This is a genomic window from [Empedobacter] haloabium, assembly GCA_008011715.2.
Taxonomy (GTDB): domain Bacteria; phylum Pseudomonadota; class Gammaproteobacteria; order Burkholderiales; family Burkholderiaceae_D; genus Rugamonas; species Rugamonas haloabia.
In genome coordinates, this window is sequence record CP136508.1 from 2,011,875 (window position 1) to 2,069,545 (window position 57,671).

Sequence of the window (57,671 nt, forward strand, 5' to 3'; positions counted from 1 at the left end):
GAGCAGGACCCGCCCGTGCAGCCGCCGCCCAGCGAAGTGCCGCCGTCGGAAGTGCCACCGGTCAGCGAGCCGACGGCCCCGCCGCCGCCCATCAAGGCGGTCTGACCGGCTGGCGGCGGGCGATCAGGGCTTGCCGGGTTCGCGCGACTGGTCGGATTGGCGGTTGGGGGAGATCTGGCGGATCTGTTCGTCCGTCTCCCGTTCGCCTGGCGTTTTTTCGCCGCTGCCGATATCGGGCTCGTTCATCATGTGACGGCCTTTTTCGGACGGGTCCGGCTGCTGCGGGGTGTTGGGTTGGCTCATGGTGCTCTCCTGCGTTGGTGGGTGATGCAACCATGCTAGCAGGGCAACGAAAAGCTTGGCGCCTAATTGGTCTAGGGTAATAAGTGTTGCTTTAAGGATTCACTTTGTTGTATTTGTGGCGGCTGTCACAACCGCGTAACTGAACTGTTTTTATAATCGAATCACAGGATTTTTATTTGGAGAGCGCCATGGGCAATTCCTTACACAACAAGATTTATCTGGGCCGCCGCATGCACCACGTGCGCATGGCGTGGGCGGGCATCGTCGCCGGCGTCGGTCTGTTGTGGCTGACCGTGCGCGCGTTCAAGTGAAGCGTCTGGACCGGTCCGGCGCCCACGCCGGATCGGCCCCTTGCTTGCCGCCGTTGCGCCGGACGCGTACCATGATGGCCGCAATCGCCCTCATGGAAGCAAGCAATAATGAAAAACGAGAAATTCAGTACCGATGAATACAATGCGCTGGCGGAAGTCGCGCGCGGCATCAAAGGCCGCCCCAGCGCCTGCGTCGGCCGCAACACCAAGCGCCTGTCCGGGCTGAAGCTGCTGTCCATTGCACGCGACGGTCGCTACAGCCTGACTGACAAGGGCAAGGAACTGCTGTTCCTGCGCCGCTGCGTCGTCAGCCTGCGCGCGCTGGCCGACGATCCCGCCGCGCAGCTGGATGCCGACGTAGCAATGTTCCTGGGCAAGAAATCGCACATCGCGCCGGTCGAAGGCGGCTTTACCGTCACCGACAAGGGCCGCGAGACCCTGGCCGATATCGAGGCGCAGCAGGGCTGACCTGGCCCACGTCCACCATCACTTTCCCTTTTGCCCGTCCCTGTTCGACGTAGGCCAGTGCCTGCGCTGCCGCGTCGAGCGGGAAGACCCGGTCCACGACGGGCCGGATGACGCTTGCCTCCACCAGTTCCGCGATCTGCGCCAGCTGCGCGCCATCGGCGCGCATGAAGACAAACGAGTAGTGCACGCCGTGGCGGCGCGCCTTGCGCCGGATGCCCAGGCTCAAGAGGCGCATGACCTGCCGTAATGGCCAGGCCAGTCCTCGCGCGCGCGCGAATTGCGGCGTGGGCGGCCCCGAGATCGAGATCAGGTGCCCGCCTGGCTTGAGCACCTGCACCGACCTGGCCAGATCGGCGCCGCCCTGGCTGCTCAGCACCACGTCATAGTCGCGCAGCACCGCGGCGAAGTCCTGCCGCTGGTAGTCGATGACGATGTCCGCGCCCAGCGCCTTGACCCACTCGACGTTGGCCGTGCCGGTGGTGGTGGCGACATGGGCGCCCAGGTGCTTGGCCAACTGGATGGCCACCGTGCCCACGCCGCCCGATCCCGCCTGGATGAACACCTTCTGGCCCGGGCCCAGCCGCGCCGTTTCGACCAGCACCTGCCAGGCCGTCAGCGCCACCAGCGGCAGGGCGGCCGCTTCGAGCATGCCGAGGTTGCGGGGCTTGCGCGCCAGCGCGCTTTCCTTGACGGCGACAAGCTCGGCGAACGTGCCGATACGATCGTCGTCCGGGCGCGCATAGACCTCGTCGCCCGGCTGGAAACGCGTCACGCGCGCGCCCACCCGCAGCACGGTGCCGGCCATGTCGTTGCCGAGGATGAGCGGCAAGCGATAGGGCAGGATCAGCTTGAATGCGCCGCTGGCGATCTTGTTGTCGAGGACATTCACGCTGGCCGCGTGAATGCGGACCAGCACGTCGTCGTCGCCGACCGCGGGTTCGGGCACGTCGGCAACGCGGCCGGTGCCCGGCTTGCCGTAACGCTCGATGATGAAGGCCTTCATGGAGCTCAGCGGGCGCGATAGCGTTCGGCTGCCTGCTCCTGCCGGATGTCCGCCAGCAGCCCCTGGCGCGCGCCTTCGAGCGCGTCCCAGCGTGCGGCCACGTGCAGCGGCGGGATGGTGACGGCCTCGCGGCGGTCGAAGCCGCCGAGCGCCGCGTCGACCAGCTCCTCCACGTCCATCATCGGCGGCAGCGTGGCGGCGTCGATGCCGGCGCGTTGCCAGATCTCGGTGCGGGTGCCCGCCGGCAGCACGGCCTGCACATAGACGCCCTTGGGCGACAGCTCCAGGTGCAGGCCCTGCGACAGGAACAGCACGAAGGCCTTGCTGGCGCCGTACACCGACATGCCGAACTCCGGCGCGAACCCCACGACCGAACCGATATTGACGATCGCGCCGCTGCCGGCCTGCGCGAAGCGTGGCGCCACGGCCGCCGCGAGCCGTGTCGGCGCGGTGGTGTTGAGTGCGATTACGCGTTCGATCGCCGCGCCGTCCTGCTGGACGAAACCGCCCGACTGCGCCATCCCGGCGTTGTTGACCAGGATGCCGATGCGCTCGTCCTCACGCAGACGCTGCTCGACCCTGGCCACGTCGGCCGCCTGCGTCAGGTCGGCCGGCAGCACATCGACCCGGACATTGCCTTCTTCGCGCAGCCGCGCAGCCAGGTTCTCCATGCGGGCCTGGTCGCGCGCGACCAGCACGAGGTCGTGGCCGCGGCTGGCGAAGCGCCGGGCATAGGTGGCGCCGATGCCGCTGGAGGCGCCGGTGATGAGGACAGTCGGAAGCGTGGTCATGGGGTATTCCTTCGTAACAGTGGCTGGAGTTTTAATGATGATGGTCGTAATCTAAAAAGTCAAGGCTTTGATTACGGTCGTCATCAATGTATAGTGAGGCCTGCGCGCGGGCGCAACGACACAGGGGCAGCACATGAAAGTGACCAAGGCACAGGCGCAGGCCAACCGGGCCCGCATCGTCGAGACGGCATCCACGCTGTTTCGCGAGCGTGGATACGATGGGGTAGGGGTGGCGGACCTGATGGCCGCCGCGGGCTTTACCCACGGCGGTTTCTACAAGCACTTCGGCTCGAAGGGAGACCTGATGGCGGAGGCGGCGGCCTGCGGCATCGCCCAGACCGTGGCGCTGAGCGAAGGGGCCGACCTGGCGCGGTTCGTGCGCGTGTATCTGTCGCGGGAACATCGCGACGCCCGGGCGACCGGCTGCACATTGGCTGCGCTCAGCGGCGATGCGGCGCGCCAGCCGGAAGCGGTCAGGGCCACCTTCGCCGCCGGTATCGAGAACCTGCTGGCCGCATTGGGTGCGGCAACCGCGCCGGACGATGCCGGCGCAACCGAACGGCGTGCTCGTTATCTCGACGTGCTGGCGCACGCGGTGGGGGCGCTCGTCATGTCGCGCGCCTGCCCGGACGATGCGCCGCTGGCGGACGAGATCCTGCAGGTCTGCAGCGACAGCATCCTCGCGTCGTTGCAGGATCTTGCCACGCCATGAAAAAAGGCGCTCCTCGGAGCGCCTCGGTATTTACTTCGCCGCCGGCTGGAAGCCGTCGGCCGTGATGTCCAGCTCCGTCACCTCGCCATACTTGGCGGCGAGCTTGCGGATCTCGTCGGCCTTGCCGACCAGGACCATCTGCAGGTTCTTGCGCGGGAAGTGCTTGTCCACCAGCGCCTTGGCCTTTTCCGGCGTCAGCGAGTCGACGTCGCGCGTGAAGTTGTCGATCTGCGTGCGGCCGATGTCCAGCGCGTACATGTCGCCCAGCAGGCTGGCCAGCTGCTCGCTGGTCTCGTAGCGCGGCGGGAACTGGCCCTTGACGTAGGCCTTGGCCGAGTCCAGCGTCGCCTTGTCGATTCCACGGCTCCACAGCCGGTCGTAGGTCTTCAGCGCCAGGTCCAGCGCCGCTTCCGTCTTCGGCAGCGCCGTGAAGCTGGAGATCGAGAAGGTGCCGGCCTGCGACAGCGGCGCGAACCCGCTGTTGGCGCCATAGGTCAGGCCGGAATTGACGCGCAGCTCGTCGTTCAGCCACGACGTGAAGCGGCCGCCCAGCACCGTGTTGAGCACCTGCAGCGGCACGTAGTCGGCGTCGTTGCGGGCGATGCCGGCGCCGCCGATCAGGAACGTGGTCTCGATCGCGTCGGCCTTGTTGACGAGCCAGACGCGTGGCTTGTCCGTCAGCGGCTTGCCGTAGTCGGCGCGCTGCGGCGCCGGGCCCTCCGCTTTCCACTGGCCGAACAGCGTCTCGATCTGACGCTTCATCGCGGCCGGATCGAAGTCGCCGACCACGACGATGGCGGCGTTATCGGGGCGGAAGTAGCGTTGGTGGAAGCGCTTGACGTCGTCCTGCTTCAGCGCCTGCAGGCTGCCCACGGTGCCGCCTGGAGGGTTGGCATAGGCGCTTTGGCCGAACAGCATGCTGCGATAGTAGTTGCCGGCTACCTGGCGCGGGCTTTCCTTGGCCTGTTTCAGGCCGCTGACCTTGCGCGCACGCAGCTTGTCCAGCTCCGCATTGTCGAAGCCGGGCTGCTGCACGATCTCCGCGAACAGCGGCAGCAGCGCCGGCGCATCGGCCTTGGCGAAGTTGGCCTGCACGGTGGTCTGCTCGACGCCGCCGCCGCCCGCCAGCACGGCGCCGCGGAAGTCGAAGGCCTCGTCGATGGCGGCCTTGTTGTGCTTCGTGCTGCCCAGCAGGATGGCGTCGCCGGTCAGGTTGGCCAGGCCGGCCTGGGGTCCGTCGTTGACGGCGCCGGCCTTGACGACGGCGCGCACGGCGATCAGCGGTACTTCATGGCGCTCCATCAGCAGCACCGTCAGGCCGTTCGGCAGCTTGGTCGTCTCGAATTGCGGCAGGCGGAATTCGGCGGCGCCGGCCGCCGTCACGGCCGCCAGCAGGGCCGTGCTCACTACGATCTTCTTCATCATTGCTCCTTCGCCGCCAGCACGCCGATGGTGCGCTGCGATTTTTTCAGGTACTTGGCCGCCACGGCCTGGATGTCGGCCGCCGTCAGCTTCTGGTAGGCGGCCGGGGCGTCGAACAGCTTCCTGTAACCGCCGTAGAACACCTCGTAGTTGCCCAGCATCTGGGCCTTGCCGTTGATGGTCTCCTGCAGCCGGTACAGGTTGACCAGCTTGGTGTTGCGCACCTTCTGCAGCTCCTGGTCGGTGATGCCGTTCTTGACCACGTTGTCGATCTCGGCCAGCAGCGCCTGTTCGACCTTGGCGCTGTCCACGCCATTGGCCGCGACGGCGAACACGTACAGCAGGCCGGGGTCGAAGCCGTCGGTGGTGTCGGCGCCGACCGAGGTGGCCAGCTGCTGCTCGACCAGCGCCTTGTACAGGCGCGAGGTCTTGCCTTCGGTGAGCACACTTTGCAGCACGTCCAGCGCGTAGTGGTCGGCGCTGTCGGCCTGCGGCGCCTTGTAGGCCACCATCAGGTTGGCCGACGTGGCGGACGGCTTGGCGACGAACAGGCGCCGCTCGCCTTTCTGCTCCGGCTCGACCGTCTTCACGGCCGGCGGCAGCGCGCGTTTCGGGATGGCGCCGAAGTAGCGCGTGGCCATCGCCTTGACCTGGTCGGCCTTGACGTCGCCCACGATCACGGCCACCGCGTTGTTTGGCGCGTAGTAGGTGCGGAAGTAGTTGACCAGGTCCTGCTGGGTCCAGGCCTTGATGTCGGACTCGAAGCCGATCACGGGCCAGGAATACGGGTGGGCGCTGAAGGCGACGCTGTTCAGGTCTTCCATTAACATCCGGATATTGGAGTTCTCCAGCCCCGTGCTGCGCTCGGACAGCACGACGCCACGCTCGCTCTCGACCATCTTCGGATCGATCGTCAGGTGGGCGATGCGGTCGCTTTCCAGCTTGAAGATGGTCTCCAGCGACGAGGCGGGGAACCAGTCCTGGTAGACGGTGACGTCGCTGCTGGTATAGGCGTTGTTGCTGCCGCCGTTCGCTTCCATCGTGCGGTCGAACATCTTCGGACCGTAGTTTTTCGAGCCGTTGAACATCATGTGCTCGAAAAAGTGCGACAGGCCCGTGGTGCCCGGCGCCTCGTTGCGCGAGCCGACCTTCCAGAACGTGTACATATTGGCGTTCGGGATCGTGCTGCTTTCCAGGACGATGAACTTCATGCCGTTGGCCAGCGTGAACGTCTTGACCTGGTCGGCCGTGAACGCGGCCTGTGCCGACGTCGCCATGCCCAGTGCCACGACCGCCGCCGCCAGCTTGCTCCTCAGTTTCCACCTCATGCTGAAACCTCTCCTTGTTATTAACCCGGCAAGGATACGTGATGGCGGCAATGTTGTTAAGGTTAGAATGCTCTAAGGCACTTATTTTTTTATTCTGACGGAAGGCACTATGGATAGCGCAATGCACTGGTCGGCCCACGAGCTGACGATGACGGTCCTGATGACACCGGACATGGCCAACTTCTCCGGCAATGTCCACGGCGGCACGATCCTGAAATTCCTCGACAGCGTGGCCTATGCCTGCGCCAGCCGCTACTCCGGCAGCTACGTCGTCACCTTGTCGGTGGACCAGGTCATGTTCCTGCAGCCGATCCACGTGGGCGAGCTGGTGACCTTCCTGGCTTCGGTCAATTACACGGGGCGCACGTCGATGGAAGTGGGCATCCGCGTCGTGACGGAGAATATCCAGCAGCGCCTGGTGCGCCATGCGAACAGCTGCTATTTCACGATGGTGGCCGTGGACCAGGACCGCAAGCCGGTGGCGGTGCCGCCGCTGGTGCCCGCGACGCCAGAGCAGAAGGCCCGCTTCGAACAGGCCGAGGCGCGCAAGGCGGCGCGGCTGGCGTTGCATGGGGCGAAGAACAAGGCGAAGGGGCAGTAGGGGAAACCCCGTCACCGGTGCTATGTACGGAGCAGCTGCTCGAACTCCGCGGCCGGCACCGGCCGGCTGAAGTAATACCCCTGCACCTGGTCGCACTCGTGCGCGCGCAGGAAGTCCAGCTGCTCGGCCGTCTCGACGCCTTCCGCGATCACCTTCAGCTGCAGGTTGTGCGCCAGCGCGATGATGGAGACGACGATCGCGGCCTGGTCGGAGTCGCCGTCGATCTGGCCGACGAAGGTGCGGTCGATCTTCAGCACGTCGATGGGGAAGGTGCGCAGGTAGGACAGGCTGGAGTAGCCGGTGCCGAAGTCGTCGATCGACAGCGCCACGCCAAGGTTCTTCAGCTCGTGCAGCAGCGCCACCGCGCGCGCCACGTCGTCCACGAACAGGCTTTCCGTCAGCTCCAGTTCCAGGCCGGCCGGTGGCAAGCCCGTTTCCGCCAGCACGGCGGCGATCGATTGCACCAGGTCCGGCTGGGCAAACTGGCGTGCCGACAGGTTGACGGCCATGCGCAGCGGCGGCAGGCCCGCCGCGCGCCAGGCCTGCGCCTGGGCGCAGGCGGTGCGCATGACCCAGGCGCCGATCGGCACGATCAGTCCCGTCTCTTCCGCCAGCCCGATGAAGCGCTGCGGCGACACCATGCCGAGTTCGGGATGCTGCCAGCGCAGCAGCGCCTCGACGCCGACGATGGCGCCGCTGGCCAGGTCGAGCTGCGGCTGGTAGTGCAGCACGAACTCCTGCCGCACCAGCGCGTTGCGCAGCGCGCTCTCGATGCGCAGGCGCTCCTGCGCCTCCTCGTTCATCGAATGTTCGAAGAACTGGTAGCAGTTGCGGCCCAGCTTCTTGGCCGAGTACATGGCGATGTCGGCCTGCTCGATCAGGTGCCTGGACGGTGCGCCGTCGCCCTCGTACACGGCCACGCCGATGCTGCAGGTGACGATGAACTCCTTGCCCTCCAGGTCCACCGGTTGCGCCAGCGCGCGCATGATGCGGCCGACGACGTCCGGCGACAGCGACTGCTCCGGATATTCGCTGAGGATGGCGACGAATTCGTCGCCGGACAGGCGCGCCACCGTGTCGCTCTCGCGCACCGAGGACTGCAGCCGCGCGGCGATGGTCTTGAGCAGCTGGTCGCCGGCCTTGTGGCCCAGCGTGTCGTTGACGAACTTGAAGCGGTCCAGGTCGATCAGCAGCACCCACAGCGACTGGCCGCCCCGGTTGGCGTAGGCGACCGCCTGGGTCAGCCGGTCTTGCAGCAGCACGCGGTTCGGCAGGCCGGTCAGCGCGTCGTGGTGGGCGATGTGCTGGATGCGCTGCTCCGCCAGCTTGCGCTCGGTGATCTCGGCGCCGGTGCCACGATAGCCGCGGAACTCGCCCTGCGCGTCGTACACCGGTTCGCCGTTGGTGGTGAACCAGCGCGTGATGCCGTCCTTGCCCGTGATCGGGTACTCCAGGTCGGAGAAGGGCAACCGTGCTTCCAGCCGCGCCATGTGGGCGCGGCCCCAGGCCGTCTCCAGCATCTCGGGATGGTTGTGCCAGCGCGGGTGGCCGATGAAGTCGGCGCGGTCGAGCCGACCCTTCTCGAAGAAGCCGTTGGTGATGCTGGTGAAGCAGAAGTTGACGTCCTGTTCCCAGTACCAGTCCGACGACAGGGCCAGCAGGCGCTTGAAGCGGTGTTCGCTTTCCTGCAGCGCGCGCTCGGTGCGCTTGCGCGCGGCCACGTCGGCGTTCAGTTTTTCGTTGGTTACCTGCAGGTCGGCGGTGCGTGCGTCGACCAGCCATTGCACGCGGCGCGAGCGCTGCGACAGGGTCTGCATCAGCGTCGCCGCCAGGATGCTGAACAAGGTGCCGCCCAGCAGCGTGGAAACGGAGCCCAGGTGGTCGCTCAGGAACGGGCGCGGCAGCGCGTCCACGCGTACGCGCCACTCCAGGCCCAGCACCTCGAAGCTGCGCGTTTCCTGGTCGCGCGACCAGACGTCCAGCCAGCGCGGCAGCCACTGGGCCAGGCCGGGCGCCGGCGCCGGCTCCGGGCCGCTGGCATACACCAGCATCCCGGCGCGATCCTGCGCGCTGCCGGCATAGACGCGCAGGGCCAGCTGCGGATCGTCCAGCAGGCCGCCGGATCGCAGGATCTTGTGTACCAGCTGGGGCGCGTGGATCATCGCGGCCGTGTCGCCGACCCAGGCGGCGTGGCGCTGCGCCGGGGTGGCGGTGGGCGCGCCGGGGCGGTAGACCGGCATCAGGATGATGAAGGTATGGCGCTGGGCCGGGTTCTCGGCCAGGCTGATCAGCGCCGTCGCGGCCGGTTTGCCGGTGCGCAGCACGCGCTCGATCGTGATCCCCGTCTGCGGCAGCGGTCCCACGTCGAAACCCAGCGTGGCGCGGTTCGGCGCGAACGGCTCGAAGTAGTCCAGCACATTGTAGTGGGAGCGTACGGCGGCGGGCACGAAGCCGGCCGGGCCCAGGTCGCGCACCGTGACACCCGGCCAGGTGCGTTGTACATCGCGCTCCCAGCCGGCCCGCTCGTCGTGGCGCAGCACCCGGTGGTAGGCGAAGGACTGGATGAAGGGGTAGCGCTGCAGCAGCGGCCGGGTGAAGCTGCCGAACTGTTCGCGCGTGACGGATTCCGGCGGCAAGGTGCGGAACAGCTGGTTGGTGACCGTCAGCACCTCGACGGCATCGTCCAGGCCGCGGCGCAGGGCCGCCACGCGCTGGTTGGCGCGCTGCTGGAACCCGAGGGCGTGCTTGCCATACTCCAGGGCGCTGACGGCGTAGAACAGCACGCCGGTGACGGTCACGCCCGCCACGAGCGTCAACACCGCCGCCACGGACACGCGAGATGACAAACGGCGGCGCATGCGACTCCCAGGAAAAGTACGTTAGCCCGTTAGTGTGTCACAAAACGCCGGGCTTGCCGACACAAAATATATCCAAAAGGAATTATTTGTTGTCGTTACGCACCATCTCAGGGATCTCGGCCGCCTGGCGCAGTCCGTCCACGATGTGGTGCGCCAGCAGCCGGTTGAACGGACCGAAGCCCAGCCCCGGCCACGGGCTGCCCCAGGCGGCGACACGCCGCATCAGGGCGGCGGCGCGCGTGCGCTCGCCCGGCGCGCGCCGATGGGCAAACACGATGCGGTTGTTGCCGGCAATCCCGCGCAGCTGGCCCACGTGCCCGTCGAAGGCCTGGCGCAGGCGCCGCAGCATCGTCCCGAACTGCGGATCGTAGCTGAAGATATTGGTCACCAGGAGCCCGTCCGGCCGCAGCGCGCGACGGCAGTCGGCATAGAAGTGCGCGCTGGCCAGCGCCGGCGGCAGGCCGCCGACGTCGAAGCCGTCCAGCAGCAGCACGTCGGCGCTGCCGGCCAGCGCCGGCATGTGCGCGGCCGCGTCCACGTGGACGATGCGGAACCGGTCACTGTCCGGCGGGATGGCAAAGCTGTCGCGCAGCGCGATGACGTCCGCGCGCAGCTCCAGCACCGTGATACGGCTGTGCGGCAGGTAGCGGTGGCAGAACTTGGCGAGCGAACCGCCGCCGAGCCCGACCATGACGATATGGGCCGGTCGCGGCTTGAACAGCACGAAGCACATCATGGCGCGCGCATAGGCCAGCACAAGCCGGTGCGGGTCGCGCAGGTCCATTTCGCTTTGCACCTCGCCCGGGGCGAATTCCAGGGTCAGCCGGGTTTTGCGGCGGTGCAGGAGGGGGCGGTGGTCGGTGGCCGTGGGCATGGGCTAGGGTGGGGAATGGCGCTTGCGCCATCATAACGTACCCGTCCATCGCCGCGGCGCCGGCCGTCCCGGTTCGTCAACCGCGCCCGCTGCCCGGCACGGTAGTGATCAGTGTGGCACCGCAACTGGTCTTGTGGCCGTCGAACGCCACCGGCACGCCGTCGACCAGCACCTTCGGATCGCCCTCGGCAATGATGCACACGGTGTGGCCCGGCAGCGGGCAGACGCACTGGTCACCCTTGCGGGCCACGGCGACGCCCATCACCGTGCTGTTCGGCGCGGCGCTGATGACTTTGCCGCCGTGGCTGGTCGGATCGTTCAGGCGGATGACGCCACGCATGTCCTTCTCCTTTGCTTAGCGTGAATAACCCTGCGGACCCGGCTCGGCATCGTGACGCAGGCCCCACCACGGCAGGAAAGCGGCGTTGCCGCCACGGGCGCGGAACCAGGGGCCGTCCGGGTTGAACGGCCGGACCTTTTCGGGCGGCACGACCACGACGGCAGTCGGCTGGGCAGCGTCGGTGGTGCCGGCCACCAGCACGTTCTTGCCGATGTGGTTGGCGTAGGCGATGCCCAGTGCGACGTTGGTCAGCGCCGTGCCGGCACCCATTTCGCCCAGCAGGGCTGGAGTGTTGAAAGTCTGCTTGGCGAAGTCGAATTCGACCAGTTCCGTCGTCAGCGTCTGGGCCAGGCTGGCGATACGGTCCGGTGAGTCCGGGTGCTTGTTATTGGCGTCGTGGATGACGTAGCCGATGTCGGTGTCTTTTTTGCTGGCGTTGGTCGCTGCGGCTTCGATCGTTGCTTTCCACGCTTGCACTTGGCGGGACGGCTTGCCTTTGGCCGCCTCGAAGTCGGTCGTCTTGCGCGTGGCTGGATAGCCGATCCAGGCTAGCGGTGCGCGTTCGGTTTTGTAGTTGGGGCCGGCCAGGACGAGCAGCACCATATTCTCGTTGAGTTGTTTGTCCTTGGGCGGAAAGCTTGGCGCGTCCCAGTTCATGACCCAAACTGTTTCCTCGGGGTGAGTCTGCAGGTACTCAAGGCCGGCAGCCAGCGACCGGAAGCCAGCATTGGGGCCGCCAGGCGCGACGTGTACGTCCGGGGGAGTGCTGCGTGTCCAGGAATTGGGGAAATTCACATTACCAATGTCGAAGTATTTGCGTATCGAATTGCTCACGAACTTAGCAGCCCCAGCTGGATTTAGTCGGCTCTCAGGAATGGCGTACTCAACCCTTATCCCAGCGAGTTCCCGCCACGTAGTTCGATCCTTGGTCGAATGCGCATTGTAGAAATAAGTTGAACTTTTAAAGTAGATATCCCGGAATCTGTACAGCAGCTCTTCCACATATTTTTCGTGAAAGCCCTCGAAACTCTCCTCCCCGTCATTTCCGGTCGCGATGACGCCAATTGGTTGCAACCTACCAAAACGCTCTGGTTTCGATTTGACCATATCGTCGTCTAGGTTTGGTCTGGCTAATCCCAGGGTCCAGAGGAGTTGCCACTCCGTTGGGTAGTCGCGGCGCTGCAGCGGGTTCAGCCACTGAAGACCGACGACCTGCGCCCTGTAGGGTTTTGCCGCCTCATGTGCAGCAAGTCCAGTCGCGGGGGCGGATGAATGAGCGTGAGCGGACCCAGTCAGCCCAACTAAAAGGTACGCGCACGTAGCGAGTACAGCAGGCATTGCAAAGAAGCGGGACATAATCTCTCCATCGGTTAATGGGCTGGTCTCTGCTGAGCCGCCAAGTACGGTAAACAATAGAACGGTGGCGATCGTTAGTGCCAACGTCAGCGCAGAGAATGCCAGCCGGCGGAGTAACGTACGGCTGAAAAAATGCAGTATATTAGCCATTATAGAAATTTCCGTTTATTTATTATCGTATCGGGCATTGATCCCTCATGTTTGCCTTCGGTTGCCCAATGGCTTACGGATTTTTCGAGGTAGAGGCCGGTTGCGAAGTATTCAGAGAATCCCTTTGCAGGATCGGATTTCGGTAACCCCTTAGCGTATCGCCAATCTGCTGCCCAGCGAAGCTTGTTGATTTTCGCTTTGCTGATCTGACAAACCCCAACTGCCACGTCGTACGAAAGTGCCAGCCGAGCATGCTCCGCATTGGTCATGATAGTCGAGTGGTCCGTGGCATGGGTATCGATACATTTCGCAAGCGTTTCCTTGATCTTCTCGGAGCGCCAAGCCAGGTACTCCGGGCTGGCGGCCGACAAATTGTCTTCCTCCTTGACCGGATCCCGCGGCTTGTAGAGACCCTCGCGTCTTGCCTGCATGCGCAGCAGCGCATGATGCTCGTAGCGCAGCGACGCTTCGCTGCTGCTGTCTCCACGAGGGGCGTCGGTCGCTGCGGAGCCGGGGAGCTTCTTCTTACGCGCGGTGATCTCGCCATAGGGATCGTTGGCGTCACGCTCCCTATCCTTGTCACGTGATTCGCCCGGAGCATCGAAGCCTTCGTCGAACTGGTCGCTGGCTTTACCAAACTGGATCGATTGGGGCTTGAATGACTTGGGCAGCGACGGCGCAGCAATGGGTGTTTCCCACTCGTCCGGCGGTGACGCGTTGATAGGCGGTCCGAAGAGTTTCAGGCCGACGATCGCCAGCGGAGCGGTAACGACCGTCATGACCTTCCCGACGATATTCTTGTTCGCGACGAGACCCTTGGACAGCGAAAACGACGCGGGAGGCGAGCGCGGTACCCAGAAGTCCTTTTTGCTGGTGCCGGCATTGTGGCGCTTGTTCCAGAAATCATAGGTTTCGTTCTTGCCCACCTCCCACCCTTGCGCGAAGACGCGCTGGCTGAAGACACCTTTGCCGTTGGTGCGCCCGATTTCATCCTTGCTCAAGCCGCGCCAGCCAATGCCTTGTATCGTACTGGAAGAGATCACCTGATCATGCGGATTGAAGTACAGCGTGACACGGCCCGTCGTGGACTTTGGTTCACCGTACCCGTACGATTCACGATCGGACTGCGCGTCGAACTTGTGCAGCTCGTTCTTGATGTATCTGTCGATCAGTTCCGCGCTCTGCCGGGTTGCCTGCCGCTTGCGAATGATGTCGAAGAAGTTGGACAGTGTCTTGAACCGCGCTTCAGCCGTTATCCGGCCGCCATTACCATCGGCATCCTTCATCCCCAGTTCAGTCCAACCCTGCGCGACGTTTTTCGTCACGAGGCTGTACGGCGGATTACACAGGACGTAGGTATCGGCGACACAACCGTCCGGTGCATCCGCAGACTTGATCTTGTCGCCGAGGAAGGCTGCCGCCATCGCTACCATATTCCCCTGGCTGTGGCATACGATCGTAATCGGCGCATCGGCCTGCTCGTTGCGGATCGACTCGATCAGCTTGGCCAGCCGTAGCGCCGCCAGAACGTAATACGCGCGCGGCGGGCAGGAGAATACGAGCCGGTCATTCGTGGGATTGATATGCTGCACGTGGAGCCAGAGGAACAGCGTATCGTCGATGCCCTCCGACCACAGATCCGGCAGCGAGGTGCAGCCGTTTGCGAAGGGACCGCCACCCCAGTAGTCTTCTTCGTTGAGGTAGATGCTGTCACCGTAGTCCTGCAGCTCTTTGGCACTTGCCTTGTAGCCCCATCGAAAATGGATCACGGGCGAGAAGCTGCCTTCATCCGAAAGAAAGGTCTCCGGAGTCAGTTCTGGATTGATGTATCCGTCTGGCGTCAATTCCGGCATATACGTCGCCGGCCTCAGCTGCCCGCCCTCGGGCGTCGGATGCGCCATATGCTCGTTACAGCGCTTGAGCCGCTCGTTCAGCCCTTTGCACAGGCCTTCCTCGGCCTGCTTGTACCACTCGCCATCGGAGTTGACGCCGTGGACGAAGATGACGATACCCGGCAGGGGCAGCTGCATCACCACGTCCAGGTGCTTGGGGCTGAGGAATGAAATGCCGGACTTGGCGCCCACCATGAAGTTGTCAGGGCTGAACGCGGGATTGTCGAATGTTGCGGTAGTCATGGTCTATATTGATAGTTTGCGTCACGAGCGCGGCGTATAGAAGAACGCCTTCAAGCGCTGCAGCGTGTCGCCCGTAATCTTCTCGCCCTCGCCAGCGCCATTGCTCTGGCCAGAGAGCGGGCTGTCGCCATCGCGCTCCACGTGCAGCTTCATGCCCTCGACCGGCTTGCCGTCCGTCGGCCGCAGCAGGCGGGGAATCCGGCTGAAATCGCCCGCCTCGAACTTCGGCATTTCGGTGCTGGCGCTGGCGGGGCCGTTCCAGTGGTGGCCATCCGTTTTCACCGTCAGCGTGCCCGGACCGCCCAGCTCGACGTTGCCGCCCTTGAGCTTCAGGTAGGCGCCGCCGCCCACGATCAAGGTCACTTCCTCTTCCGCCATGACGATGAAGCGCTTGCCGGCCGTCGCCTTGACGTCCTTGGCCGAGTCGATCTGCATGTCGTCGTGCTGGCTTTGCATCAGGAACTTGCCGTGGTGGGCGATCTGGGCGATGCCGTCCATGTGCGAGAACAGCGAAATGCCCTTGCCCGCGTTCAGGTTGAAGCGCTGGCCGCTGGTTAACTGCATGTGCTGTTGGGCGACGGTGTCGACGTTGACGCCGGCGTAGCTGACCAGCGTCTTCGGCGTCGTCATGGCGATGCCTTGCGGCGCCGTCAGGCTGACGGTCGGCTTGCCGCTCGACGCGGCGGCGGCCACGTCTTCCTTCAGTTCGGACTGGCCGGCCGGGTCCAGTGCCAGGCCCTGGTGCTCGGCCGCGTACTGTCCCAGCGACTTGAACAGGTCCAGGCAGTCCTGCATCAGCGCGACGTGTTCTTCGTTGCTCAGTTGATTGCCGCTGGCGTCCAGCCGTTTCCAGGCCGAGATCAGCAGCGATTTCGCGGTGCGCAGGGCGCCGCTGTCGTTGGTCGTCAGCTCGAAGCCTTCGCCGCGCGGCGTGGCGGCGCCGTTGCTGCGCGGGTGTGTCAGGTAGCCCAGGTTGAGCTGGGCGTGGCCGTGCGCGCTTTCCAGCTGGGCGCTGATCTGGCCGGGGGTGTCGTCCAGGCGCAGCTGGTTGTAGCGCTGGCCACGGCCTTCGTGGCTCTTGATGCCGGACAGGTAGCGGTCGCCCGGCAGCCGGCTGACGTCGCTGAACGAAGGCGGCGTCTTGGTGGCGTCGTGGACGCGGCCGACGATCAGCGGCTTGTCCGGATCGCCGCCCAGGAAGACGCAGATCACCTCGTCGCCGATGCGGGGCAGGGTGATTGCGCCGTACTGCGCGCTGGCCCAGCCGCTGGCGACGCGCACCCAGGCCGAGTCGCGCTCGCTGTCCGAGGCGCCGGCGCCCTGGGCATGCGCGTGGTCCTTGTCGCGGCAGCCGGGGAAGCGTACCTTCACGCGGCCCAGCTCGTCGCAGTGGATCTCCTCGCCGGCCGGACCGACGACGAACACGCTTTGCGGTTCCGCCCGCGGCACGTCCGTGCGCGGATCGAAGCTTGGTACGATGGGCACGCCGCGCCGCACGCAGGTGAAATGGTTGGTGTAGCGCACGCCGCGCTCGGCGCTGGCCTCGCCCAGCTTGCCGTCGGCGGCGTGCCAACGGTTCAGCGCGAACAGCCGCCGGGCCCGCTCGTCGAGCGTCTTGGGCAGGTTGTTTTCCGCCTGCACGCGCAGTTCCGTGATGACGAACTCGCGCTGCTCCGGCGGGTGCGCGTCGATTTCCGGATGGCCGGTCAAGCCGATCCATTCGCCCACGCACAGCTCGCGCACACTGCCTTCGCCCTGGAAGTACTTCGATTCGTATTCGTGGCGCCGCATGCGTGCCGTGCCGAGCTCGCGGTAGTCCGCGCTGCTGTCGTCCGCGTGCGGCACGTCGACCAGGTAGTCGTCCAGGCTGGCCGCGAACTGGTTGCCCAGCGGTCCCTGGTCGTGGTTGCCGAGATCCTGGCTGTCCATCGCGGCCACCCGGGCATAGTCCCAGCTGCGCCGCGTGACGACGCCGGCCGTCAGCTGGCGCACGGCGTGCCAGCCGGTGATCGTGTCGCGTGTTTCGGTCGCGTCGTCGCGGTGGTAGCGCACCGTACCGGCGCGGTTTTGCGGCAGCGCCATCGCGTCGTCGAACAAGACGAGCGTGTGTACCGGCACCTCGCTCGAACCCCGCTCAGTCGGACTGCCCGGGCGGATGGTCCAGGCGATGCCGCGGCGCTTCCAGAGCCGGCGCAGGAAGGCGCCGGTGGGCTCGTTGCACTGCATCGTGAATTCGCGCGTGGGGAACGACTTCAGCTGCCCCAGGTCGAACTCGAACGCGCGCGCGGCGACCGGATTGTTTTCGCGCCATTCCCGCAGCAGGATATTCGTGATGTGAATTTCGTCGGCGTTGCGGAATACCCGCGTGTTGACCACCTTGTCCAGCAGGGAGAGCGCGTCGCGCACCAGCAACTGGTAGGTCGCCAGGCCGCCGTCGCTGCCGCCCTCGGTGATCGCCGCGACCACACCGCACACGGCGCGCAGCTCGCCACGGTCGGTCACGAACTGCAGTTCTACCGGGCTGGCGACAAAACGTTTCAGCGGCATGCCCGCTTCCAGGGCGACGCAGGAGACGCGGTAGTCGATCCCGCCGCACAGCGATTCCACGCCGTCGACATATTTGACCAGCAGGACGTCGTCCAGCACCGCCTTGCCGTCGAACAGCCGCAGCCGTATCGGACGGTTCGCTTCGGTCAGCGCGGCGCCCGGCAGCCTGGGAGGATTATTCGTCATCTGGCTCTGCTATTAATTTTTTGAAAGCCGGAATTATATAGAAGATAACTGTCGAGTATTTATTTTTCATCAACAAATATTTGAGTCGCCATTCGAAATGAATATTCCTGCGCCGTTCGTTGTGTTATCAAAGAGTATTGCTGCTTTCATGAATGTTAAGGCGCGACAATGTGCCGCCAGCGCCCGCGCGCCCATCCGTTCGCTTGTTCTCCCACTGGATGTTCTGCTAAGCTCTCGGGCTCGCCGGTGCATGCCGCCCCGGCCCGCTTCAATTGTCACGCGCGATTTGTCACTGGCGCGATTTGCCGGTACATTGGCTCAACCAAGTGCCTCAACGGCAGCGCCGTGTCGCCCGATGGAGATCATTCATGTTTCTGGACCACCCGACCATTACCGCCACCAACAGCCTGACGGAGCCGGACCGCATCGAGCGGCTGAACCGGGTGTATGGCTACGTGGCGGCGCTGGCCGACGCGGCGGGCCTGCAGCCGTTCATCGAGAAGGTGGCCCAGCTGCACGACCACAAGGGCACGCTGATCGTGTTCTGGCATGACGCCCCCAGCGAGCAGGAGAAAGGCTTCTTCCTGCAGGCCTGGCGCAGCAAGATCGGCGACGGCAGCGACAACGTCGAACACGAAATCTGATTGTCATGGACGGCCAGACGCTGATCGCCACGCTGGCACTCGCTAACCTCGCGCTGTACGCGGCGCTGCTGTGCCACGGAACGGGGCGGCGCCGGCCCTCGAACCTATCCGCCTTCACGATCGCGCGCCTGTGCCAGGGCATGGGCTGGCTGATCCTGGCGCTGCACGCGTTGGTGCCGGCCACGGTCGGCGGGCCCGTCGCGTTCATGCTGCTGATCGGCGGCGCTGCGATGGACGCCGCCGGCTGGTGGGAGAGCGCCGGCCACACCGGCGCGCGCGCGCGCCTGCTGCGCGGCGTCGCACTGGCCATCGGTGCCTATATCGCCGTGCATCTGGCGTTCGGCCGCAATCCCGATGCGGCCAGCGCGGCCGCGCCGTGGGTGGCCGTGCTGCTGGCCGCGATGGCGGCCGCCTTCAATTTCTCGTCCAGCGCGGCGCTGGCGCGCGGCTGGCTGGGCGCAACCTTGCTGCGCCGCCTGCTGGCCGTCGTCAACGCGGTGCTGGCTGCGCTGCCGTTGGCGATGGCGCTGCTGGCCGCGGCCAATCCCGGCTGGCTGCCCGTCGCCCCGGCGCAGTTGCTGCCTGCCGTGCTGTTCATCCTGCTGGGCGCGCTGGTCCTCAACGGCGCCGGCTGCCTGCTGCTGGGCCGCGATGCGCTGCAGGCCGAGCTGGAGCGCCTGGAAACGGTGGACGCGCTGACGGACGTGCCGAACCGCCGCGGTTTCTACCAGGGCCTGGCGCCGTGGCTGGCGCTGGCGCGCCGGCCCGGCCAGCCGACGGCGCTCGTCATCGTCAACCTGGACGGCTTCAAGCGCGTCAACGACCATTATGGCCACGCCGTCGGCGACGTGGTGCTGAAGACGCTGGTCGACGCCGTGCGCCGCCAGTTGCGCGAGGCCGACATGATCGGCCGGCTGGGCGGCGCCGAGTTCGCGCTGCTGCTGCCGCGCACCGGCCTGCCGGAGGCGACGCTGGTGGCCGAGCGCATCCGCGCCGCCGTGGCCGCGCTGCCCGTCAAGGCCGAGCGCGCCGTCATCAACCTGACGATGAGCATGGGCGTGACGACGATCCGCGCCGAGGACAGCACTGTCAGCCTGTTCAAGCGCGCCGACGAGGCGCTGCAGGCGGCCAAGCTGCGCGGCCGTAACCAGGTGGTGGCGGCCGAGCCGCCCGCCGCCGCGCCCGACGACGAGGCGGTGGCTGCGTCTGCCGCTCAGTCTGCCCATACCGCGCGCGGCTGACGGCACGATGTCATCATCCCGTCATCAACGGGTTCTAATGTGGTAGGATTTTCAATATAAACGATATAAATGGAATCCTCCATGTACGCAGCGGTCGACCTGGGCTCGAACAGTTTTCGATTTTCCATAGGCAAGCACGACGGTGATCAGATCCGCGTGCAGAAGAGCGTGCGCGAGCCGATCCGGCTGGCCGCCGGCCTGGATGCGGACGGCAACCTGACGCCGGACGCCATGCAACGCGCCCTCAACTGCCTGAAGAGCTTCAGCGCCACGCTGGCGACCTGGGAGCTGGAGGCGGTGCGCGTCGTCGCCACCTCGACGATGCGCCAGGCGAAGAACATCGCCACCTTCCTGCCGCAGGCCGAGCAGGCCATCGGCTATCCGATCGAGATCATCTCCGGCGAGGAGGAGGGGCGCCTGATCTACATGGGCGTGGCCAACGCGCTGGCGCAGCCGAGCGAGCGGCGCCTGGTCGTGGACATCGGCGGCGGCTCGACTGAGCTGATCCTGGGCCGCGGCCTGGAGATCGAACGGGTCGAATCGTTCAGCGTGGGCAGCGTGCGGCAAAGCCTGTCGTTCTTCATCGGCGGGCGCGTCGACGCGCCCTCGTTCGAGGCCGCCATCCTGTCGGCGCGCAGCATCTTCGAGGACGGCGCACCGCCATACCACCCGCAATTCTGGAAGCGCGCGTACGGCTCGTCCGGCACCATTCGTGCCATTGCCGACATCATCGACAAGAACGGCCTGGATCGCACCTGCCCGGAACGGGGCGTGACGCCGGCCAGCCTGGACCTGCTGAAGGAGCGCTTCATCGCCTGCGGCCACGTCAGCCGTATCGACCTGCCGGGGCTGCGGCCGGACCGCGCCGGCACCATCATCGGCGGCCTGGCGATCCTGATCGGCGTGATGCGCGAACTGGGCATCGGCCAGATCGAGCCGATCGAGGCCGGCCTGCGCATGGGCGTCATGTGGGACCTGTACCAGCGCTCGATGCGGCACGACCGGCGCGAGGAATCGGTCGGCGCCTTCCAGCGCAAGTTCAACGTGGACATGGCGCGCGCCAGCCGTGTGGCGGACGACGCGGTGGCGCTGCTGGACCAGCTCAAGCCCGCCTCCGATGCCACCTCGCGCCTGTTGTACTGGAGCGCGCTGCTGCACGAGCTGGGCATGGCCGTGTCGCAGACCGGCTACCACAAGCATACGGCGTACATCATCGAGAACGCCGACCTGCCGGGCTTCACCACGCGCGAACAGCGCATGATGAGCCGCCTGGCGCTGGCCCAGAAGGGCAACCTGCGCAAGGTGGGCGAGTTCCTGGCGGACGCCGACTTCGCCCGCGCCGTCGTGGCGCTGCGGCTGGCGATCGTGTTCATGCACGCCCGCATCGACGTGGCGCTGGCCGCGCCGAAGCTGCGCATGAAGAACCGCATCGAATTGGAGCTGCGGCGCGAGTGGGTCACCGACCACCCCACCTTGTCGTACTGGATCGAGAAGGAACAGGAGCACTGGGACGAGGTCGGCGTGGACCTGGGGCTGCGCTATGCGTGAGCGTGGCGATGGCGTCGGCAAAAAATATTGTCGATAAGAATGTACCCCTGCCTTGTAATTTTGCTTACACTATAGCTTTCACCTTCTGTCGTGCGGCGCCACCGGGCCGGCACGGCAGCGGGGCGTTCGTGGAGGCGTGATGGCGGTACGGGGCAACAAGGGGTTGATGATGGCATTGGCGGCAAGGCGCGGGCGTGGCTGGGCCGCGCGGCTGGCCGGCCTGGGCCTCGCGCTGGCCGCGCCATGGTGTGCCGCCGCTCCGCTCTCGGCCGAGCCCACACTCACGCTGTGCTACGAACGCGCCAACGTGCGGCCCTGGCGCACGGAGGCGGGCGAGGGCCTGAACTTCGACCTGCTGCGCATGGTGGGCGAACGCGAACGCATCGTCTTCGTGTTCCAGAGCATGCCGTTCAAGCGTTGCCTGGCGCAGTTGAAGGCCAACGCCGTGGATGGCGTGTTTGCCGTCAGCTTCAAGCCCGACCGGCTCGAGCTGGGCGCTTATCCGGGCGGCGCCACGCCGGACGCCTCCAAGCGCATGCACATCGACCGCTACATCCTGCTGCGCCGCAAGGGCGGCACCCTGGACTGGGACGGCAAGACCTTGCACAACGTGGACGGCGCCATCGGCGCCCAGCTGGGCTATTCGATCACCGACCAGCTGCGCAGCCTGAACGTCACGGTGGACGAGGGCAGCCAGAAGTCCGAGGAACTGGTGCGCAAGCTGCTGGCGGGACGGCTGGCCGGTGCCGCCGTGGGCGGCAGCGACGCGCGCACCCTGCTCGACGGGCCCTACGGCCGGCAGATCGAGGCACTGCCCGTGCCCCTGGTGGAAAAACCGTATTTCCTGATGCTGTCGCACCAGCTGGTGGCGCGACAGCCGGAACTGGCCTCGCGTATCTGGTCCGCCGTGGAGCAGGTGCGCAACAGTCCCGCGTACAAGAAACTGGAGCGTACCGGCAGCAAGGGTGCGCGCCGCTGATGCAGACGTTCCTGACCTGGCTGGCCGCGACACCCGTGGGCCGCCTGCGCGATACCTGGCGGCGCGACATCCTGCTGCGCCTGGCCGTCTCGATCTTCCTGGCCGTGCTGTTGTCCACGGCGGCCTATACCACCTATGCGCTGTACACGCTGCGCGCGCAGGCCGACCTGCGCCTGCAGGAGCGCTCGGAGCGGCTCGCCACCGTGCTGTCGCAGGCGCTGGCGCGGCCCCTGTTCGACATCAACGGCGCCGCCGTCACCAGCGTGGTCGATGCGATGCGCGGCACGCCGGAAGTGCTGATGCTGCGCGTGTCCGCACCCGGCGGCCCGGAGCTGGCGGGTTTTTCGGCGCCGAAGATCGACCCGCGCAAGGCGCTGGCGGTGCACCGCGACATCCGCTTCCAGGACGGCACCCGCAACTACCTGGTGGGCGCGCTGGACATCGCCTATTCGCGCATGGAGGTGGAGCGCGACCTGCGCCGCCAGCTGACCCAGGCCCTGGTCGTCAACCTGTTGCTGGCGCTGACGATCGTCACGTCGATCTTCCTGGTGGCGCGCAAGGTTGCGCGGCCGTTCGCCGACATCCAGAAGTCGCTGGAAAAGCTCACCCAGGGCAAGACCGACATCCAGCTGTCCGGCATCGGCCGCGCCGACCAGGTGGGCCGGCTGTCGGGCGCCGTGCGCAGCTTCCGCGACACCCTGACCCGCCTGCGCGACGCGGAAAGCGAGCTGCGCGAGCTGAACGGCGACCTGGAACAGAAGATCGACGTGCGCACGCACGACCTGAAGCAGACCATGCAGATGGCGCGCGACAGCGAGCGCAAGGTGCAGGCCATCATCGACACGGCGCTCGACGCCGTCATCACGATGGACCGCAACGGCCGCATCGCCGGCTGGAACCGGCAGGCCGAGCTGATCTTCGGCTGGAGCCGCGACGACGCGCTGGGCCAGCAGCTGGACGCCCTGATCATCCCGCCGCGCTACCGCGAGGATCACCGCCGCGGCATGCGCAAGTACCTCGCCGGCGAGGGCCGCGGCGAAGTGTTGGACCGCCGCATCGAGGTCGAGGCGCTGCGCAGCGACGGCAGCGAGTTCCCGATCGAGCTGTCGATCACCCGCATCGCGCTGGACGGCACCGACAACTTCGAGTTCTGCGGCTTCGTGCGCGACATCAGCGACCGCCGCGAGCGCGAGCAGAAGCTGGTGGCGGCCAACGTCAAGGCGGAAGCGGCCAACCTGGCCAAGTCGGAATTCCTGGCCAATATGAGCCACGAGATCCGCACGCCGATGAGCGCCATCATCGGCATGGCCCACCTGGCGCTGCGCACCGACCTGTCGCCCAAGCAGCACGACTACGTCAGCAAGATCCACCGCGCCGCCCTGGGTCTGCTGGGCATCATCAACGACATCCTCGACTTCTCCAAGATCGAGGCGGGCCGGCTGGAAGTGGAGGAGGTGCCGTTCTTCCTGGACGACGTGCTGTCGCACGTGGCCAGCGTGACCAGCCAGCAGGCCGCCGACAAGGGCCTGGAATTCCTGTTCGACGTGCCGCCCGCGATTCCACGCCACCTGTGCGGCGACCCGTTGCGGCTGGGGCAGGTGCTGATCAACCTGATCAACAACGGCGTCAAGTTCACCCAGGCGGGCGAGCTGGAACTGTCGTGCCGCCAGCTCGATTGCGCCACGCCGGATCACGTGCTGCTGCGCTTCGCCGTGCGCGATACCGGCATCGGCATGTCGGCCGAGCAGAAGGTCAAGCTGTTCCAGGCGTTCAGCCAGGCGCTCGGCTCGACCACGCGCCAGTTCGGCGGCACCGGCCTGGGACTGTCGATCTCGCAGCAACTGGTGCGCCTGATGGGCAGCACCATCGTTGTCGACAGCACCGAAGGCAAGGGGTCCGTGTTCAGCTTCGACCTGCGCCTGAAAGTCGCCGCCGTGGCGATTGCGCCGGTGCTGCCTGCCGCGCTGACCGATGCGCGGGTATTGCTGGTGGACGATCATCCGCTGGCGCTGGACGCCATGTGCCAGGCCATGCGCGGCCTGCCGCTGCGGGCCGACCGTACCGGCAGCGGGGCCGAGGCCCTCGACGCCGTGCTGGCGGCCGACGCGGCCGGCGATCCCTACGCGCTGGTGCTGACGGACTGGCTGATGCCGGACGTCGACGGCATCGCACTGGCACGGCGCCTCGGCACGGCGGCGCTGTCGCGCCGGCCGGCGCTGGTACTGGTGACGGCCTTCGGCCGTGACGAGACGCTGCGCGAGGCCGAGGCCAGCGGCTTTGCCGGCTTCCTGTTCAAGCCCATCACGCATGCCGCGTTGCTGCAGACGTTGGTGAGCCTGTTCACGCCGGCGCAGGCGGCCGGCCAGGCCGCGCCGGCCGCGCTGCCGGCTGTGCCGGCGCGCGTGCTGCTGGTGGAGGACAACCCCGTCAACCAGCAGGTCGCGGCGGAACTGATGCAGGTGCGCGGCATCGGCGTGGACACCGCCGGCAACGGCCGCGAGGCGCTGGACCGGCTGGCGCAGGCGGGCCCCGAGCACTACGACCTGGTGCTGATCGACCTGGAAATGCCACTGCTCGATGGCCATGAGACCACGCTGGCGCTGCGGCGCGACAAGCGCTTCGATCGCACGCCCGTGATCGCGATGACGGCCCACGCGCTGGCCGACGTGCGCGAGCGCTGCCTGGCCGAAGGCATGCAGGACTACCTGACCAAGCCGATCGACCCGGCCAAGCTGTACGCCACGCTGGCGCGCTGGCTAGGCCGGCCGATGCTGCCGGCGCCGCCGGCGCAACCGCGTCCACGCGGCGGCGCCGGCCTGCCGGAACTGGCCGGCATCGATACGGGACGCGGCCTGCGCCACGTGGCCGGCAACCGGGTCCTGTACCTGCAGCTGCTGGAGCGTTTCCGGCATTCGCAGCGCGATGCCGCCGAGACGGTGCTGGCGGCGCTGGGCGCCGGCCGGCGCGAGGAGGCGCGCCAGCGCGTGCACACCCTGCGCGGCGTGGCCGGCAACGTGGGCGCCAACGCGGTGGAAGCGGCCGCGCGCGAGGTGGAAGCGGCGCTGGCGGACGGCGCCAGCGTGCCGCCGGTGCTGCTCAACGAACTGAAGGTGGCGCTGGACATGGCCGTGACGGCGCTCGACGCCCGCTTCGCCGCCGGACGCTGGGACGAGGCGACGGCCGGCGCGGACGAGGACGCGCGCACGGCGGCGGTGGCGCCGGCCGAGGCGGTGGCGCACCTGGCACAACTGCTGGCGGGCTTCAATGCCGACAGCGTCGAGTATTTCGACAGCGTCAAGCCGGCACTGGCCGCCGTGCTGGCGCCCGCGCTGCTGGAGCAACTGGCGCAGCAGATCGGCCGCTACGATTTCGAGCAGGCGCACCGGCTGCTTGCCACCGGCATGCTGGCCGAGGAAGCGGCCGACGGCGCCGCGGCGCCGGGAGCGCTGCCATGACGGCACGCCGCCGCACCATCCTGGTGGTGGACGACACGCCCGACAGCATCATGGTCCTGTGCGCGCTGCTGAAGGAGGCTTACGACACGAAAGTGGCCGTCAGCGGCGAGGTGGCGTTGCGGGTGCTGGGCGCGGCGCCCGTCGACCTGGTCCTGCTGGACGTGATGATGCCGGGCCTGGACGGCTACGAAGTGTGCCGGCGCATCCGCGCCATGCCCGCCACGGCCGCGCTCCCCGTCGTCTTCCTGACCGCGCGCGATACCCCGGAGGATGCCGCGCTGGCGCTGGCCGCCGGCGGTGACGGGCACCTGGCCAAGCCGGTCGATCCGGCGCGCCTGCACGCCATGCTGGGGCGCCTGCTCGCGCCCTGATGTAACGTAAAAATGTAAGGATTGGTGCCTCACGGCCAGAAATAGTATATATTGTTTATATTATTCAACTTCCCTGCGGAGTCAGCATGAACGCCCTCAAATCCGTCAAACCGGCCGCCGCGACGGCCAGCGAAACCACCCACAACGAAGTCGTCCCGGCAGGCGATGCCGCCGCCGTGACCCCACCGGCAGCCAAGGCTCCGCGCAAGGCGGCGGCGCGCAAGGCGGCGGTACCGGCGCAGGAAGCCGCCGCGCCGGCGGCCGCACCGGCCGCGCCGGCGCCGGCCGCCCCGAAGGCGCGCGCCGCCAAGGCCAAGGCGGCAGCAAGCACCGAAGCCGCCGTGCCGAAAGCGCCGAAGAAAACGCCGGCCAAGGACAAGGCCCCGGCCAAGACGACGAAGGCGAAGGCGGCGGAAGAGGCCGCACCGGCGGTGAAGAAAGCCGCCGCCAAGGCGCCGGCCAAGGCACCGAAAGTGGCCGCGAAGCCGGTCGCCAAGGCAACCGCGCCGAAGGCCGCCAAGCCGTCCCGCGCCGCCGCGGCCGCCGAAGTAGTGAAGGAAAAGCCACGCAAGGAACGCCTGGTGCGCGACAGCTTCACGATGCCGGAAGCGGAATACGCCGTGCTGGGCCAGGTCAAGAAGGCCTGCCTGAAGGCCGGCTTCGAGATCCGCAAGAGCGAGCTGCTGCGCATCGGCGTGGCGCTGATCAGCCAGATCGACATGGCCACCCTGCAAAGCGTGCTGGCCTCGCTGCCGCAGCTGAAGACGGGCCGGCCGAAAAAGGACTGATGAGGGACTGATGTCACCGAATCGACACGGCGCTGTCATCGCCTTGAAGTAAAGCGCCGGTAGTCTGGCTTCGTCTTAACTCTGGAGACGAAGCATGCAAGTTACCACCACCTTGGCGAATGCGACCGCGGCGGCCGGCACCCGGCCGCAGGCGAACGCGCCCCGCCTGGTGCTCGGCATGGCGACCACGCCGCAGGAACTGCGCGCGGTGCAGCGCCTGCGCTACCGGCTGTTTGTCGAGGACCTGGGCCTGACGGCGCTGCGGCGCGCCGACGGCCTGGACCGCGACGAGTTCGACGACTACTGCGACCACCTGGTCGTGCGCGACGCCGACACGCTGGAGGTCGTCGGCACCTACCGCCTGCTGAGTCCAACCGGCGCACGCCGGCTGGGGCGCGTCTATGCCGAGAACGAATTCGACCTGAATCGCCTGAACCGCCTGCGCGGCCGCATGGTCGAGGCAGGGCGGGCCTGCATCCACCCGGATTACCGGGGCGGCAGCGTGCTGATGCTGCTGTGGTCCGGTTTGCTCGACTACATCCGGCGCCAGGGCTGCGAATATTTCGCCGGCTGCGCCAGCATCAGCCTGGCCGACGGCGGCCACAACGCCGTCGCGGTCTACGACAAGCTGCGCGCGACGCACCTGGCGCCAAGCGAATACCGCGTCACGCCGCACCTGCCATTCCCGTACGACCAGCTGGCGCCGGCGCGCACGGCCGCCGTGCCGCCGCTGCTGAAAGGCTACCTGCGTTCGGGCGCCTGGATCTGCGGCGAACCCGCCTGGGACCCCGACTTCGACAGCGCCGACCTGTTCGTGCTGCTGCCGCTGGCCAACCTCGATGCCCGCTACGCGCGGCATTATGGCGTGGCGCAGATGCCGGTCGCTGCTTAGTCATCAGCGGCTTAAACCCACTGGTGTCAGGCACCTATCTGCGGGTCTTCGACCCGCAGATAGGTGCCTGACACCGCGGGTCTGCTCAGCGCCCGTCATCCCGCCCCAGCCGCGTCACGACCGCCGTACCACCCGGATCGCCAGCTCCGCCCAAGCCGGTATCGGCATGATGTCGCTTGTGCGGCGTGCTGTGCGACAGCCGCAGCGCCAGGGTGCGCAGCAGCACGTAGAACAGCGGCGTCAGGAACAGGCCGAAGAACGTCACGCCCAGCATGCCGGCAAACACGGCCACGCCCATCGCGTGGCGCATCTCCGCGCCCGCGCCGCTGGAGAACACCAGCGGCAGTACCCCCATGATGAACGCGATCGACGTCATCAGGATCGGCCGCAGCCGCAGCCGGCAGGCTTCCAGCGCGGCCTGCACGACGGTGCGGCCGTGGTCCTCCAGCTCGCGCGCGAACTCCACGATCAGGATCGCGTTCTTCGAGGCCAGGCCCACCAGCACGAACAGGGCGATCTGCGTGAACACGTTGTTGTCGCCGCCCGTCAGCTTCACCCCCAGCAGGGCGCACAGGATCGACATCGGCACGATCAGGATCACGGCCAGCGGCAAGGTCCAGCTTTCGTACTGCGCGGCCAGCACCAGGAACACCAGCAGCACGCACAGCGGGAACACGTACACCATCGTGTTCCCGGCCAGGATCTCCTGGTACGTGAGGTCGGTCCACTCGAACGAGATCCCCTTGGGCAGCGTCTCGCGCGCCAGCCGCGTCATCGCTTCCTGGGCTTGGCCGGACGAGACGCCCGGCGCGGCGCCGCCGCTGATGTCGGCCGCCAGGTAGGCGTTGTAGCGGTTGACCATGTCCGGGCCGTAGGTGTCGGAGATGCGCATCAAGGACGACAGCGGGATCATTTCGCCCTTGTCGTTGCGCACCTTCAGCTGGGCGATCTGCTCGCGCTGCGAGCGGAACGGCGCGTCCGCCTGCACCACCACCTGGTAGGTGCGGCCGAACTGGTTGAAGTCGTTGACGTACAGCGAACCCAGGTTGATCTGCAAGGTCTGGTAGACGGTCGCCAGGGGCACGCCCAGTTGTTTGGCGCGGGTGCGGTCGACGTCGGCGAACAGCTGCGGCACGTTGATCTGGTAGCTGGAGAACACGCCGGCCAGTTGCGGGTTCTGCCAGGCCTTCATCTGCAGTGCCTGGGTGGCCTTGTACAACTCGTCGTAGCCCAGGTTGCCGCGGTCCTCGACCATCATCTTGAAGCCGCCGATCGTGCCCAGGCCGTTCACGGGCGGCGGCGGGAACACCATGATGAACGCGTCCTGGATCGCGCCCAGCCGCTTGTTGACCTCGGCCGCGATGGCGTTGCCGGACAGCTCGGCCGAACGCCGCTCGTCGAACGGTTTCAGGCCGATGAACACGATGCCCGCATTGGGCGCGTTGGTGAAGCCGTTGATCGACAGGCCGGGGAAGGCGATCGAGTCCATCACGCCGGGCACGCCCTTGGCAATGTCGGACATGCGACGCACCACGGCGTCGGTGCGGTCCAGCGAGGCGGCGTCCGGCAGCTGGGCGAAGCCGACCAGGTACTGCTTGTCCTGGCCCGGCACGAAGCCGGACGGCACGGCGCGGAACACGAACACCGCGGCCACCGTCAGCACCAGGTAGACGCCGATGCCGAGGCTTTTCCTGACCATCACGCGCTGTACGCCGCGCCCGTACGCGTGCGAGGCACGGCCGAAGAAGCGGTTGAACCAGCCGAAGAAGGGGCCGAACACGCGGTCCATGCCACGCGTCAGCGCATCCTTGGGCGCGTCGTGCGCGCGCAGCAGGGCGGCCGACAATGCCGGCGCCAGGGTCAGCGAGCACAGGGCGGAAATCACGGTGGAGATGGCGATGGTCAGGGCGAACTGGCGGTAGAACTGTCCCGTCAGGCCGGAGACGAAGGCGATCGGCACGAACACGGCGCACAGCACCAGGGCGATGGCGATGATGGGGCCGGACACTTCCTTCATCGCCTGGATCGTCGCGTCGTGCGGCGAGAGGCCCGCCGCGATATTGCGCTCGACGTTCTCGACGACGACGATCGCGTCGTCCACCACGATGCCGATGGCCAGCACGAGGCCGAACAGCGACAGCGTGTTGATGGAAAAGCCGAACGCCAGCATGACGGCGAAGGTGCCGACGATGGAGACCGGCACCGCCAGCAGCGGGATGATCGATGCGCGCCACGTCTGCAGGAACACGATGACGACGACGACGACCAGCGCCACCGCTTCCAGCAAGGTGTGGATCACCGCGCGGATCGATTCGCGCACGAACTGGGTGGGGTCGTAGACGATCGAGAACTCGACGTCCTCGGGGAAGTCCTCGGACAGCGCAGCCAGCGTGTCGCGCACGTCCTGCGACAATTGCAGCGCGTTGGCGCCGGGCGCCTCGAAGATACCGATGGCGGCGGCCGACTTGTTGTTCAAGAGGGAGCGCAGGGCGTACGAGTTCGAGCCCAGCTCGACCCGCGCCACGTCGCGCAGCAGGGTCACGGCGCCATCCGCATTGGTGCGCACGATGACGTTGCCGAAGTCGTCCACCGTCTTCAGGCGGCCGGTCGTGTTGACCGTCAGCTGGAATTCCGAGCCCTGGGTGGGCGAGGCGCCGACGACGCCCGCGGCGACCTGCACGTTCTGCTCGCGGATGGCCTGCACCACGTCGCCGGCCGTCATCGAGCGTGCGGCCAGCTTCTGCGGGTCGATCCACACCCGCATCGCATAGTCGCCGGCGCCGAACAGGATCACCTCGCCCATGCCGGGAATGCGCGACAGCTGGTCCTTCACGTTCAGCACCGCGTAGTTGCGCAGGTAGACGTCGTCGTAGCGGCCCTTGGGCGACGACAGGTGGGCCACCATCGTCAGGTTGGGCGAGCTTTTCGCCGTCGTCACGCCGATCTGGCGCACCTCCTCGGGCAGCCGGGGCAGCGCGCGCTGCACGCGGTTCTGCACCTGGGTCTCGGCCTGCTCGGCGTTGGTGCCGATCTTGAACGTGACGGTCAATGCCAGCGCGCCGTCCGACGTGGCTTTCGAGTCCATGTACAACATGTTCTCGACGCCGTTGATCTGTTCCTCCAGTGGCGCGGCCACGGTCTCGGCGATCACCTTCGGATTGGCACCAGGGTACTGCGCGCGCACCACGACGGACGGCGGCACCACTTCCGGGTACTCGGAGATCGGCAGGCGCACGATCGCGATCAGGCCGGCGACGAAGATCATGATCGACAGCACCGCCGCGAAGATCGGCTTGTCGACGAAGAAGCGCGGGAAGTTCATGTCAGCCTTTCTGGGCCGGAGGCGCGGCTTGCGCGGCGGGGTCGGCATCCATCGCCACCAAGGTCGGCGCCAGCGGCGCGCCGGGACGTACCCGCTGCAGGCCGCTGACGACGATCTTCTCGCCCGGTTTCAGGCCGTTGCGCACCACGCGCAGTCCGTCCACGGCCGGTCCCAGCGCGACGGGACGGTATTCGGCCTTGTTGTCCTTGCCCAGCACGAAGACGTATTTGCGATCCTGGTCGGTGCCGACAGCGCGGTCATGGATCAAGAGTGTCGGCACGGCCGCCTGGCGCAGGCCGCCGGCCGCCAGCTGCACGCGCGCGAACAAGCCCGGCACCAGCAGGTGGTCGCGGTTGGGCAGCACGGCGCGCATGCGCACGCTGCCGGTGGCGGGATCGAGCCGGTTGTCGACGAATTCGAGCTTGCCCTCGTGCGGGAAGCCGCTCTCGTTGGCCAGGCCGACGCGCACCGCCACATCCTTGCCGGTGCGGACCTGGTTGCGCACGCGCAGGAAGCTGTCCTCGTCACCGTCGAAGCTGGCGTAGATGCGGTCGGTCGACACGACGGAGGTCAGTACCGCGTTGCCGTCCACCAGATTGCCCAGCGTGATCTCGGCCTTGCTGACTCGGCCGTCGATGGGCGCGGTGATCTTCGTGTAGTTGACGTTCAGGCGGGCCGATTCGACGGCGGCGCGCGATGCCCGCGCCGCCGCGTCCAGGTCCTTCACGGCCGAGGCACGCTCGTCGAACTCGCGCCGGGCGATGGCGCGGTCGGCCAGCAGCCGTTCGGCACGTTCCAGTTCGACCTTGGCCAATGCCGCGCGGGCGCTGGCGGAATTGGCGTCGGCCTGCGCCTTTTCGAGTTCGGCCTGGTAGGGGCGCGGGTCGATCGTGAACAGCGGCTCGCCCTTGCGCACCAGCGTGCCGGGCGTGAAATGGACGGCGGTGATGTAGCCGGACACGCGCGGCCGGATTTCGACCCGCTCGACCGCCTCCAGGCGGCCGGAGAATTCCTGGGTCTCGACGATGTCGCGCTGGACGACGACGGCGGCGGAGACCGGGGCCGCGGCGGGTGGCGCGCTGGCGCCCTCCTGGCTGGCGGCCTTGTCGCACGCCGCCAGCGGCAGCAGCAGGGTGACGCCCAGCGCGAGGCGCGGCAGGATGGACACGAATGCCGCTGGCGGGCGGTACGAGGGAGCGGTCATGGTTTTCCCTGTGGCAGTGACGAAACCGGGCATGAGCCCGGTGGCCCAGTGTAAGCATGGCGGGAGACGCGTACCTCTCCCAATGGAGATAGACGTTGCCCGGAAGACCCGTGGTGTCAGGCACCTGTTTGCGGGTCGGAGACCCGCAAACAGGTGCCTGACACCGGTGTTTCAAGCGTCACGAAACGATCAGGCGCAGCAGGGCCAGAGAAGGGGGAACGAAAGTCGGAGGGGGAACGAAAGTCGGAGGGGGAACGAAAGTCGGAGGAAGGTAAAGCGGGGAGAACGACGGGCGCCGGGGCTGCGATGCCGGCGCCAGGCATTGCACCATTCAGTGCACGGACGCAGTCGACAATTCCTTCAGTTCACGGATGCTCATGTCCGATTTCTCGTGCATGCGCAGCAGGATCGTCGCCCCGACGGCCAGTTTGCGGTGCCGGATCTTGCTGATGATGGGCGGCTGTACTTCCAGCACCCGACACAGCTCGGCGTCATTCTTCAGATTCATCCGCTCGATCAGCGTATCGAGCAGCTTGTTGGGGACAAAGCTCGACGGTTCCATTGCTCGGGCACGATTCATCGCTTCGATTAATTCCAGCTTTTTTTGCCTCACGCTCATTTGCTCCTCCCTGATATGAAAAACGCGTGGTAGTCAGCGAACCCCGATAATCGCCATGATGATCCGGCATCGCGCGCGAAGCGCGATGCCTGGCGGTGTTCCGAGGTTCCCTTTCAGGCGCCTGCTGGCTGTTCGAATATGTCGTTATTAATAACCAGGCAAGTGAGTTAAATCATACTACGGCTGAAAAAAAAGGCGCGCTTTACTCGCGTAAAACACACGTGTTTATGGCCGGGAACGTGTCGACTGTGGCGCCTCGCATAATCCGGCGCGCGTAAGGATGAGTGTGCGGTCCGCCATGGCGGCGGCGGCTTCGCTGTGCGTCACCATGATGGTGCAGGCGCCGCTGGCGCGGATTTCCGTGCGCAGCAGTTGTAATACCGAATGGGCCGTGTCCGGGTCCAGATTGCCGGTGGGCTCGTCGGCCAGCACCAGGGCCGGGCGGTGCACCAGCGCGCGGGCGATCGCCACCCGCTGCATCTCGCCGCCCGAAAGCTGGTGCGGGTAGTCGTGGTCGCGGCCACCCAGCCCGACAGCCGCCAGCATCTCGGCGGCGCGCCCCTGCGGCAGGCCGTTCAGCAGCAACGGCAGGGCCACGTTTTGCAGCAAGGTCAAGTGCGGCAGCACGTGGAAGGCCTGGAAGATAAAGCCCATCCGTTCGCGGCGCAGCCTGGTGGCGGCGTCGTCGTCCAGCGCCGCCATCGCCACGCCATCCACCAGGATCGGCGCGGCGCCGCCCGGATCCGGGTGGTCGAGCCCGGCGATCAGGTTCAACAGGGTCGACTTGCCGACCCCGGAGTCGCCCATGATGGCGACGAACTCGCCGGCTTGGAAGGTATACGACAGTTCGCTCAGCACCGGATGGCCGTTGGCATAGGATTTGGTGAGGCGGCGCAATTCCAGCATGGGGACCTTATTGTGTTGTGGAGACGACATCATGAATCGCGGATCAAATAATGGCGGGTCAGGCTCGGGTCAGCGCGTGAGCAGGCGGCGCAAGCCGAAGCTGGCGGCATCCACCAGGGCCACCAGCAGCAGCATGGCCAGGATCACGGTGGCCGCCTTCGGCATCTGGAACAGCGAAAGATGATATTTCAGCATCTGCCCCAGCCCGCCGGCACCGACCACGCCCAGCACGGCGGCGGCGCGGATATTGTTCTCCCAGCGGTACAGCGCATACGACAGCATCTGCGGCAGGGTCTGCGGCAGGGTGGCATAGAAGAACGCCGCCAGCGGACTGGCGCCGTTGGTGCGCAGGCTCTGTTCCGGCAGGGCGGGCGCGTTCTCCAGCGCGTCCGCGAACAGGCGCCCCAGCACGCCGGCCGTGTGCGCCGCCAGCGCCAGCGTGCCGGGGAACGGCCCCAGGCCGGCGGCGATCAGCAGCACCGAGGCCCATACCAGTTCCGGGATCGAGCGCAGCACGTTGAGCAGGGCGCGCACGGCGCCGCGCGCCACAGGGCCGAAGCGGCCGGCGGCGGGGATCGCCAGCAGCAGGCCGGCCAGCACGGCCAGCAGCGTGCCGAGGGCCGACATCGACAAGGTCTCGGCGGTCGCCATTGCCGTCTTCGCCAGGAAGCCGGTGCCCAGTTCCGGCGGCGCGAAGCCGGCCAGGAACTCGGCCACGCTGGCGGCGGCGTCCAGCGAAAACAGGGCGGACAAATGCAAGGGCAGGCTGGCGAAGCTGGCGCCCACCAGGGTTACCAGCGCCAGCGCGAACAGGAGGCCGGACCAGCGGCGCGGCGGCGGCGACGGCATCGTCATCCCAGCCTCCGGCGCAACTGTTTCGAGACCACGTCCGCGGCCGCCACCAGCAGCACGAACACCAGCAGCATCGACGCCACTTCCCCACCGGCCAGCATCTTCATCGACTCGTCCATGCGCTGGCCCAGGCCGCCGGCGCCGACGAAGCCCATGACGACCGAGCCGCGGATCGCGCACTCCCAGCGGTAGACGGTATACGACACCAGTTCCGAGGCCGATTCGGGCAGCGCGCCATACAGCAGGGCGGCCAGGCGCGAACCGCCGTTGGCCAGCAGCGTGTCGCTGGCATGGCGTTCGGACGATTCCAGGATCTCCGCATAGACCTTGCCCAGCATGCCGCAATAGGTCAGCGCGATCGCCAGCACGCCGGCGGTCGGGCCCAGGCCGATGATGCGCACGAACAGCAGCGCCCACACCAGCTCCGGCACGCTGCGCAGCAGCACCAGCAGCCAGCGCACCAGCTGGCGCACCAGCGCCGGCAGCGGCGCCATGCGGCCCGTGCCCAGGCGCGAGATCGACAGGCGCTCGGTGACGACGAGGGTGGCCGGGAGCGCGCCCAGCAGGGCCAGGGTCAGGCCGGCGGTGGCGATGGCCACCGTCTGCCACGTCTCGCGCAGCAGCATGGCCAGGAATTCCGGCGAGTGCGCCGGCGGCACGAACGCGGCCAGGAACTGGCCGGTGGCCGCCAGGCTGGCGCCGTCGAACAGCAGGGCCGGGTGGAATTCGCTGACGACGGCCATCGGCCACAGCACGACCAGCAGCAACAGCGTCCACGTGACGCGGCCGCGCCAGGCCGGGTCGGGATGGCGCTCGGCTGGGGAAACAGCGGGGATATTGTGCATCGTTACAGGCAGGCGCCGACGGCCAGCGGCGTGGCCAGGTCGTCTTGCCGCGGCGCGTTGGCGGGCGGCTGCTCGTTCAGGTACAACTCGTCGATCATCGCCTGGGTGACCTGTTCGCGCGGCAGGTCGAACGCCACCTTGCCGTCCTTCAGGGCGACGATGCGGGGAAAGTGCGCCAGCGCCAGCTCGACCTGGTGCAGGCTGCAGACCAGGGCCGCGTTGCGGGCCGCCGCTTCCTGCTGCAGGGTGGTCAGGGTCAGTTGCGACAGGGCCGGATCGAGCGCGGACAGCGGCTCGTCCACCAGCAATGCCTGGGCATTCGACAGCAGCAGCCGCGCCAGGCCGCAGCGCTGGCGCTCGCCGCCGGACAGGCGGTCGACGCGGGCGTACAGCTTGTCGCCCAGGTTGAAGCGCACCAGTGCGCGGTAGGCCGCTTCCGGGTCGCGCGGCCTGATCAGCGAGACCAGCGCCTGCCACAGGTTCCACTGCGGCAGCCGGGCCGCCAGCACGGCCGTGACGACGCGCTGGCGCGGCGGCAGCGGCGGCGTCTGCGGCGCCAGGAACAGGCGCGCGCGCAGGCGGTGGCGCTCGGCGTCGGACAGGTCCCAGGGCCGGTGGCCGAACGCCTCGAACGTGCCTTCCACGGGGCGGTGAGCGCAGGCCAGCGTGGCCAGCAGCGTGGTCTTGCCGGCCCCGGAAGGGCCGATCAGCGCCACCTGCTCGCCGGCGTCGACGCGCAGCTCGATACCCTGCAACGCCAGCGCACGCGTGCCGCCGGCGTGGCGCGCCACCAGGCGTGCCAGGCGGTAGACAGGGGTGGAGGCGGGCTGCTTCATCACTTACTCGTCATCGTTTACTTCTTCAGCAGGCCGGCGTTCTTCGCGGCCGCTTCGATGGCCGTGTAGTTCTCCGCGCGGGTCGGAATGAACTTGCTGGCGCGCTGCAGTTCCAGGATCTGCTTGCCCTCCGGGGTGCTGGCGTCCAGCGCCAGGAAGGCATCCGTGATCTTCTTCTTCAGCTCAGCCGGCATGTCGGCGCGTACGGTCCAGTTATAGTCGTAGTAGGGTGGCGTCGTGTAGAACACGCGCACCTTGCTTGGGTCGACCTTCTTCTCGCCGACCAGTTTTTCCCACACGGAGATATTGAGCGCGCCGGCATCGACCTTGCCGCCGGCGACCGCCGCCACCGTGGCGTCATGCGCGCCCGAGAAGGCGATGCGTTTCAGGTCGCTGTCCGGATCGATCTGGGCGGCCAGCAGGAACGAGCGCGGCATCAGGTGGCCGGAGGTGGACGATTCGGAGCCGAACGACAGCGTCTTGCCCTTCAGGTCCGCCAGCTTCGTGATGGCGGGCGACGTGGTGACGAAAACCGAGCGGAATTTTTCGTCTTCCACGCGCTGCACCAGCGGCACCACCTGGCCGCGGCTGCGCTCCTTCGCCTGCACGAACGTGAAGCCGCCGAACCACACCATGTCCAGCTTGCGGTTGATCAGGCCCTCGACCGAGGCGGCGTAGTCGGTCACCGGCGTGAACTCGACCTTCATGCCGGTCTTCTTCTCCAGGTATTCGCCCAGCGGCTTGAACTTGCGCTGCAGTTCGGTGGGCGCTTCGTCGGGAATGGCGGAGACGCGCAGCACCTGTTGCGCTGACGAAGAGCCGGACACCAGCAGCAGGCCGGCGGCGAGGACGGAGATCAGTTTCATGGGATTTTTCTTGGATGATGATTGTTGGAAACGAAGGCGGCACGACTGACTGAGCTGGGCGCCGCGCATCGTCGATTCGGCTATGATAGCAAAAATGTTGCTGGCGGCTTGCCCGCCGGCTACGTGGTCAGTCCCATCGCTGCGTGATTCACTTAAGCAACAAGGCCCGCAACCGCGCTGTCGCGCGCTACCGGCGCACAAGCCAAGAAAGAGACGCCATGTCCATGACCCGCACTGCCGCGCTGCGCGCGCTCCCGCCGTCCCCCATGCCAACACTGTCCGATATCGCCCATGGCGACGCCGCCACGGTGGCCGAAATCGTGGCCGGCCTGTTGGCGCCGCAGGCGCACACATCGCCCAAGTACCTGTACGACAGCCTCGGTTCGCGCCTGTTCGAGGCGATCTGCGAGCTGCCCGAATACTATCCGACCCGCACCGAGGCGGCCATCTTCGCGCGGCACGGCGCGGACATCGCAGGCCGCATCGGTGTCGGCGCCACCTTGATCGACCTGGGCGCCGGCAACTGCGCCAAGGCGGCCAGCCTGTTCCCGCTGCTGCGGCCGAAGCAGTATGTGCCGATCGATATCTCGCGCGAGTTCCTTAATGAAGCCGTCAGCCGGCTGCGCCAGCGCTTTCCGGACATCGCCATGACGGCGCTGGCGCTGGACCTGTCCGGCCCCTTCGTGCTGCCGGCCGAGGTGGCGGCGCGGCGCCGCGTGTTCTTCTACCCCGGTTCCTCGATCGGTAACTTCGCCCCGCACGAGGCGATCGCCTTCCTGCGCCGGGTGCGCGAGAACGCGACGGCCGACGGCGGCCTGCTGATCGGCGTGGACCTGATCAAGGACGCCGCGGTGCTGGACGCGGCCTATGACGACGCGATCGGCGTCACCGCCGCCTTCAATCTGAACATGCTGCGCCATCTGAACCACCTGATCGGCAGCGACTTCGACGTGCGCCAGTGGCGCCACGTGGCCTTCTTCCATGCCGAGGAAAGCCGCATCGAGATGCACCTGGAAGCGCGCACCGCGCTGACGGTACGCTGGCCTGGTGGCGAGCGCCACTTCGCGCGTGGCGAACGCATCCACACGGAAGACAGCTATAAATACACGCGCGACAGCTTTGCCGACCTGCTGGCCCAGGCCGGCTTCATGGCGGACGACGTGTGGACCGACGCAGCGGGCTGGTTCGCCGTCATGCACGCGCGCGCCGCCAGCGCTTAAGCGGGGGGACGGCATGCTGATGACCGATCCCGGGTTGTGGGCGGCGCGCTACCAGGCCGTGCGCGGCCATACGCTGGCGCTGGCCGCGCCGTTGTCGGCCGAGGATTGCGGCGCCCAGTCGATGCCGGATGCCAGCCCGGTCAAGTGGCACCTGGCGCACACCACGTGGTTCTTCGAGACCTTCATCCTGGAAGCGCTGGAGCCCGCGTTCGCGCCGTTCCATCCGGCGTTCCGGGTGCTGTTCAACTCCTACTACAACGGTGTCGGCGACAAGCACCCGCGCCCCAAGCGCGGCCTGCTGACGCGGCCGTCGCTGGACGAGGTCAAGGCTTACCGTGCCAACGTGGACGGGCGCATCGTGGCGCTGCTGGGCAGCCTGGCGGATGGCGCGGCGCGCGAGCGGCTGGCCGCGCTGCTGACCCTGGGCCTGCAGCACGAACAGCAGCACCAGGAACTGATCCTGACGGACGTGAAGCACCTGCTGGCACAGAGCGCGCTGTATCCGGCGTACCTGGAGCGGCCGCTCGCGGCGGCGGCGGCCAGTCCGCTCGAGTGGGTGGCATGCGAGGGCGGCGTCGTTACCGTTGGCCACGACGGGGCTGGATTCTGCTTCGACAACGAGCTGCCGCGGCATCGCCAGTTCGTCGAACCGTTCGCGCTGGCCGCGCGCCTCGTCACCAATGGCGAATACCTGGCCTTCATCGAGGCCGGCGGCTACACGACGCCAGCGCTGTGGCTGGCCGAAGGCTGGGACTGGGCTTGCGCGCAGGCGCTGCGCCAGCCTTTGTACTGGCAGCGTGACGATGCCGGCAACTGGTACGAATTCACGTTGGCAGGGCTGCAGCCGCTCGACCTGCACCGGCCGGTCACGCACGTGTCCTTGTTCGAGGCGGATGCGTATGCCCACTGGGCGGGGGCACGGTTGCCGACGGAAGCGGAGTGGGAATGCGCCGCGCGCATGTACGGCGCGCAGCCGGGCGATGCGCCGGCTTTTGCGCATCCCGGTGAGAGCGTCGGGGCCGGCGCATTGCGGCAGATGTTCGGCGATTGCTGGCAATGGACCAGCAGCAGCTACGCGCCGTATCCGGGCTTCCGCCCGGCGGCGGGCGCGATCGGCGAGTACAACGGCAAGTTCATGGTGAACCAATACGTGCTGCGCGGCTCGTCCTGCGCGACGCCGGCGGGTCATGCCCGGGTCAGCTATCGCAACTTCTTTCCGGCCGGGGCGCGCTGGCAGTTCACCGGGATCCGCCTGGCGCGATGATCCGCTGGCTTGCCGTCACTTACTTCATCTTCTCTTCATCCGTCAAAGTCATGCATCGCGCCCAGTCGCCGACACTGGGCAGTGCTGGCGGGGCCGGGCGCCAACTGTCCGACGGCACTATGGTGATCCGGGCCGTGGATATTCGTCGCGAACGCGCGGCTGGCCAGTATTTTCCACATCGATCCCGCGAGCGGGCGGCAGCGAACGGTGGCGGCACCATCCTTGACTGGCGCAAGCTGGTCCTGCCGTGTTCGCGGCCGAGGTGCGGGCGTCAGGAGCGCCCGTCCAGGGCGGCACGAACCACGTCCTGCGGCCGCGCGTTGCGGAAATGCGGGGCCGACTCCGAGCACTGTGCCGGCACGTTGGTATAAGCCATCAGCCGAATCGTCTCGGACCTGTTTGCGTCAGGGATTGGAACTCCCATCCGGCCCGCCGCGCCATCCTCAACGCGAACTCAACTTGTGCGACCAGAGCTGCGCGTCCTCAACGCGAACTCAACTTGTGCGACCAGAGCTGCGCGAACGGGGGCTGGACACCGCGCGGGCCTTTTGCGCCATCCAGGCGTTGACACGGCGGCCAACGCTGCCTTCGCTGCGTCAAACGCAAGCACGGGTCGCCAATGCTGCAGGCATCAGCGCCACGGCATGCGCAGTACCGTCTCTTATACGCAGCCCGGCGCGGCGAGAGGCAAGAATGCTCATCAACCCGAGGGAAAGCATGAGCCAGCTGCCCGGTTCCGGCACAGCTCCTGGCGCCCCTGTAATGGCGAACCATCGAGCACGATAGGCGACCAGGTTTGGCTGGCCGTGACGGTATCGTTGATGGGGAGACCCAGATGCTCGAAGGTGCGGACCACGCAGTCGTCCCTGGTGGCGTCGCATGCACCGTTCAGTGCCATGCTAAGCGGCTGCATGCAGCCGCCACTCACTGTCTGCCCATCGATCGTGACGCCGATCGGGCCAAACGCCACATGCGCCGAAAATCCTGCGCGTGAGCCGTCCTCCCGTTGAATAATCCCACGAGGACAGTAAGCCAAACCATTGCCGAAGCAGCCTGCGCGCTGGCAGCAGGCGATGCGCGGCGCGCTTGCGGAGGTGGAGCCGCGTGGGGAACGCGAGGCACGTGATGCATCTCGCCACAACCAACTGCCAGATGGGCGGTTCCGGCACGGGCGTAACGGGCGCTAGCGAAACGCCGCCATATGCATAGGTGTACATCCATAACGGCGACGCTGTCTCGTTACGGTATGTGACGTGCAACGCTTTGACCATGACCGGCTCATCCTCATTGACCTCGATGCTGTCATTGACCGCATACAACTTACCGGTACCCGACCCGCGTGCCGATTCGTATTGCCCGTCGCGCTAACAGCACCAGCAGGCCCAAACCCAGCATCATGCCTTGCGAGGCTTCCGGTATGCCGCTAACCAGCGCCCTGGCGTGGCTACTCCCGTAAAGCATCAATGTGTATGGATCCGACGGCTGGGAATTCAGAGTGTTGTCGAAGTAGGTGGTATAGCTCAGTACGCCGCGCGAAGGCAGCTGGCCGGAGGTCGACCAGGTGCTGGGCGACCCGGATGAGCCGGAGAGGTTGAGAACAGCCTCGTAAGGCGTATCGCTCATGCCTTCCGGACGCACGTCGACCTCGGCAGTGAACGTTGCCGACGCGGACGAAAAAGGCGGCACGACCAAGAAGGCCGTTGCCTGGAGTTCAGTGAATGTCATCGAGCGTTCGCTTGCGTACGCAATCGCGCCAGGCTGGAGGTTAGCCGAAAACAATGCCCCGGCCGCAGGTTCCGCTATCCCGAACGTTACCCAACTGTTACCCGAATCTCGAGCGATCTCGAGTGCAGTCGGGGCAGGGGCTGTGGTAACTATCTCGCCGCCTGCGTACTGCTCGCCCCCTTCCCAAACGTGTGCAATCATTCGTAGCTGTTGCCATGGCTGGTTGTAGGTCCTGATCGTGCCATCCTGCGCGCGTATTTCTATGGTGATAGGGCCGAAGCGGCCGTTGATGTCGAGGCTTTGTGCCTGCGCGGGGGCTGCAGCGAACAGCATCAGGCTCGCGCAGAGGCACCAGCCGCCAGCGGGATGCGCCTGGCGCACGCACCGCGGCATCGCCGGTCCAGCGCCATTGTGAGCGCGATATCGCGCGACCAGCGCCGCCGTGATAAGGCCCGCCAACAGCATCATGGCACCGTTTGGCTCGGGTACGGCGGCTGCAGGTGGCAGGAAAACCGACGCGTTTGTGGCGCTTTCAAGCCTGAAGGACATTGGTTGCAGCGTTGAATTGCTGATTTCCAATTGCAGTGTTTCGTCCCAGGAGCGCACGAACGAATAGTCCGAGTTCAAGCTGATCTGGCTGGCCAAGCCTTGGCCACGGTCGTCATACCAGGTCAGCATCGCACTGACTTCGGCGTGGAACAGATCGCTGGTGAGTCCGGACGCATCGAACATGCCGGACGTGTGGGTCGATACGGTCAGTACTGTTCTCGGGCTCAGCGTCAGCCACATTGCCACCGATGTGCGAGCATCCGACCGCCAGGCACTGCCAGGCAGCGCGGCGGGACGTGTCAACAGGACATCCACGCTGCTCTTGAGAGTTTCGTCGACGATCTGCGCGCCGGCAGTGCTCGCATCGAACGACCTTCGTGCCGTCACGGGATAGGAGCCCTCACCAACCCATGCGCCGAAGCTCCACAGTGTAATCGTATCGCCGGCGATGGCGCTCTGGACTTCCGGGCGGACAGCCGTTTCGTTCAACGAGACAGGCACGGCATCGTCGAGCGCAGTTAATTGCCACCGCAGGCCATCGATCCTGGCCTCGGCCGAGAGGGGCCCGGCCTGGGCGCCGTTGCAATACAGCCCCATGAGCGCTGCCAGCATCAGTCCCATGGCACGCAGCAGGCAATACCAACGCTGACAATGTTTCGCGGGACAACTTGGAATGTACGTGACCATTGGAGTCTCCAGCAGCTGTGCGGTAAGTACGTTCCAGTTTAGCCGGTCACTTGACGGTTGCAAGAAGATCAATCGGGCAAGTGGCGGCGGCTTGCCGGCCGCTGCCGGGACTGCACCGCCCCATCCGTGGTGGCGGGCCGGCAATGCGTTGACCTTCGACTACCTCACGCGTGCGTGTCAGCCGCGCCCGCAATAACTTCTGCCCTCTGCTTCAGCTGCCGGTTTACCGCCGACAGCACCGCCTTGAACGAAGCCGTCACGATATTGCTGTCGATGCCGGCGCCGAACAGGGTCGGGCCATTGTCCAGGCGCAGTTCCACGTAGCAGGCCGCCTTGGCGTTGGCACCATGGCCGATCGCGTGCTCGTGGTAATCCATCAGCTTCACGTCCAGCCCCAGCGCATCGACGAAGGCGTCGATCGGACCGTTGCCGCCGCCCTGCAGCGCCAGCGGCGCCTTGTGGTGCAGCAGCGCGATGTCGATCTGCACCGATTCGTCGGCGCTGCTGTCCTCGACCATCTTGTGCGACACGTAGGCATACGGCGACGTTTGCGCCAGGTACTCGCGCTCGAAGATCTGGTGGATGCCTTGCGCCGTGATCTCCAGCCCCGTCTCGTCGGCCACCGCCTGCACCGCGCGCGAGAACTCGATCTGCAGGCGGCGCGGCAGCACCAGGCCGTAGTCCTGCTCCAGCAGGTAGGCCATGCCGCCCTTGCCGGATTGGCTGTTGACGCGGATGACGGCATCGTAGCTGCGGCCCAGGTCCTGTGGGTCGATCGGCAGGTACGGGATCTCCCACAGCGCGTTCGGCTGCTGCTGGGCGAAGCCCTTCTTGATCGCGTCCTGGTGCGAGCCGGAGAACGCGGTGAACACCAGGTCGCCCACGTAAGGATGGCGCGGGTGCACTGGCAGCTGGTTGCATTCCTCGACCACCTTGCGCACCGCGTCGATGTCGGAGAAATCCAGGCCCGGGTGCACGCCCTGGGTGTACAGGTTCAGCGCCAGCGTGACCAGGTCGACATTGCCGGTGCGTTCGCCGTTGCCGAACAGGCAGCCCTCGACGCGGTCGGCGCCCGCCATCACGGCCAGTTCGGCCGAGGCCACGGCGGTGCCGCGGTCGTTGTGCGGGTGCACGCTGATGATCAGCGAGTCGCGGCGGGCCAGGCGGCGCGACATCCACTCGATCTGGTCGGCATACACGTTCGGCGTGCTGCATTCGACCGTCGAGGGCAGGTTGATGATCATCTTCTTGTTCGGCGTCGGCTGCCAGATGGCGGTGACGGCGTCGCAGATGTGCTTGGAAAAGTCCAGCTCCGTCGTCGAGAACGATTCGGGCGTGTATTCGAAACCCCAGTCGGTTTCCGGGTGCTGCGCGATCAGCTCCTTGACCAGCTTGGTGCCGGTCGTGGCGATATTGGTGATTTCTTCGCGCGACATGCCGAACACCACCTTGCGGAACACGGGCGCCACCGAGTTGTACAGGTGGACGATGGCCTTCTTCGCGCCCGCCGCGGCCTGCACGGTGCGGCGGATCAGCTCCTCGCGCGACTGCGTCAGCACGATGATCGTCACGTCGTCCGGGATGCGGTCCTCGTCGATCAGCTTGCGCACGAAGTCGAAATCGGTCTGCGACGCGGACGGGAAGCCTACCTCGATTTCCTTCAAGCCCGTCTTGATCAGGAGGTCGAAGAAGCGCAGCTTCTTCTCGATGCTCATCGGCTCGATCAGCGCCTGGTTACCGTCGCGCAGGTCGGTGCTCATCCAGATCGGCGGCTTGGTGATCGTGTTGTTCGGCCAGGTGCGGTCGGTCAACTGGACGGGCGGGAAGGCGCGGTATTTGGTCGAAGGGTTCTGCAGCATCATGGTGTACTCCTGGGTTCTCGAATTTTTTGGAAAGACGCGCGGGCCGCTGCCGGCGCGGGACTGCTGTGGCGACGGGCTGCCTGGTGGCCACGGGGCGCTAGACCAGGCAACCGGTCGGTAGCGCTAGCGCGAGCAGTGCCGGACGTGCGAGGACGACAGCGGGTGCGGATGGACGATGGATGGCCGTGATGAACATCGGTGCAATCTTTCCTGGTGTGAGACGGTGCGGCTTGTGGCCGGCTTGGGGTACAGCGTGCGACGCGCGAAGTGAGTGAAACGAATCAGGCGCGTGCTAGTAGGCGCGTTGCCAGCGGTAGGCCGGCAAGCGATAGCAGGAAAGCGGATAGATGCGGATGCATGAACATGCATCCAATGTAAGGGTTGCTGTTGGGCGTTGTCAAGCTTTATCGTTGGGCCGGCTGGACTTCAGAAGACCCATGGTGACAGGCACCTGTCTGGAGGTCGGAGACCTCCAGACAGGTGCCTGTCACCGGTGTTGCTAGCGTGCCCGGAGCTTCAAACGACTTCGACCCGCGGCGCGCCGGCAGCCATCGCGCCGATCACGGCGGCCTCGCCGAAGCCCTCGCGCGCGAACAGGGCCAGCACCTCGTCCACCGCTTCGGGGGCGCACGAGACCAGCAGGCCGCCGGACGTTTGCGGGTCCGTCAGCAGCGTGTGCTGGGCCGGCGTGACGCTCGGCGCCAAGGTCACGTCCTTGCCGTAGGCGTCCCAGTTGCGGCCCGAGGCGCCGGTGAAGAAACCGTCGTGCGCCAGTTGTTCCACACCCGGCAGCAGCGGGATGCGTGCCATCTCCAGCTTGGCCGTCAGGCCGGCGCCGCGTGCCAGTTCCAGCAGGTGCCCCAAGAGGCCAAAGCCCGTCACGTCCGTCAGCGCGTGCACGCCCGGCAGTTCAGACAGCGCCTTGCCCGGTTTATTGAGCTTGGTGGTGTTGGCGATCATGGCCGCATAGCCTTCCTCGCCCAGCACGTTCTTCTTCAGCGCCGCCGACAGCACGCCCACGCCCAGCGGTTTGCCCAGCACCAGCACGTCGCCCGCCTTGGCGTCGGCATTGCGTTTCACTTTCGACGGATGCACCAGGCCCATGACGACCAGGCCGTAGATCGGCTCGACCGAATCGATCGTATGGCCGCCCGCGATCGGGATGCCCGCTTCGGCACAGATCGACTCGCCGCCCTTGATGATCTGGCCGATCGTCTCGAGCGGCAGCTTGTTGACGGGCATGCCGACCAGCGCCAGCGCCATGATCGGCGTGCCGCCCATCGCGTAGACGTCCGAGATCGCGTTGGTGGCGGCAATGCGGCCGAAGTCGAACGGGTCGTCGACGATCGGCATGAAGAAGTCGGTGGTGGCGATCAGGGCCTGCTCGTCGTTGAGCTTGTAGACGGCGGCGTCGTCGGCCGTCTCGATGCCGACCATGAGTTCCTTCGGCACGGGGAAGCCGGCTGAATTCTTCAGGATTTCGGACAGCACGCCCGGCGCGATCTTGCAGCCGCAGCCGCCGCCGTGGGAAAAGGATGTCAGTTTGATCGGTTCAGTAGCCATGATAGCAATCGGTTGAGCGGAAAATCCCCAGATTATCCACCAAGTCCAGCAAGGCTGCCTGCTCGGTGGCCGGGGCGAACAGCGGTGCCCGGGCGGCGCACTGCGCCCGCAGCGTCGCGTAAAACGCGGCGTCGAGGATGCTGCGGTCGATCAGGCGCGCCAGCGCGGCCGCGTCGCCGGCGCGGAAATAGCCGGCGTAGTCGTCGCCCAGCATGCCGCGGTTGCCGGAAATGTCGCTGGCCAGCACGGGCACGCCGCTCGTCACCGCTTCGATGATGACGTTGGCGCCGCCCTCCATGCGCGAGCAGATTGCCATCGCGTGGCAGCGCCGCAGCCGCTGGCGCGCCTGTGCGCGGGGCAGGGCGCCCAGCCAGCGATAGCGCGACGTTTGCGCTTGCGTGGCGACGGCCTGCTCGCCCAGCGCCGCATCGAGCGCGCCGCCGATGTGCAATAGCCGCGCGCGTGGCGCCTGCACCAGCGCCGCCGCCCGCATGAACGTCAGCGGATCTTTTTCGTCGCGCAGGTGGCCGATCATCGCGATGTCCGCATGGCGGCGCGGCGCCTTCCACGGTTGCAGGCTGCGGGCGGACTGGTAGATGACGTGGGCATTGGCGCGCAGCGCGGGCGGCAGTTCGGCCAGGCCGGCGTCCTGCAGCAGCACCAGCCGGGTCGCCTGGCGCAGCGACGCTTGTGCCGCGTCGTCGGTATGGATGTCGCGATACAGGTCGGTGCCCGTCAGCACCAGCACGGTGGGACGGCCCGGATGCGCCACGTGAAAAGCGGCCAGCGAATCGGCGGAGCGGCGCGCATGCAGCGCGATCAGCAGGTCCGGCGCGGGCCGGGCGGGATCGGGCCGCCACTGCTGCACGACCGTCACGCGGCAGCGCGCCCGCAGGAAGCGCGCCCAGCGTGCGGCCGTCTGCCAGTTGCCGTTGTTGGCCGCCGCCAGCGCAGGGCTGACGATGCACACGTGGGGCCGCTCTGTCTTCTGCACGCTACAATCCCGGGATGAATTCGATTACCACTTCATTTCGCTACGCACGCACCCAGCAGTTGGCCGACGCCCTGACGAATGCGCGGCATTATACGCTGGCGCTGTTCGACTGCTTCGCGCAGGCCGGTTACGACGTCAACGCCAACGTGCCTTATCTGCCGATCGTCAATCCGCCGCTGTGGGAGCTGGGACATACCGCCTGGTTCGCCGAATGGTTCGTCCTGCGCGAGGCGCTGTCGAGCCATCCGGCCGACGCCCAGCGCCCCTCGTTGCTGACCAAAGGGGACGACTGGTTCGATTCCAATACGGTGCCGCACCGCAGCCGCTGGAACCTGGACCTGCCTACGCCGGGCGGCGTGAAGACCTACTGCCACGAGGTGCTGGACCGGGTGCTGGACAAACTGTCGCGCGAGCCGAACACGGACGAAGCCCTGTACCCGTACCGCCTGGCGCTGGCGCACGAGGACATGCACGGCGAAGCCTTCCTGTACACCTTGCAGACCCTGGGCCTGCAGGCGCCGCACCCGGCGGGTGGCGAGCCGATGCTGGTGGCCCCCGGCGAGATCGGCTTCCCCGGCGGCACCATCCAGCTGGGCTGCGGGCCTGACGCGAACGGCTTCGTGTTCGACAACGAGAAATTCGCGCATCCCGTCCACGTGGCGCCGTTCCGCATGGACGGCGCGCTGGTGACGAACGCGCAGTACCTGGACTTCGTGGCCGATGGCGGTTACGACAACCGCCAGTTCTGGAGCGACGCCGGCGCCGCCTGGCTGATGCGGCAGGAACGCTCGGCGCCGCGCTACTGGCAGCGCCAGGGCGGCGACTGGGTCACGCTGCGCTTCGGGCAGCCGGCCACGCTGGCGCCGCATGAACCCGTACGCCACGTCAGCCTGTACGAAGCGCAAGCCTGGTGCGCCTGGGCCAACCGGCGCCTGCCGACCGAAGCGGAGTGGGAGTACGCGGCGCTGTCCGGCCACCCCGCGCTGCGCTGGGGCCAGCTGTGGGAGTGGACGGCGTCGCCGTTCGAGCCTTACCCCGGCTTCGCGCCGGACCGCTACCGCGAGTACTCGCAGCCGTGGTTCGGCACCCACCAGGTGCTGCGCGGCGCCTCGTTCGCCACGCCGGCGCGCTTCGGCTCGGCCAAGTTCCGCAACTTCTTCAAGCCCGAGCGCGACGACCTGTTCTGCGGCTTCCGCAGCTGCGCCTGGAAGTAGGTCAGGCAGCGAGGCGCGCCTGGGCCTGGCGAGGCAGGCGCGGCGTCGCGCTGGTTTCCGCCAGCGTGAACTGGGCCACCAGGGCAGCCAGCTGCGCCGCCTGATCCTGCATGCTGGCGGCGGCCGCCGCGGCTTCCTCCACCAACGCGGCGTTCTGCTGCGTCACGGTGTCCATCGACGTGATGGCTTCGTTGACGTGGCCGATGCCGGTGCTTTGCTCGGTCGAGGCATCCGCGATCGATGCCATGATCTGCGTGACGCGGCCGACGCTGTCCACCACCTCGGTCATCGTGGTGCCGGCCTGGGCGACCAGCGTGGTGCCGACGCCGACGCTGTCCACCGACGCGTTGATCAGTTCCTTGATTTCCTTGGCGGCACTGGCGCTGCGCTGGGCCAGGTTGCGCACCTCGGAGGCGACGACGGCGAAGCCGCGGCCTTGTTCGCCCGCGCGGGCCGCTTCCACGGCGGCGTTCAGCGCCAGGATATTGGTCTGGAAGGCAATGCCGTCGATGACGGAGATGATGTCGACGATCTTGCGCGACGAGGCATTGATCGTGTCCATCGTGCGCACCACCTGGGCCACCACGTCGCCGCCCTGCTGGGCGACGGCGGAGGCGCGTTGCACCAGTTCGTTGGCCTGGGTCGCGTTCTGGGCATTCTGGTTGACGGTCGAGGTCAGCTCTTCCATCGACGCCGCTGTCTCTTCCAATGCGGAAGCCTGCGACTCGGTGCGCGAGGACAAGTCCATATTGCCGCTCGCAATTTCGGCGGAAGCGGTGGCGATGGTGTCGGCGCTGCGGCGGATCGCGCCGATGGTCTGCGCGAGATTGGCCTGCATCGTCTTCATGCCGAACAGGATGCTGCCGGTGTCGTTGGCGGCCGTCTCCACGGTAACGGACAGGTCGCCGGCCGCGATGCGGGTAGCGATCGTTTCAGCGTAGCCGGGGTCGCCGCCGATGGTGCGCTCCAGGCTGCGGTTGATGGCACCGACGATGGCGGCCAGCGCGGCGCACACGACCGCCAGGATGCCGGCGGATTTCAGCAGCGTGGCATGGAAGGCCTCTTCGATGTCGTCCATGTAGACCCCCGTGACCAGGTTCCAGTCCCACGGCTGGTAGGACGCCACGCGCGACAGCTTCAGCACCGGCTCGGTGCCGCCGGGACGGATCCACCAGTACTCCACGAAGCCGGCACCGGCGGCCGACTTGCCGGCGGCGGCGATATCGCGGTACAGGTAGTTGCCCTTCTTGTCCTGGAAGTCCCAGCGGTTCTTGCCTTCCGATTCAGGCTTGGTGGGATTCATGATCGGGGTGCCGGTGCTGTCGATGATGGACATGTAGCCGTCGGCCGCATAGCGTTCGGCGCGCAGCAGCGCCTTCGCTTCTTCCTTCGCGGCGGCCTCGGTCATCTTGCCGGCCTTGGCGCGTTCGGCGTAGAACTTCACGCCCGACATGGCGGTATCGACGAGGTTCTCGAGGTCGTGCTTGCGCTCCTCGATGCGCACGTTGCGCGTCTGGACCGCGTGGTACAGGAAGATGGCGGTAATGCACAACAGGCTGCAGACCAGCGGGATCCACAGTTTTTGCTTGAACGTGAGAGATTTCATGGCAAGGAGAGGGCAGGGCGAATGATCTGCCGAGCATAAGCCATCCTTGCGGCCGAACGGCCTTTCCTTGCCTTATGTTTAAGCGCGGGCGTTGCGTCCGCGCCGCGTGACGAATCGATAACGGCGTGACACCGGGGACAGGCACCTGTCTCAGGGCGTTACCGCCTTGAGACAGGTGCCTGTCCCCTCCGGGTTCCTTCCTCAGCCGGCGGCGGCGCCAGGCCCGCGCGCGATGGCGCGATCAAGGAGTCGGACTGGCAGCACGCAGCAGCACGCGCCCATAACCGGCGTCCGTTGGCATGCCGGGCACCTCAGGAGAATGCACAAATTTGCACGAGCCGACAAAGGCGATCGCCTCGGCCACCAGGTCCGCTTTTGCTGGCGTTTCGACCACGATGGCGCGCGGCATACCTGCGTCACCCGCCAGAAAGCGCACAAGCAAACCCTCGCGTGGCGGCCGAGTGAAATGGGAAAACTCGTCGAACCTGGCGGTCGGGGTGCAGCTTCCCGCCACCACCAGTGGGCGCACGCGCTCGGCGCCTTCCAGCCGCCATACGTGTTGCAGAAATTCGTGCGAGCTCTCGTCGCGCGCCTGGTCCGGACGCACGGTGCACTGGCCCACCTGCTGCACGGAGGCGGCGTCAAGGACGCGCCAGCCGCTGCTTTTCAGCACCCGGACGTTGCGCACGGAGCCATCCTTGCCAGCGCTGTATTCGACCGTGGTCGTGCCTTCGAGTTCAAAGCGCAGCGCTTCGCGAGGCCACTGCGGCGCCGGGCACTGCATGCCGGATGGCAGTGCAGCGGCGCCGGTGTAAAGCAGGGTGCCCGCCACAGCGAGCTGGGAGCGGATGGACGTCATATCGATCTCCTGAACAATGTGAGATGGCGATGCGCGGTCGCGCGGATAGTGGGTGCGGCAGCGAGCAATTATTCCTGCTTCAGTGCCGGTCGCGGCTCCCACTCGTTCAGGCACAGTGGCACGTCTTCTTCTTTTGGATAGCGCTGCAGCCCGGCCTGGATGCGCTCGGCGATTTTCTCTCCTGCTGCCTTGTCCTTGGCCGACAGGCGGTCGAGGATCGGCTTCACGCTGTCCGCCTCGCAGAACAATTCGCGGCCTGCGCATACCTTGATCCAGGCGTACGAGTCGGCCATGCTGTACATCTTGCCCTTCGGGTCCGCGTACCGGTGCACGAGATCGGCCTGGGCACGCGCAAAGCCCCGTTCGGCGGCCTCGATGACGAGCCTTTCCGGATGCTTGCTGCCGTCGCCGACCATGTTCAGGAAATACAGCGAGCGCGGATGCTTCTTGGCCGCGCCGCGCTTCAACTGGACCCGTGCTTTGTCCCATGCATGCTCGTCGGCGGAAGGACGCAGCAGCCGGGTGGCAAGCTGGTAGGAGGCACGGATGTCGCCCGCGTCGGACAGGGCCGCCAGCGCGTCGTCCGTGGCGATATGGCACGCCTCGCCGGCTGCGGCGGCGCTGGCGAAGAGAGCCGGGATGGCAAGCGCGATCAGGTGGCGGAAGGCTGTTTGCATATGATGAGTTCCTTGGCGTAGGGTGAGACATGAATACCGGGGACAGGCTGAGACAGGTGCCTGTCCCCAGGGGGTTACTTCTTCAGATGCTCATCGAGCCAGCCGATCACGGTGTGGTGCCACATGATCGAGTTGGCGGGCTTCAGCACCCAGTGGTTCTCGTCCGGGAACACCAGCAGCTTGGACTTGATGCCGCGGCGCTGCAGGGCGCTGAACGTGCCCAGTGCCTGCGCCGTCGGGATGCGGAAGTCCAGGTCGCCCTGGATCACCAGCATCGGCGTCTTCCACTTGTTCACGTGGTGGACCGGGTTGAACTTCTCGTAACCTTCCGGGTTGTCGTAGTAGGTGCCGCCGTTCTCCCATTCGGTGAACCACAGTTCCTCGGTGGAGTACGCCATGCCGCGCTGGTCGAACACGCCGTCATGGTTGACGATGCACTTGAAGCCGTCGCTCCAGTTGCCCTCGATCCAGTTCATCATGTAGCCGCCGTAGGAGGCGCCCAGCGCGCAGGCGTTGGCCGTGTCCAGCCACGGGAACTTCTGGGCCGCGGCCGCCAGGCCCTTCTTCAGGTCCTCCAGCGGCTTGCCGCCCCAGTCGTTGCTGATCGAGTCCGTGAACGCCTGGCCGTAGCCGGTCGAACCGTGGAAGTCGATGAACACGGTGGCATAGCCGGCGCCGGCGTACACCTGCGGGTTCCAGCGGTAGCTCCAGGAGTTGCCAAAGCTGCCCTGCGGGCCGCCGTGCACCAGGAAGGCGACCGGATACTTCTGGCCCGGCTGCGCGTTCCAAGGCTTCATCACGTGGCCATACACCGTGTCGCCGTTGGCGCCCGTGAACGAGAACTGCTCGTACTCGCCCATGCGCACGTCGGCCAGGCGGGCCGCGTTCAGGTTGGTCAGCTGCACGCCGGTCTGTTCGCCGGCGGTGCCGAGCGCGCGCTTGTACAGCTGCGCGCCGCCGGACAGCGACGCGTGCGCCAGCACGACCGTGTCGCGGCGCGTGTCGAAGTCGGCCACGTAGCCCTTGCCCGTCAGCGCGCTGACCTTGCCGCTGGCCGTGTCGATGGCGAACAGGCGGTGCTGGCCGACGTCGTCGGCATTGGCCAGGATCGCCTTGCCGTCCGCGCGCCAGCGGTAATCGGCGATCGAGCGATCCCAGTTCTCGGCCACCACGCGCTTCCTGCCGCTGGCGACGTCCTGCAGCACCAAGTGGAAGCGGTCGGCCTCGAAGCCCGGCCGCTTCATGGCCAGGTAGGCCAACGTCTTGCCGTCCGGGGAGAACTGCGGTTTGGTGTCCCAGGCCGGATTGTCCGCCGTCAGGTTGCGCGGCGCCGCGCCGCCGGCGGCCGGCACTTCATACAGGTCGAAGTTGGTGGACCAGGCCTCGCTCTTGCCGGCCACGCGCACGGCAAACACGACGCGCTGGCCGTCCGGGCTGAAGGCGTATTCGCCGCGGTCGCCGAACGGCTTCGACGTGACGTCGCCATCGAGGGTGCCGGACAGGCTGACGGGTACCCCGGCGGCCTTGCCGGCCGCGTCCAGCGGCACCGTGTACAGCACGTTGCGGCGGCCGTCGGCCCACGTATCCCAGTGGCGTGCGAACAGCGCGTCGTAGACCTTGCCGGTGGCCTTGTTCTTTTCCTGCGCGTCGGCGCGCTGCTTGCTGCAGGCCAGGTCGGCGCAGTCGCGGAACACGGCCAGGGTGACGGCCAGGCGGTCGCCCTTGGGCGAGACGCGGAAGCTGTCCACGCCCAGCGGCAGATCGGTGACCTTGACGGCTTCGCCGCCGTTGGCCGGCAGGCGCCACACCTGCGGCGAGCCGGAACGGCTGGAGGTGAAGTAGATGGCGTCGCCGCTGGCCGACCACTCCGGGTCGGTGGCGCTGGCGTCGTGCGACGTCAGCTGCTGCGGCGCCGGCCTGGCGGCACGCAGGTCGATCATCCACAGCTGCGTGTTGCCGCGGTTTTTTTCCAGGTTGGTGCTGCGCACGGTGTAGACGACGCGGGTGGCGTCGGGCGACAGCACGGGGCTGCCGACCCGTTCCATCGTGGCCAGGTCTTCGACGGTCAGGCCGCGCGGCGCGGCCATGGCACTGGTGGCGGCCGCAAGCGCGGCGCCGGTGACCAGCAGGCGTAAGGTCATTCGGTATCTCCGATCGGTCGGCGCCGCGACCGGCCTTCGTGGGACCCGTGCGCGCCCGGTTATAGGAAAACAGCCGGTGCGCCGTCGGTTGACGACGCACCGGCTGGCGCGCATTGTAGCAAGTCGGCCGGGCTCACGGCCCGAAGGGCAGCTCGTCCAGCGAAGCCGGTTCGACGGTCGGGGCGCCACGGCGGCGCGCGCGCAGCCGCGCCGACATCTCATAGGCCGCCTTGCGCACGCGGTTGACGGAACCGAGCGGGCGGTGCGCCGCCAGCCCGTGCCACGGGGTGAACGACAGGCCCTCGTCGATGGCGGCGGACAGCGCCTCCGTCCAGCCGGCTTGCGGTGGCGCGACCAGGCGCGCCACCGGCACGTACGGACTGACGCTCTCCGGCCATTCGGCCGCCGCGTCCTCGATCGGCATCTCCTCGATGTTGGTGCACAGCTGCACCCGCAGCTCCCACTCGCCGCCCTGTTGGGCGAAGTAGTCGCACACGGCCTGGCGCAGCGCATTCGGGGTTCCTTTTACGTCCAGCGGCTCACCGTGCAGCTGGGTCAACCCGACGGCGACGGGCGCCAGCGCGACCTTGGCCATGTACGGCCCGTACAGGATCGGCGTCTGGCTGTAGTAGGTGTCGCCCAGCGGGTGGGTGGCGGGATGGCCGCCGATTGCCTTCAGCGCGGCGCTGTCGGTACCGCCGCGCTCCAGCAGTCCCTCGGCCTTGCGCAAGGCGGCGGACAAGGTACGCTTCAGCGCGGGCGCCTTGTCCGTGGTGGCGGCCAGCATCTTCAGGCCACCCAGGAAGGCCTTCGGCCCGGCATTCAGAAACGTGGTGGCGTTGACGAGCACGAAGTCCTGCGTGCTGTCGTGCTCGCTGCCGGGCAGGCGCTCGCCGCGCACGCCGAGCACCTTGACGGCCAGCCCGCGCGGCGTGGAGACGCTGTCGGCCAGCACGTCGCCCGGCGTGGTCGACAGGCGCAGCACGACCGGGTAGCTGCCGGGCTGGGCGAACAGGCCCTGCGCCAGCGTGCGCGGCAGGCCGGGCGCCACCCGCAGCTCGGCCTTCAACAGGCCGTGGCTTTTCGCGTGCACGCTGCGCAGCGGCTTGCCGCTGTCGCGGAAGGTAGTGTCGGCGATGCCGTGCAGCACGTCGAGCAGCTCGGCCTGCGTGTCGCCTTCGTACTCCTCGAGGATTTCAAAACGCGGATCGTATTCGATGGGTGGTGGGGTGGAGGCAGGCATGGCGGTTCCCTCGCTGGTGGTGGAACGCGCATTGTCGAACGGTCAAGGGCGGCTGTCTGTGGGCCAGCCAACCCTGGAAAAAAACACGCGGCAGCGGATGGGCTCCACTGCCGCGTTGTCTCCTCCGTGGCAGGCCGCTCGGGGGCGGCCCGTCTTCTTCTGCGAGGACGGTGCGGGGACCGTACCGGAACAGGCCGGGACAGTCCCGGTCTGTTCTTACGGGTACAGGCCGCGCACTTCGCGTGCCTGCAGCACGCGGGTGCAAGCGAGGATGAAGGTCGCGGTACGCAGCGACACCTTCTTCTCCTGCGCCACCTCCCACACGGCGTTGAACGCGTCCTGCATGATGCGGGTCAGGCGGGCGTTGATCTCTTCCTCCGACCAGAAGAAGCTGGAGAAGTCCTGCACCCACTCGAAGTAGGAGACGGTGACGCCGCCGGCGTTGGCCAGCACGTCCGGCACCACCAGGATGTCCTTGTCGTTCAGGATGTCGTCCGCTTCCGGCGTGGTCGGGCCGTTGGCGCCCTCCAGGATGATCTTGGTGCGGATCTGCGGCGCGTTGGCGGCCGTGATCTGCTGCTCCAGCGCGGCCGGGATCAGGATATCCGACTCGATGCCCCAGAACGCGTCGCGGTCCAGGAACGCCTCGGCGCCCGGGAAGCCCTTGACGCCGCCCGCTTCGGCCACGTGCTTGTGCAGCAGCGCCACGTCCAGGCCGCCCTGGTGCACCACGGTGCCGGTGTGATCCTGCACGGCGACGACTTTCGAGCCTGCCTCGGCGAACATCGTGGCGGCGACACCGCCCACGTTGCCGAAGCCCTGCACGGCGACACGGGCGCCGGCGATCGAGACGCCGCGCTTGGCGGCCGCTTCGCGACCGACCACGAACACGCCGCGGCCGGTGGCTTCGCGGCGGCCCAGCGAGCCGCCCAGCGAGATCGGCTTGCCGGTGACGACGCCGGTCGACAGGTTACCTTCGATCATGGCGTACGAGTCCATCATCCAGGCCATGACCTGTTCGTTGGTGTTCACGTCCGGTGCCGGAATGTCCTTGGTCGGGCCGATGATCAGGCTGATCTCGCTGGTGTAGCGGCGCGTCAGGCGCTGCAGTTCGCCGCGCGACAGCGTCTTCGGATCGACGCGGATACCGCCCTTGGCGCCGCCGTACGGCACGTTGACGGCGGCGTTCTTGACCGTCATCCACGCCGACAGGGCCATCACTTCGGACAAGGTCACGTCCTGGTGGAAGCGCACGCCGCCTTTACCCGGGCCGCGCGACATATTGTGCTGCACGCGATAGCCTTCGAAGTGGGCGATGGTGCCGTCGTCGCGCTCGATCGGCACGTCCACGGTCAGGATGCGCTTGGGACGCTTGAGCGTCTCGACCCAGCGCGACAAGCTGCCCAGGTGGGGCGTGACGCGGTCGATCTGTTGCAGGTACTGGCCCCATGGGCCGAGATCTTCGGCGTTGAGGTAGGAAGGCAGTGCGTGGTTCGTCATCGTTTCGGCTCCTCGTTATGGGACGCCGCAGCCGGTGGCGCGTCGTGTGCGCCACCGCTCCGCGGTCGTCCTCGTTACGCCGCGCAGGTAGCGGGGCGCTGGACGGAGCGAATCTTAGGTCCGTTTGTCACGGATGAGCCAATGCCGCTTGCGCATCCGGCTATGCAAAAAATGCATAACGTGGCGGAGGTAGCGATACCAGTGCCGGGTGCGCGGTCAGCGCTCGGATGCGGGCACGCGGCGCTTCTTCGACGCCGGCTGCAGCCGCTCGGCGAGGAAGTCCCACAGTTGCGCGACGATCGGCTTGCCGGGCCGGCTGGCGGAAGGGCGTTCGCGGTACAGCCGGATCTCCATCTCGATCTCCCAGTTGCCGCCGGCATCGGCGCGCGCCAGCAGCTTCTGCTTCACTTCGCGCGTCACGGCCGATTCGGGCAGGAAGGCGATGCCGCGGCCTTCCAGCGCCATCATCTTCAGGCCCTCGGCCATGTCGGTCTCGTAGCGCTTGTCCAGGTGCAGGGCCGGCTTGGCATCGGCCAGGATCAGGTCCACCATGCGGCCCAGGTAGGCATTGGTGGTGTAGGACAGGAAGGGCAGCGGCGCGCTCTTGCGGCCGGGCAGCGTGAGTTCGGGCTGGCGTGCCTTGTCGCAGCGGGCGTAGGCGCGCAGGGCTTCGCGGCCCATCACCAGCATGTCGTAGCGGCCCGGGTCCAGCTGCACCGGTTGGCGCGGATGGTGGTAGCACAGCAGCAGGTCGCAGCCGCCGTCCACCAGTTGCAGCACGGCGTCGTGCACATTGAGCGCCATCAGGCGGCTGTTGATGACGCCGAACTCCTGCTCCAGCTGGGTGATCCACTTCGGCACGAAGGTCAGCGACAAGGTGTGCGGCACCGCCAAGTCGATCGTCGTGCGCGTGGCCGCGCGCTTGTGGCGCAGCAGCTCGCGCACGCCGTTGATCTGGCCCAGCATCTCCAGCGCCTGCTCGTAGAACACGACGCCCGCGGGCGTCAGGCGCGTGGGGAAGGTGGTGCGGTCGATCAGGTCCGTGCCCAGCCAGTTTTCCAGCGACTGGATGCGGCGCGAGAAGGCCGGCTGGGTCACGTGGCGCAGCTGCGCCGAGCGGCTGAAGTTGTTGGTCTCCACCAGCGAAATGAAATCCTCCAGCCACTTCGTTTCCATGCTTGCTTCCTGTACGGTCGGTCAGGCCGTCATTCTAGCGGCTGGCGCGGGCAAGGACGAAGCAACGGCCGGGCCCGTGTCGCACCTCGGGGTCAGGCACAAAAGCTGACACGAGCTCGGCTGTTAAGCCGATGAGCCCGTGTCAGCAATCGTGCCTGACCCCATTGTTGACACGGGCTGCGCTGTATTAGCCCGGCTGGCCGGTGGGCGGCTCCAGCGCGACGGTGCGCATCGGCGTCCACAGCCAGGCCAACATGGCGCAGGCGACCAGGATGGCGCCGCATGCGGTGAACAACGTCGCCAGGCTCATGTACTTGAGCAGCCAGCCCGTGGCGGCGGCGGACAGCGGTGCCAGTCCCATGAAGATGAACAGGAAGATGCTCATCGCCCGGCCCAGCATGCGCGGCGGTACGCGGCGCTGGATCCACGTGAAGATCGCCACCTGCAGGAAGCCGCCGATCACGCCAAGCGGCGCCAGCAGCGCGCCGCCTTGCCAGGCCGCGTCGATGGCGCCCAATGGCATCAAGAGCAGGCCCGCCAGCGCGTCGCCTGCCAGCAGCAGCGCGCCGAACGGCACGGCCTTCAACTTCGGCAGCAAGGGGGCGGCGGCCATGCCCAGCAGTGTGCCGGCGCCGTGT

General features: G+C 66.9%; 47 protein-coding genes (2 of these 47 cut by a window edge). 16 read left to right on the forward strand and 31 right to left on the reverse strand.

Going from position 1 to position 57,671, the window contains the following annotated elements:
• A protein-coding gene (locus E7V67_008795; GenBank protein WUR15187.1) for a hypothetical protein crosses the window boundary here: on the forward strand, nt 1–105 show its 3' portion. Its footprint begins 84 nt before the window's first position; the window shows 105 of its 189 coding nt (coding positions 85–189); its start codon lies beyond the left edge, outside the window; it ends in the stop codon at nt 103–105.
• An 18-nt stretch (nt 106–123) separates the two neighbouring features.
• Here the strand turns inward: E7V67_008795 and E7V67_008800 are convergent, their stop codons facing one another.
• Nucleotides 124–303, reverse strand: coding sequence for a hypothetical protein (locus E7V67_008800; protein WUR15188.1), 180 nt, complete (start codon nt 301–303; stop codon nt 124–126).
• A 188-nt stretch (nt 304–491) separates the two neighbouring features.
• Here E7V67_008800 and E7V67_008805 point away from each other — a divergent pair, with 188 nt between their 5' ends.
• Nucleotides 492–614 carry a hypothetical protein gene (locus tag E7V67_008805; protein ID WUR15189.1) on the forward strand — a complete coding sequence of 41 codons (123 nt, stop codon included), beginning with the start codon at nt 492–494 and terminating at the stop codon, nt 612–614.
• A gap of 108 nt (nt 615–722) precedes the next feature.
• Nucleotides 723–1,082, forward strand: a complete 360-nt coding sequence (locus E7V67_008810) for a hypothetical protein (GenBank protein WUR15190.1) — start codon at nt 723–725, stop codon at nt 1,080–1,082.
• Here E7V67_008810 and E7V67_008815 read toward each other — a convergent pair.
• Nucleotides 1,030–2,085 carry an NADP-dependent oxidoreductase gene (locus E7V67_008815; GenBank protein ID WUR15191.1) on the reverse strand — a complete coding sequence of 352 codons (1,056 nt, stop codon included), beginning with the start codon at nt 2,083–2,085 and terminating at the stop codon, nt 1,030–1,032. The two genes, E7V67_008810 and E7V67_008815, sit on opposite strands and share 53 nt — an antisense overlap.
• A 5-nt stretch (nt 2,086–2,090) precedes the next feature.
• Entirely contained in the window at nt 2,091–2,876 is a 786-nt protein-coding gene (locus tag E7V67_008820; protein WUR15192.1) for an SDR family oxidoreductase, read from the reverse strand.
• Nucleotides 2,877–3,009: 133 nt separating this feature from the next.
• Here E7V67_008820 and E7V67_008825 point away from each other — a divergent pair, with 133 nt between their 5' ends.
• Nucleotides 3,010–3,588 carry a TetR family transcriptional regulator gene (locus E7V67_008825; GenBank protein WUR15193.1) on the forward strand — a complete coding sequence of 193 codons (579 nt, stop codon included), beginning with the start codon at nt 3,010–3,012 and terminating at the stop codon, nt 3,586–3,588.
• Nucleotides 3,589–3,618: 30 nt separating this feature from the next.
• On the opposite strand, the gene E7V67_008830 is transcribed toward E7V67_008825, so the two are convergent.
• Both E7V67_008830 and E7V67_008835 read right to left on the reverse strand, forming a co-directional pair.
• Nucleotides 3,619–5,010 carry a pitrilysin family protein gene (locus tag E7V67_008830; GenBank protein ID WUR15194.1) on the reverse strand — a complete coding sequence of 464 codons (1,392 nt, stop codon included), beginning with the start codon at nt 5,008–5,010 and terminating at the stop codon, nt 3,619–3,621.
• On the reverse strand, nt 5,010–6,338 hold the full coding sequence (locus E7V67_008835; GenBank protein WUR15195.1) for a pitrilysin family protein: 1,329 nt from the start codon (nt 6,336–6,338) through the stop codon (nt 5,010–5,012). The genes E7V67_008830 and E7V67_008835 overlap by 1 nt, the downstream gene beginning before the upstream one ends.
• A gap of 121 nt (nt 6,339–6,459) precedes the next feature.
• Between E7V67_008835 and E7V67_008840 the strand changes: the two genes are divergently transcribed.
• Nucleotides 6,460–6,939: an acyl-CoA thioesterase gene (locus E7V67_008840; GenBank protein WUR16248.1), complete on the forward strand. Its 480-nt coding sequence runs from the start codon at nt 6,460–6,462 to the stop codon at nt 6,937–6,939.
• A gap of 20 nt (nt 6,940–6,959) precedes the next feature.
• On the opposite strand, the gene E7V67_008845 is transcribed toward E7V67_008840, so the two are convergent.
• The 6 genes from E7V67_008845 to E7V67_008870 all read right to left on the reverse strand — a co-directional run bounded on the left by E7V67_008845 (nt 6,960) and on the right by E7V67_008870 (nt 17,385).
• Nucleotides 6,960–9,797, reverse strand: a complete 2,838-nt coding sequence (locus tag E7V67_008845) for an EAL domain-containing protein (GenBank protein ID WUR15196.1) — start codon at nt 9,795–9,797, stop codon at nt 6,960–6,962.
• 82 nt (nt 9,798–9,879) lie between these two features.
• Nucleotides 9,880–10,671: a transferase spermidine synthase gene (locus E7V67_008850; protein WUR15197.1), complete on the reverse strand. Its 792-nt coding sequence runs from the start codon at nt 10,669–10,671 to the stop codon at nt 9,880–9,882.
• Between the two features lie 76 nt (nt 10,672–10,747).
• Nucleotides 10,748–11,011 (reverse strand): PAAR domain-containing protein, encoded by a 264-nt coding sequence (locus E7V67_008855; protein WUR15198.1) that lies wholly within the window; start codon nt 11,009–11,011, stop codon nt 10,748–10,750.
• Nucleotides 11,012–11,026: 15 nt separating this feature from the next.
• Nucleotides 11,027–12,118: a hypothetical protein gene (locus tag E7V67_008860; GenBank protein ID WUR15199.1), complete on the reverse strand. Its 1,092-nt coding sequence runs from the start codon at nt 12,116–12,118 to the stop codon at nt 11,027–11,029.
• Nucleotides 12,119–12,516: 398 nt separating this feature from the next.
• The gene (locus E7V67_008865) at nt 12,517–14,652 is read right to left on the reverse strand and encodes a hypothetical protein (protein WUR15200.1); all 2,136 of its coding nucleotides are present in this window, start codon (nt 14,650–14,652) and stop codon (nt 12,517–12,519) included.
• Between the two features lie 21 nt (nt 14,653–14,673).
• Nucleotides 14,674–17,385 (reverse strand): type VI secretion system Vgr family protein, encoded by a 2,712-nt coding sequence (locus tag E7V67_008870; protein WUR15201.1) that lies wholly within the window; start codon nt 17,383–17,385, stop codon nt 14,674–14,676.
• 368 nt (nt 17,386–17,753) lie between these two features.
• Between E7V67_008870 and E7V67_008875 the strand changes: the two genes are divergently transcribed.
• The 8 genes from E7V67_008875 to E7V67_008910 all read left to right on the forward strand — a co-directional run bounded on the left by E7V67_008875 (nt 17,754) and on the right by E7V67_008910 (nt 27,303).
• On the forward strand, nt 17,754–18,029 hold the full coding sequence (locus E7V67_008875) for a hypothetical protein (protein ID WUR15202.1): 276 nt from the start codon (nt 17,754–17,756) through the stop codon (nt 18,027–18,029).
• 5 nt (nt 18,030–18,034) lie between these two features.
• Entirely contained in the window at nt 18,035–19,270 is a 1,236-nt protein-coding gene (locus E7V67_008880) for a GGDEF domain-containing protein (GenBank protein ID WUR15203.1), read from the forward strand.
• Between the two features lie 81 nt (nt 19,271–19,351).
• A complete protein-coding gene (locus E7V67_008885; protein ID WUR15204.1) occupies nt 19,352–20,818 on the forward strand; it encodes a Ppx/GppA phosphatase family protein in 1,467 nt (488 codons plus the stop codon).
• Between the two features lie 139 nt (nt 20,819–20,957).
• The gene (locus E7V67_008890; protein WUR15205.1) at nt 20,958–21,797 is read left to right on the forward strand and encodes a transporter substrate-binding domain-containing protein; all 840 of its coding nucleotides are present in this window, start codon (nt 20,958–20,960) and stop codon (nt 21,795–21,797) included.
• Nucleotides 21,797–25,252: a response regulator gene (locus E7V67_008895; GenBank protein ID WUR15206.1), complete on the forward strand. Its 3,456-nt coding sequence runs from the start codon at nt 21,797–21,799 to the stop codon at nt 25,250–25,252. Before E7V67_008890 ends, E7V67_008895 begins: the two co-directional genes overlap by 1 nt.
• A complete protein-coding gene (locus E7V67_008900) occupies nt 25,249–25,623 on the forward strand; it encodes a response regulator (protein WUR15207.1) in 375 nt (124 codons plus the stop codon). Before E7V67_008895 ends, E7V67_008900 begins: the two co-directional genes overlap by 4 nt.
• 86 nt (nt 25,624–25,709) lie before the next feature.
• Nucleotides 25,710–26,411, forward strand: a complete 702-nt coding sequence (locus tag E7V67_008905) for a hypothetical protein (protein ID WUR15208.1) — start codon at nt 25,710–25,712, stop codon at nt 26,409–26,411.
• Nucleotides 26,412–26,505: 94 nt separating this feature from the next.
• Nucleotides 26,506–27,303 (forward strand): GNAT family N-acyltransferase, encoded by a 798-nt coding sequence (locus E7V67_008910; GenBank protein WUR15209.1) that lies wholly within the window; start codon nt 26,506–26,508, stop codon nt 27,301–27,303.
• An 85-nt stretch (nt 27,304–27,388) separates the two neighbouring features.
• Here E7V67_008910 and E7V67_008915 read toward each other — a convergent pair whose 3' ends face one another.
• The 8 genes from E7V67_008915 to E7V67_008950 all read right to left on the reverse strand — a co-directional run bounded on the left by E7V67_008915 (nt 27,389) and on the right by E7V67_008950 (nt 36,753).
• Complete coding sequence (locus E7V67_008915; GenBank protein ID WUR15210.1) at nt 27,389–30,625, reverse strand: multidrug efflux RND transporter permease subunit; 3,237 nt, start codon at nt 30,623–30,625, stop codon at nt 27,389–27,391.
• Nucleotide 30,626: 1 nt separating this feature from the next.
• Nucleotides 30,627–31,829, reverse strand: coding sequence for an efflux RND transporter periplasmic adaptor subunit (locus tag E7V67_008920; GenBank protein ID WUR15211.1), 1,203 nt, complete (start codon nt 31,827–31,829; stop codon nt 30,627–30,629).
• Nucleotides 31,830–32,160: 331 nt separating this feature from the next.
• A complete protein-coding gene (locus tag E7V67_008925; GenBank protein ID WUR15212.1) occupies nt 32,161–32,448 on the reverse strand; it encodes a hypothetical protein in 288 nt (95 codons plus the stop codon).
• 225 nt (nt 32,449–32,673) lie between these two features.
• Nucleotides 32,674–33,354, reverse strand: coding sequence for an ABC transporter ATP-binding protein (locus tag E7V67_008930; protein ID WUR15213.1), 681 nt, complete (start codon nt 33,352–33,354; stop codon nt 32,674–32,676).
• A 69-nt stretch (nt 33,355–33,423) separates the two neighbouring features.
• Nucleotides 33,424–34,203 (reverse strand): phosphonate ABC transporter, permease protein PhnE, encoded by a 780-nt coding sequence (gene phnE / locus E7V67_008935; protein ID WUR16249.1) that lies wholly within the window; start codon nt 34,201–34,203, stop codon nt 33,424–33,426.
• Nucleotides 34,204–34,205: 2 nt separating this feature from the next.
• Nucleotides 34,206–35,051, reverse strand: a complete 846-nt coding sequence (locus E7V67_008940; GenBank protein WUR15214.1) for an ABC transporter permease — start codon at nt 35,049–35,051, stop codon at nt 34,206–34,208.
• 2 nt (nt 35,052–35,053) lie between these two features.
• Nucleotides 35,054–35,887, reverse strand: a complete 834-nt coding sequence (locus E7V67_008945; GenBank protein ID WUR15215.1) for an ATP-binding cassette domain-containing protein — start codon at nt 35,885–35,887, stop codon at nt 35,054–35,056.
• A 17-nt stretch (nt 35,888–35,904) separates the two neighbouring features.
• The gene (locus tag E7V67_008950; protein WUR15216.1) at nt 35,905–36,753 is read right to left on the reverse strand and encodes a putative selenate ABC transporter substrate-binding protein; all 849 of its coding nucleotides are present in this window, start codon (nt 36,751–36,753) and stop codon (nt 35,905–35,907) included.
• A 266-nt stretch (nt 36,754–37,019) separates the two neighbouring features.
• On the opposite strand from E7V67_008950, the gene egtD reads away from it, so the two are divergent.
• Together egtD and egtB are read left to right on the forward strand one after the other, a co-directional pair.
• Entirely contained in the window at nt 37,020–37,973 is a 954-nt protein-coding gene (gene egtD, locus E7V67_008955) for an L-histidine N(alpha)-methyltransferase (protein ID WUR16250.1), read from the forward strand.
• 19 nt (nt 37,974–37,992) lie between these two features.
• Nucleotides 37,993–39,237: an ergothioneine biosynthesis protein EgtB gene (gene egtB / locus E7V67_008960; protein WUR16251.1), complete on the forward strand. Its 1,245-nt coding sequence runs from the start codon at nt 37,993–37,995 to the stop codon at nt 39,235–39,237.
• A 1,320-nt stretch (nt 39,238–40,557) separates the two neighbouring features.
• On the opposite strand, the gene E7V67_008965 is transcribed toward egtB, so the two are convergent.
• The 4 genes from E7V67_008965 to senB form a co-directional block, all read right to left on the reverse strand.
• Nucleotides 40,558–42,198 (reverse strand): hypothetical protein, encoded by a 1,641-nt coding sequence (locus E7V67_008965; GenBank protein WUR15217.1) that lies wholly within the window; start codon nt 42,196–42,198, stop codon nt 40,558–40,560.
• Between the two features lie 164 nt (nt 42,199–42,362).
• Nucleotides 42,363–44,060 (reverse strand): 2-isopropylmalate synthase, encoded by a 1,698-nt coding sequence (gene leuA, locus E7V67_008970; protein WUR15218.1) that lies wholly within the window; start codon nt 44,058–44,060, stop codon nt 42,363–42,365.
• Between the two features lie 516 nt (nt 44,061–44,576).
• On the reverse strand, nt 44,577–45,623 hold the full coding sequence (gene selD, locus E7V67_008975) for a selenide, water dikinase SelD (protein WUR15219.1): 1,047 nt from the start codon (nt 45,621–45,623) through the stop codon (nt 44,577–44,579).
• The gene (gene senB / locus E7V67_008980) at nt 45,613–46,617 is read right to left on the reverse strand and encodes a selenoneine biosynthesis selenosugar synthase SenB (GenBank protein WUR15220.1); all 1,005 of its coding nucleotides are present in this window, start codon (nt 46,615–46,617) and stop codon (nt 45,613–45,615) included. The genes selD and senB overlap by 11 nt, the downstream gene beginning before the upstream one ends.
• A 14-nt stretch (nt 46,618–46,631) precedes the next feature.
• Here senB and senA point away from each other — a divergent pair, with 14 nt between their 5' ends.
• Nucleotides 46,632–47,831, forward strand: a complete 1,200-nt coding sequence (gene senA / locus E7V67_008985; protein WUR15221.1) for a selenoneine synthase SenA — start codon at nt 46,632–46,634, stop codon at nt 47,829–47,831.
• 1 nt (nt 47,832) lies between these two features.
• On the opposite strand, the gene E7V67_008990 is transcribed toward senA, so the two are convergent.
• From E7V67_008990 to E7V67_009025, 8 genes are all read right to left on the reverse strand, one after another.
• Nucleotides 47,833–49,437: a methyl-accepting chemotaxis protein gene (locus E7V67_008990; protein WUR15222.1), complete on the reverse strand. Its 1,605-nt coding sequence runs from the start codon at nt 49,435–49,437 to the stop codon at nt 47,833–47,835.
• Nucleotides 49,438–49,678: 241 nt separating this feature from the next.
• Nucleotides 49,679–50,296, reverse strand: coding sequence for an energy transducer TonB (locus E7V67_008995; protein ID WUR15223.1), 618 nt, complete (start codon nt 50,294–50,296; stop codon nt 49,679–49,681).
• A 68-nt stretch (nt 50,297–50,364) separates the two neighbouring features.
• Nucleotides 50,365–50,973: a hypothetical protein gene (locus E7V67_009000; protein WUR15224.1), complete on the reverse strand. Its 609-nt coding sequence runs from the start codon at nt 50,971–50,973 to the stop codon at nt 50,365–50,367.
• A gap of 74 nt (nt 50,974–51,047) precedes the next feature.
• The gene (locus E7V67_009005; GenBank protein ID WUR15225.1) at nt 51,048–53,114 is read right to left on the reverse strand and encodes a S9 family peptidase; all 2,067 of its coding nucleotides are present in this window, start codon (nt 53,112–53,114) and stop codon (nt 51,048–51,050) included.
• Between the two features lie 133 nt (nt 53,115–53,247).
• Nucleotides 53,248–54,357 (reverse strand): catalase family protein, encoded by a 1,110-nt coding sequence (locus E7V67_009010; GenBank protein WUR15226.1) that lies wholly within the window; start codon nt 54,355–54,357, stop codon nt 53,248–53,250.
• Between the two features lie 216 nt (nt 54,358–54,573).
• A complete protein-coding gene (locus tag E7V67_009015) occupies nt 54,574–55,857 on the reverse strand; it encodes a Glu/Leu/Phe/Val dehydrogenase (protein WUR15227.1) in 1,284 nt (427 codons plus the stop codon).
• 216 nt (nt 55,858–56,073) lie between these two features.
• Nucleotides 56,074–57,033, reverse strand: a complete 960-nt coding sequence (locus tag E7V67_009020; GenBank protein ID WUR15228.1) for a LysR substrate-binding domain-containing protein — start codon at nt 57,031–57,033, stop codon at nt 56,074–56,076.
• Between the two features lie 187 nt (nt 57,034–57,220).
• Nucleotides 57,221–57,671, reverse strand: partial view of an MFS transporter gene (locus tag E7V67_009025; GenBank protein ID WUR15229.1) — the 3' portion only. Its footprint extends 824 nt past the window's final position; 451 of the gene's 1,275 nt are visible here — the last part of the coding sequence; its start codon lies off the right edge, out of view; the stop codon is at nt 57,221–57,223.

Bases quoted from the DNA above. Each gene is read 5' to 3' on its own strand.
- E7V67_008800 (WUR15188.1), bottom strand. From the start codon at position 303: ATGAGCCAACCCAACACCCCGCAGCAGCCGGACCCGTCCGAAAAAGGC.
- E7V67_008805 (WUR15189.1), top strand. From the start codon at position 492: ATGGGCAATTCCTTACACAACAAGATTTATCTGGGCCGCCGCATGCAC.
- E7V67_008810 (WUR15190.1), top strand. From the start codon at position 723: ATGAAAAACGAGAAATTCAGTACCGATGAATACAATGCGCTGGCGGAA.
- E7V67_008815 (WUR15191.1), bottom strand. From the start codon at position 2,085: ATGAAGGCCTTCATCATCGAGCGTTACGGCAAGCCGGGCACCGGCCGC.
- E7V67_008820 (WUR15192.1), bottom strand. From the start codon at position 2,876: ATGACCACGCTTCCGACTGTCCTCATCACCGGCGCCTCCAGCGGCATC.
- E7V67_008825 (WUR15193.1), top strand. From the start codon at position 3,010: ATGAAAGTGACCAAGGCACAGGCGCAGGCCAACCGGGCCCGCATCGTC.
- E7V67_008830 (WUR15194.1), bottom strand. From the start codon at position 5,010: ATGAAGAAGATCGTAGTGAGCACGGCCCTGCTGGCGGCCGTGACGGCG.
- E7V67_008835 (WUR15195.1), bottom strand. From the start codon at position 6,338: ATGAGGTGGAAACTGAGGAGCAAGCTGGCGGCGGCGGTCGTGGCACTG.
- E7V67_008840 (WUR16248.1), top strand. From the start codon at position 6,460: ATGCACTGGTCGGCCCACGAGCTGACGATGACGGTCCTGATGACACCG.
- E7V67_008845 (WUR15196.1), bottom strand. From the start codon at position 9,797: ATGCGCCGCCGTTTGTCATCTCGCGTGTCCGTGGCGGCGGTGTTGACG.
- E7V67_008850 (WUR15197.1), bottom strand. From the start codon at position 10,671: ATGCCCACGGCCACCGACCACCGCCCCCTCCTGCACCGCCGCAAAACC.
- E7V67_008855 (WUR15198.1), bottom strand. From the start codon at position 11,011: ATGCGTGGCGTCATCCGCCTGAACGATCCGACCAGCCACGGCGGCAAA.
- E7V67_008860 (WUR15199.1), bottom strand. From the start codon at position 12,118: ATGGTCAAATCGAAACCAGAGCGTTTTGGTAGGTTGCAACCAATTGGC.
- E7V67_008865 (WUR15200.1), bottom strand. From the start codon at position 14,652: ATGACTACCGCAACATTCGACAATCCCGCGTTCAGCCCTGACAACTTC.
- E7V67_008870 (WUR15201.1), bottom strand. From the start codon at position 17,385: ATGACGAATAATCCTCCCAGGCTGCCGGGCGCCGCGCTGACCGAAGCG.
- E7V67_008875 (WUR15202.1), top strand. From the start codon at position 17,754: ATGTTTCTGGACCACCCGACCATTACCGCCACCAACAGCCTGACGGAG.
- E7V67_008880 (WUR15203.1), top strand. From the start codon at position 18,035: ATGGACGGCCAGACGCTGATCGCCACGCTGGCACTCGCTAACCTCGCG.
- E7V67_008885 (WUR15204.1), top strand. From the start codon at position 19,352: ATGTACGCAGCGGTCGACCTGGGCTCGAACAGTTTTCGATTTTCCATA.
- E7V67_008890 (WUR15205.1), top strand. From the start codon at position 20,958: ATGGCGGTACGGGGCAACAAGGGGTTGATGATGGCATTGGCGGCAAGG.
- E7V67_008895 (WUR15206.1), top strand. From the start codon at position 21,797: ATGCAGACGTTCCTGACCTGGCTGGCCGCGACACCCGTGGGCCGCCTG.
- E7V67_008900 (WUR15207.1), top strand. From the start codon at position 25,249: ATGACGGCACGCCGCCGCACCATCCTGGTGGTGGACGACACGCCCGAC.
- E7V67_008905 (WUR15208.1), top strand. From the start codon at position 25,710: ATGAACGCCCTCAAATCCGTCAAACCGGCCGCCGCGACGGCCAGCGAA.
- E7V67_008910 (WUR15209.1), top strand. From the start codon at position 26,506: ATGCAAGTTACCACCACCTTGGCGAATGCGACCGCGGCGGCCGGCACC.
- E7V67_008915 (WUR15210.1), bottom strand. From the start codon at position 30,625: ATGAACTTCCCGCGCTTCTTCGTCGACAAGCCGATCTTCGCGGCGGTG.
- E7V67_008920 (WUR15211.1), bottom strand. From the start codon at position 31,829: ATGACCGCTCCCTCGTACCGCCCGCCAGCGGCATTCGTGTCCATCCTG.
- E7V67_008925 (WUR15212.1), bottom strand. From the start codon at position 32,448: ATGAGCGTGAGGCAAAAAAAGCTGGAATTAATCGAAGCGATGAATCGT.
- E7V67_008930 (WUR15213.1), bottom strand. From the start codon at position 33,354: ATGCTGGAATTGCGCCGCCTCACCAAATCCTATGCCAACGGCCATCCG.
- phnE (WUR16249.1), bottom strand. From the start codon at position 34,203: ATGCCGTCGCCGCCGCCGCGCCGCTGGTCCGGCCTCCTGTTCGCGCTG.
- E7V67_008940 (WUR15214.1), bottom strand. From the start codon at position 35,051: ATGCACAATATCCCCGCTGTTTCCCCAGCCGAGCGCCATCCCGACCCG.
- E7V67_008945 (WUR15215.1), bottom strand. From the start codon at position 35,887: ATGAAGCAGCCCGCCTCCACCCCTGTCTACCGCCTGGCACGCCTGGTG.
- E7V67_008950 (WUR15216.1), bottom strand. From the start codon at position 36,753: ATGAAACTGATCTCCGTCCTCGCCGCCGGCCTGCTGCTGGTGTCCGGC.
- egtD (WUR16250.1), top strand. From the start codon at position 37,020: ATGCCAACACTGTCCGATATCGCCCATGGCGACGCCGCCACGGTGGCC.
- egtB (WUR16251.1), top strand. From the start codon at position 37,993: ATGACCGATCCCGGGTTGTGGGCGGCGCGCTACCAGGCCGTGCGCGGC.
- E7V67_008965 (WUR15217.1), bottom strand. From the start codon at position 42,198: ATGGTCACGTACATTCCAAGTTGTCCCGCGAAACATTGTCAGCGTTGG.
- leuA (WUR15218.1), bottom strand. From the start codon at position 44,060: ATGATGCTGCAGAACCCTTCGACCAAATACCGCGCCTTCCCGCCCGTC.
- selD (WUR15219.1), bottom strand. From the start codon at position 45,623: ATGGCTACTGAACCGATCAAACTGACATCCTTTTCCCACGGCGGCGGC.
- senA (WUR15221.1), top strand. From the start codon at position 46,632: ATGAATTCGATTACCACTTCATTTCGCTACGCACGCACCCAGCAGTTG.
- E7V67_008990 (WUR15222.1), bottom strand. From the start codon at position 49,437: ATGAAATCTCTCACGTTCAAGCAAAAACTGTGGATCCCGCTGGTCTGC.
- E7V67_008995 (WUR15223.1), bottom strand. From the start codon at position 50,296: ATGACGTCCATCCGCTCCCAGCTCGCTGTGGCGGGCACCCTGCTTTAC.
- E7V67_009000 (WUR15224.1), bottom strand. From the start codon at position 50,973: ATGCAAACAGCCTTCCGCCACCTGATCGCGCTTGCCATCCCGGCTCTC.
- E7V67_009005 (WUR15225.1), bottom strand. From the start codon at position 53,114: ATGACCTTACGCCTGCTGGTCACCGGCGCCGCGCTTGCGGCCGCCACC.
- E7V67_009010 (WUR15226.1), bottom strand. From the start codon at position 54,357: ATGCCTGCCTCCACCCCACCACCCATCGAATACGATCCGCGTTTTGAA.
- E7V67_009015 (WUR15227.1), bottom strand. From the start codon at position 55,857: ATGACGAACCACGCACTGCCTTCCTACCTCAACGCCGAAGATCTCGGC.
- E7V67_009020 (WUR15228.1), bottom strand. From the start codon at position 57,033: ATGGAAACGAAGTGGCTGGAGGATTTCATTTCGCTGGTGGAGACCAAC.